Source organism: Cupriavidus sp. CP313 (assembly GCF_054072015.1).
The window spans coordinates 56,367-111,884 of the sequence record NZ_JBSVZB010000020.1 but is presented as its reverse complement, the minus strand read 5'-3'; the positions used below and the strand labels follow the sequence as shown (position 1 = coordinate 111,884).

The window sequence follows — 55,518 nt, the reverse complement described above, 5'->3', positions numbered from 1 at the left end:
TTGCCGTGGGGAGCGACCCACTTGCCGTTAATAAAGAGTTTGTCTCGTTGTTGCATGGCCACAGTTCTCGGTTTGGTGAATTGGCGATTGCAATTTTTTGTTACTTTTATGGTGCACGCACATTGTAGAGCGGATTCGGGACTATGTTTTTGCGCCGCGGAAAGCCGCGCATACCGCTCTGGACAAGAAGATGGCGATAATCGGCCCACCACCTGACGGGGACTCTCGCCAAAGGGGCGGCCGGACATAACAAGGGGTGAGACATGGTCGATCCGATCTACCGCAAGACGGATGCGGGACAGGACGAGATCCGGACGCGTGCACGCAAGCTTGACCACAAGCTGCGCGCGCTGCTGCTGATGGTCAACGGCGAGCGCAGCGGGCAGGAATTGCTGGCGCAGGTAGCCGGCATGGGGGTGGCCCCCGAGGCAATGGACGCACTGGTGGCACAAGGCCTGGTAGAAGCCGTCCCGGAGCCGGCACGGCCGCCCGCTGCCGTGGCGCAGGCACCGGCGCGTGTCACGCCTGCTGCCGACACCAATATGTTCTCCGTATATGCAATGCGGCACGCACCCGCCACCGAGGTGCCGGAGGCGCCGCAACCGGCCGATACCGCGGCACATTCGCCCGCGGACATCGCGGCCTTCGAGAGCCTGTATTACTTCTATACCGACGTGATCGGGCAGCATCTCGGCCTGCGCGGCTACATGCTGCAGGTGAAGGTCGAAAGGGCCACCGACCTGCCCGCGCTGCTGGCGCTGCGCGAGCTGCTGCATGCGGCGCTGCTCAAGGCCAAGGGCGATATCACCGCGCGTGCCATCACGAGCCAGCTCGACCAGATCGCCGATCGCATCGCCGCCGGCTGACATTCCGGCGCACCAATGTAAAAGGCCGCCCGGAGGCGGCCTTCTCTTGTCATCAACGTCCCGACGCTCAGCCGACGATACCCTGCGACTGCAGGTACTCGTCATACGTACCCAGGTAGTCCGTCAGCGTGCCGTCCGTGCGCACTTCAATCACGCGCGTCGCCAGCCCGCTGATCAGCTCGCGGTCGTGCGAAACGAAGACCAGCGTGCCCGGGAACTTGTCCAGCGCGATCTGCAGGGATTCGATCGACTCCATGTCCATGTGGTTGGTCGGCTCGTCCATGGCCAGCACGTTGTGGCGGCCCAGCATCAGCTTGCCCCAGATCATGCGGCCCTTCTCGCCGCCGGACAGCACCTTGACCGACTTCCTGATGTCGTCGGCCGAGAACAGCAGGCGGCCCAGCGTGCCGCGCAGCGAGGTCTCGTCGTCGCCGGCCTGCGTCCACTGGCTCATCCAGTCCATCACGTCGCGGTTGTCCGGAAATTCCTCGTAGGTATCCTGCGGCATGTAGCCTACGTTGGCGTTCTCGGCCCACCTGACCGTGCCGCGGTCGACTTCCACGCCGCGCTGCACGCCGGTCTGCACCGCGCCGTTGAGCAGGCTGCGCAGCAGCGTTGTCTTGCCGGCGCCGTTTTCGCCGATGATCGCCACGCGCTCGCCGGCCTGGATCGCCAGCGACAGGCTGTCGATGATCTTGCGGTCGTAGGTCTTGGTGATGTTCTCCACTTCCACGGCCAGGTTGTGCAGTTTCTTCTCGAACTCGAAGCGGACGAACGGGTTCTGGCGCGACGACGGCTTGATGTCGTCGACCTTGATCTTCTCGATCTGCTTGGCGCGCGAGGTGGCCTGGCGGGCCTTGGACTTGTTGGCCGAGAAGCGGCGCACGAAGTCCTGCAGCTCGCTGATGCGCTCCTTGGCGCGCGCGTTGGCGGCCACCTGGCGCTCGCGGGCCTGCATCGACGCTTCCATGTAGTCGTCGTAGTTGCCCGGGTAGACCTTGAGCGTGCCGTAGTCCATGTCGGCCATGTGGGTGCAGACCGAGTTCAGGAAGTGGCGATCGTGGGAGATGATGATCATGGTGGAGTTGCGCTCGTTGAGCACGGTCTCCAGCCAGCGGATCGTGTTGATGTCCAGGTTGTTGGTCGGTTCGTCCAGCAGCAGCACGTCCGGGTTCGAGAACAGTGCCTGTGCCAGCAGCACGCGCAGCTTCCAGCCCGGGGCCACGTCGCTCATGTTGCCCTGGTGCTGGGTGGTGGGGATGCCCACGCCCAGCAGCAGCTCGCCAGCGCGGGCCTCGGCGGTGTAGCCGTCGTATTCGGCGTACTTGGCCTCCAGCTCGGCGGCCTTCATGTAGTCTTCGTCGGTCGCTTCCGGGTTGGCGTAGATGGCGTCGCGCTCCTGCGCGGCGCCCCACATCTCGGTGTGGCCCATCATCACCACGTCCAGCACGCGCATGTCTTCATACGCAAACTGGTCCTGGCGCAGCTTGCCCAGGCGCACGCCCGGCTCCAGCATGACGTTGCCCGACGACGGCTCGAGGTCGCTGCCCAGGATCTTCATGAAGGTGGACTTGCCGCAACCGTTCGCGCCGATCAGGCCGTAGCGGTTGCCCTCGCCGAACTTGACCGAGATATTCTCGAACAACGGCTTGGGGCCGAACTGCATGGTGATGTTTGCGGTAGAAAGCACGTCTTGAACCTTGTCTGGAGATTGTGGCGCCGCGGCACTGGCCGCGGCTTGCCGGTTTTGCACACGAGGCGCACCCCATGCCGCTCAGGGACGGGCCTTGCCGGAGATGCATCGCGCTGGCCGGAAGTATTCAGACGGCCATGGGTTGCGATGCGGCACGGGCCGCGCCCGGTTCATGTGAGAACCCGGCAGGAAGTCAGGAAATAACCGTGCATTCTATCATCCAGGCGCATTCCTTGCGACCCGGATGCGCTGCATCGGACGATGCGACCGGTCAGGCCGGTGGCGGCAGCACCGGATAGCCAGAAAACGCCATGCTGAAGCCATCCGCACGTGCGGCCAGCCGCACCTGGGCACCGACCGGCAGCGTCAGCTTGCGCGCACAGTGGCCGAACGGCAGCCCGGTCAGCACCGGCACCGGCAGCTGGTCGCGCAGGTAGGCCACCACGGCGTCCATGTCGTAGCCGTTGTCATAGTCGGTGACGCGGTAGTTGGAGAAATCGCCCAGTACGATGGTGCGCTGCGCGCCCAGCACGCCGGCCTGCTGCAACTGGATCAGCATGCGCTCCACCCGGTACGGCGGCTCGTTGATGTCTTCCAGGAACAGCACCCCGCCCTCCACCTGCGGCATGAAAGGCGTGCCCAGCAGGCTGCACAGCATGGCCAGGTTGCCGCCCCAGAGCGTGCCTTCCACGCTGCCGGAAAACGGTTGGCCGCCCGACTGCGGCGCTGCCACGTCGACGCTGTACGCAGGGTTGCGAAGGATGCCTTCGAAATGCTCCCACATGAAGGGATCCACCACCTCGGCACCAAAATCCGCCAGCAGCATCGGCCCGGCAAAGGTAACGCCACCCGTCGCCGCCAGGTAGGCCAGCTGGAACGCGGTGAAGTCGCTGTGGCCAACGATGGGCGTGCCGCTGGCGCCGGCCTGCCCGGCGATGCGGGCAAAGTCGACTTGCGCCAGCAGCCGCGCGATGCCATAGCCGCCGCGCACCGCCAGCGTCAGCTCGTGCGGCGCGCCAGTGCCGATGGCGTGCAAGTCGGCCAGCCGCTCCGCATCCGTGCCGCCAAAGCGCAGGTAGCGCCGCGCCAGCACGTCGGGGTTGGTCATGTGGTAGCCATGATGCTTGAGCCAGGCACAGCCGCGCGCGGCGATGGCGACGTCGTGCGGATACCCGGACGAGGCGATCAGTCGGACTTCGGTATGCGGCGGCCTGCTGTTCGGCATGCTCATGCTTCGGTGTCGTTGTTCTTGTCGGGATCGGTGACGGGCGCGGCGGCGTCCTGCTGTGCCGCCTTCTGCGCGGCTTTCTGCGCCCGGCGGCGCGCGCCGAAGAAATCCTTCAGCATCTGGCCGCAGCTGTCGGCCAGCACGCCGCCGGCAATGGTGGTCTGGTGGTTGAGCTGCGCCTGCTCGAACAGGTTGAGCACGCTGCCGGCTGCGCCGGTCTTGGGGTCGGTTGCACCGAACACCACGTGGCGCAGCCGCGCGTGCAGGATCGCGCCGCTACACATGACGCACGGTTCCAGCGTCACGTACAGCTCGCACTCGGGCATGCGATAGTTGCCGATCACCTGGGCTGCAGCGCGCAGCGCCTGCATCTCGGCATGGGCGGACGGGTCCACCGAGCGGATCGGCAGGTTGTGGCCGCGCGCGATGATGGTGTCGTTCCAGACCACCACCGCGCCCACCGGCACCTCGCCGGCGGCTTCGGCCAGGCGGGCTTCTTCCAGCGCGGCGCGCATGTAGCGCGCGTCACGCTCGGCAGCCTCGGCCGGGTCTTCAGGCAGGGCGCGCAGCGCGCGCAACGGCAGCGGTGGCGTCTCTGTCATCGTCCCCGCTCAGTCCTGCGCCGGCAGCACGGCGGGCGCGCTCACTTCCGCCCAGCAGTTGGGCGTTTCGAACAGCACCAGCCTGGTCAGCTGCAGGTGGTGGCCGAAGCAGTCCTTGAACACCGGCGCCAGGATGTCGAACGCGACCTGGGCCAGGTTCTCGACCGTCGGGATCGCGTCCAGCACCACGGTCTTGTGCTCTTCCATCGATTGCAGGAAGTTCAGCAGCGCGGTGTCGCCACGGTAGATCAGGAAGGCATGGTCCCACTTGTTGACCAGGTGCTCGTTGGCCAGCGCCTTGATGTCGCCGAAGTCCAGGATCATGCCGTCATCCGACGCGCCCTCGCGGTGCAGGACCTCGCCCGACAGCGTCAGGTCCAGCCGGTAGCGGTGGCCGTGGATATTGCGGCACTGGCCGCAGTGGTTCGGGATGCGGTGGCCGGAGTCGAACTCCAGCCGGCGGGTAATGGAAACTTGTTTGCTCATGTGTACCGGCGCCGTGCTGGCCGCCTGCGTTGGAACGGACACTGCGCGCGCGTCCGAAGCCTGTATTGTGTACGTTTTGCCGCCCGTTGGGCGACCTGTCGTGGATGCCGCGCCGCTCAGCGGATGCCCAGCAGCTTGTGCGTCTGCAGCGACAGCCGCCAGCGCGGATGGCGCTGGCAGAACGCCACCGCAGCGGCGGTATTTTCCCTCGCCAGCGGGCCATCCATGGCCTGCACCAGGAAATGGCGGAAATCAAGCTGCTCGTATGCGGCAAAGTCCTGGCCCTCCTGCGGGATCACGACTTTGAGCTCGTCACCACGCGTGACCACCAGTTCCGAGCCCATCTTGGGGCTGACGCAGACCCAGTCGATCCCCGGCGGCACGGCAATGGTGCCGTTGGTCTCGATCGCGATCTCGAAGCCCTGCGCATGCAGCGCGTCGATCAGCGGCGCATCGAGCTGCAGCAGCGGCTCGCCCCCGGTGCAGACCACCAGCGGCTGGCCGCCGGCGCCCCGCGGCCATTCCGATGCGACCACCGCGGCCAGCTCTTCGGCCGTGCGGTACTTGCCGCCGCGGGTGCCATCGGTGCCGACGAAATCCGTATCGCAGAACTGGCACACCGCGCTGGCGCGGTCGTCTTCGCGGCCGCTCCACAGGTTGCAGCCGGCAAAGCGGCAGAACACCGCGGCGCGGCCGGCGTTGGCGCCTTCGCCCTGCAGCGTATAGAAGATTTCCTTGACGGCGTAAGTCATGCGTGGGGGTCTCTCTGGGACCGTTCTGGGACCGTTAACGGGCATTCGGCCGCCCTTGGGCTGGCCGGGGTTTCAATAGGTATTGGGCAAAGGCCGGATAACAAGTATCACGGATCTGGGCTCGGGCTCCCGGATCGGCGCCGCATGGCTGGCAGCGCGGGCGGTGTGCACCGGGTTTCCCGTGCAGGGCTCCGGGCACTGCCGGAGGAACCGCCTGTGGCCTGTCGCAGGCTGCGTCCGGCCGGTCCGGACGTATTGCAAGTATACCAGAGGGGTCAGGGTTTTCGCTTAGATGCTGGCGGGATGCGGTCCCCGCCGCCGGCCAGGTGTGCGGCCAGGAAATCGAGGAAACAGGCAATCCGCGCCGACAGCTGCGTATTCAGGTAGTACACCGCGTGGATCGATTGCCGCACCTCCACGGTCTGGTCCACCAGCACCTGCACCAGGTCGCCCGCGCGCCGGTCGGCCTCGGTCATGAAATCGGCCAGGCACACCAGCCCCTGGCCCGCCAGTGCCAGGTGGCGCAGGGTTTCGCCGCTGGAAGCCGCCAGATGTGGCCGGATCGGCAACTCCAGGCCGTCGTCGGTACGCAAGGGCCAGCGGTTGAGCCCCTCCGGCTGGGTAAAGCCCAGCAACGCATGCCCGGCCAGGTCGGCCACGCTGCGCGGCCGCCCGTGCGCCTTCAGGTAGGCGGGGCTCGCCAGCACGCGCAGCCGCGAGGTGCCCAGCGAGCGCGCGTGCAGCGTTGAATCGCGCAGCGTGCCGATGCGGATGGCGACATCGGTACGGTGCTCGATCAGGTCGATGATCTGGTCGTTGGTGTTCAGTTCCAGCTCGATGTCGGGATACAGGCGCCGGAATTCTCCGACCAGCGGCACCACCGCGTGCAGCATGAAGGGCGATGCCGCATTGACGCGCAGCTTGCCCGCAGGGCGCTGGCGCCGCAGCGCCATCTGCTCCTCGGCCAGGTCGGCCGCGGACAGGATGCCGCGCGCATGCGCCAGCATGGCGCCGCCCTCTTCCGTCAGCTCCAGCCGGCGCGTGGTCCGGCGCAGCAGCGTGGTTTCCAGCTTGTCTTCCAGGCGGCTCAGCGCGCGGCTGATGCCCGACACGGTCTGCCCGAGCTGCTCGGCAGCGGCCGTGATCGAGCCGGTGTCGACCACGGCGACAAAGGCGGCGAGTTCTTCCAGGGTCAGCTTCATTCTTGAATTTTAGTCAAATATCTTCTGCAGATCACCGGGTTTTTCTGCAAAAGCATCCCAGGCACACTCCGCCCTGTTCCTGGCTCCTTTTGCCCTTGTTGCCCTTACCGGAGGCTGCATCATGCCCATTGCCCTGTTCGCGCTGACCATCAGCGCCTTTGCCATCGGCACGACCGAGTTCGTGATCGTTGGCCTGATCCCTACCATTGCCGCCGACCTGCACGTTTCCCTGCCATCGGCCGGGCTGCTGGTCAGCCTGTATGCACTGGGCGTCGCCGTCGGCGCGCCCGTGCTGACTGCCCTGACCGGGCGCATTCCGCGCAAGCTGCTGCTGTTGTCGCTGATGGCACTGTTCACGCTCGGCAACCTGCTGGCGTGGAAGGCGCCCGGCTATGAATCGCTGGTGCTGGCGCGCGTGCTGACCGGCCTGGCGCACGGCGTGTTCTTCTCGATCGGCTCGACCATCGCCACCGGGCTGGTCCCGCGCGAGAAGGCCGCCAGCGCCATCGCCATCATGTTCACCGGCCTGACCGTGGCGCTGGTGACCGGCGTGCCGCTGGGCACCTTCATCGGCCAGCACTTCGGCTGGCGCGAGACCTTCCTGGCCGTCTCGGCGCTGGGCGCTGTGGCCTTTGTCGGCAGCCTGATGTTCGTGCCGCGCACCATCGCGCATACGCCGCCGGCGTCGCTGCTGCAGCAGGCCCGCGTGCTGGCCGAGCCGCGGCTGCTGCTGGTGTACGCCAAGACGGCGATCGGCTATGGCGGTTCGTTCATCCCTTTCACCTTCCTCGCCCCGATCCTGCAGGACGTGTCCGGCTTTGACGCCGGCGCGGTCGGCCTGGTGATGCTGGTGTATGGTGTCTCGGTTGCCGCAGGCAATATCTGGGGCGGCCGCCTGGCCGACCGCCACGGGCCGATCCCGGCGTTGAAGCTGGTGTTCCTGCTGCTGGCCCTGGTGCTGTTCGTGCTGACCTTCACCGCGCCGCATCGCTGGCTGGTGGTGGCGACCGTGCTGGCCTGGGGTGCCGTGGCCTTCGGCAACGTGCCCGGCCTGCAGGTCTACGTGGTCAAGCAGGCGGAGCGCTTCACGCCTGACGCCGTGGACGTGGCCTCGGGCCTGAATATCGCCGCCTTCAATCTCGGCATTGCCGGCGCGGCCTGGGCCGGCGGGCTGATCGTGACCCACCTGGGTCTGATGCAGACCCCGTGGATCGGCGCGCTGGTAGTGCTGGTGGCACTGGCCCTGACCGAGCTGAGCGGCCGCCTGGACCGCGCCGCGGGCTTCGATGCCCGCAGCGGCGGCGTGCCGGCCGGTGCCATGACGCACTGATCCGCACCCTGAACTGAATCTTCCCGAACACAACCCTGCAAGCTAAGGAGAACCCCCATGCAGATTCCCGCTATCGGCCTCGGCACTTTCCGGCTCAAGGGCCAGCAGGTCATCGACTCCGTGCGCACTGGCCTGGAACTGGGCTACCGCCATGTCGACACCGCCCAGATCTACGACAACGAGGCCGAAGTCGGTCAGGCCATCGCTGCCAGCGGCGTGCCGCGCCAGGACCTGTTTGTCACCACCAAGATCTGGACCGAAGCGCTGGGCCGCGACCGCCTGCGCGCCAGCCTGGAGCAGAGCCTGGAAAAGCTGCAACTGGACCAGGTCGACCTGACGCTGATCCACTGGCCCGCGCCCGGCGACGCGATCGCCGTGCAGGAATACATGGAAGCGCTGGCTGAAGCGCGCGCCGCGGGCCTCACCCGGGCGATCGGCGTATCGAACTTCACCATCGCCCATCTGCAGCAGGCCATCGACGCGGTCGGCGCCGACCAGATCGCCACGCAGCAGATTGAAATGCACCCGTTCCTGCAGAACCGCAAGCTGGCCGACTTCACCCGCGCGCAAGGCATCCACATCACCGCATACATGCCGCTGGCCTACGGCAAGGTGATGCAGGACCCGGTGCTGCAGCGGATTGCGCAGGCGCACGACGCATCTCCCGCGCAGGTCGCGCTGGCATGGCTGCTGCAGCAGGGCTATGCAGTGATCCCGTCGTCGACCAGGCGCGCCAACCTGGAGAGCAACCTGGCGGCAGCATCGCTGCGGTTGTCGGAGCAGGAGATGGCGGCCATCGCCGGGCTGGACCGCGGCGAGCGGCTGGCCAACCCGGACTTTGCGCCGAAGTGGGACTGAGCGCTGCCTCTGCTCCACGATGAAAAAGCCGGGCTTCGCGCCCGGCTTTTTCTTACTTCAGCCCCAGGTAGTCGCGCTTGCCGATCTGCACGCCCTTGTGGCGCAGAATGTCATAGGCGGTGGTCACGTGGAAATAGAAGTTGGGCAACGCAAAGCCCAGCAGGTAGGACTTGCCGTCGAACGTCATCGGCCCCTGGCGCATCTTCAGCTCGATCGCGCGCTGCTCGCTGCCTTCCAGCTGCTCAGGCGAGATCTGCTCCAGGAAGACGATGGTACGGGCGATGCGGTCCTGCAGTTCGGCAAAGGTGGTTTCCGTATCGGCGAACGACGGCACCTCGATGCCTGCCAGCCGCGCCGCGCAGCCCTTGGCGGCGTCGCTGGCGCGCTGCACCTGTGCCGGCAGCGCATCCATGTCGGCGATCAGCCGGGTCTGGATCAGGTCGGCCGGGTCCATGCCCTGCGCCTGGGCGTGGGCCGCGCCCTTGTCGAGGATCGCGGCCAGGTTGGCGAGTGCGCGGATGAACGGGGGAATCGAAACGTCGTACATTGAGAGTGCCATGAGGGTCTCCTGTGCAGGGCTGATTTGTCGTGGTGGCCGAAGGCGTGGGTCGTACCGCAGCGGCGAGCATAGACCGGATCGGCAATCGTTGCCGGACTATGCTGGCATACCCACGGCAGGCTGCGGGGTATCCCGCAGCACCTTGCCCACCGACGCCAGGAAGCGGCGTCCCGCCAGCGGCAGCGGTACCAGGCGTGAATGTGTTGCCCAGATCTCCAGCGTGACCGCAGGCGACACCGGCCGCACCGCCAGCGTGGCGCGCAGCGCGGGCGTCACGCTCCACGCATCGACCAGCGCCAGGCCCAGCCCCTGCTGCACAAAGGCGGACGCCGCGACTGGGGAATGCACCTCGATGGCGGGGGGCGCGGCGTGACTGACGCAGCCAGCGAAGAAGCCCGCCAGCGCGCGGCCCAGCGGCGTGTCTGGCGGATAGCCAACCCATGCCGCGCCGGCCACATCGTCCGGCGCCAGCACGGCGCGACCGGCCAGCGGATGGTCGCGGGGCAGGATGCACAGCAGCGGCTGGTGGCCCAGCAGCACCGAATCCAATGCAGGATGTTCCGCCGGCACCATCGACACGCCGACATCGGCCTGCCCGCCCAGGAATACTCCGACCAGTTCGGCGGCGGTCGCACTGCGGTAGTCGATCCGTGCCTGCACGCCACCCACACGCATCGCCGCCAGCACGCGCGGCACCAGTTGCTGCCCGAAAGCGGCGCTGGCGACCACGCGCAAGGCACCGGCACCCTCGCGAGCCAACGCGACGGCCAGATCATTGACGCGCGCCACGCCGCCATAGACCGCTTCCACCTCGGCATACAAGCGCCGCGCTTCCGCAGTCGGCAGCAATTTGCCGCGCGCACGCTCAAACAGCGCATAGCCAAGGCGGCGCTCAGTCAGCGCCAGCACCCGGCTCACCGCGGGCTGCGACACATGCAGCATGCGCCCGGCACCGCTGACCGACCCCGCCAGCATGATCGCGCGGAACACTTCGATCTGCCGCAGGTTGAGCGGCCGGTCATTGGCAGGCGCTTCGCCATTGCCGCCTTGCTGCACCTCCAGATCCGTTTCCAGAGCCTCCCACCAACCACTGCGCGTCATGTCGTGCCTCAGAAAAATCGCCATACCGATAACTTTCGCTGATGACGCATGCACATCTTTCGATGAGTGGTTTTTGCCGGGCCGCTGCTAGTCTGGCCCGCATGCCCACACTTGAGGAGTCAGCATGCTTCGCCGCCTTGCCATTGCGCTCAGCCTTCTTGCCGCCACGCATGTGTGTGCCGCGCAGCCGCAGTCATGGACCGACAAGCCGGTCACCTTCGTGGTGCCGTCAGCGGCCGGAGGTTCGCCTGACGTGCTGTCGCGGCTGGTGGTCAACCAGGCCTCGCATGAAAGCGGCGTGACCATGGTAATAGACAACCGGCCCGGCGCCGCCGGCAACCTCGGCATTGCCGCGATCCAGCGCGCTGCGCCGGACGGCACCGTCATCGGCTACGGCAATATCAACACGCTGGCGGTCAACCGCTCGCTGTTCCGCAAGCTGCCCTACGATGTGGATCGCGACCTGGTGCCGGTGATCCACCTGTTCAACCTGTACAACGTGCTGATCGTACCGGTGAATTCGCCGCTGCACAGTGTGAAGGATCTGATTGCGCGAGCGCATGCGCAGCCCGGGCGGATGTCGTATGGCGCGTCGGGCGTCGGCACCACCGGCCATATGGGCGGCGAGTTGTTCAAGTCGATGGCCCGGGCCGATATCGCTTTCATCCCGTACAACGGTGGCCCGGCCGCTTTGCAGGACCTGATGGGCGGCCGGCTCGACTTCATGTTCAGCAATACCTCGGAAGCGATGCCGCTGGTCCGTGGCGGCAAGGTGCGTGCGCTGGCGGTCAGCAGCCTGAAGCGGCTGGCGCTGCTGCCGGACGTGCCGACCCTCGACGAGAGCGGAGTCAAGGGCTATGAGACCGTGGCGTGGGGCGGCGTGGTCGCGCGGCGCGGCACGCCGGCGCCGGTGATCGACAAGATCAACGCCGCGCTGCAAGCTGCGCTGCAGGCGCCGGACGTGCGCAAGGGCCTGGCGGCGCTGGGCGCCGAGCCGGCCGGCGGCTCGCCCGCGCAGTTCCGGAAGCTGATCGATGCTGAGACCGCCAAATGGCGTGCCCTGATTAAGTCGGCCCATATCGAGCAGCTGGACTGAACCATGCCCGAGCAGCCAGGCATTGCCATGGGCCCGGTGCGGGCCAATGGCGAACAGGTGTGGGATGGCCGCGAAACCGGCAGGGCGCGGCCAGGCAAGGTGCTGCGGCCGCAGACCTGAGGGGCGGCGGGAAAGATGGCGCGCCCGCAGCGGGCAACCGGCAATCTGAATTAACATATCCGGTCATCGCCCCCGCCATCTTGCGGCCTTGTGGCCGCGCCCCACATGAACGCGCCGCTCTCTCTTCGCACGGAATGCCCGCCCGGCGCCTGCATCTGCGGGCGCGAAGCCTTGCTGAGTGACCCCAACGCTGACTTGCGCGTGCTGCGGCTTACCCGCGCCGAGGAAAAGCGGCTGGTCGAACGGCTTGAGAGCCTGACCAGCCTGGCTGAATTGCAGCGCATGGAAAGCCTGATGCAGACCCAGCTGGGCATCGTGCTGACCATCACCCCCAGCGCCCGCGGCGTGCGGACGGTGCGCGGCATCAGCATCCAGGTGCAGGAGCAGCCCGGCCTGTGCCGCAAGATCCGCCAGTCGATCCCCGCCGCCATCCGCCGCAGCATGGAAGTGCATCCCGAAATCGCCTATGCGATCGTGGATGCGCATGACCTGCTGGGCGGCATCTGAGCGTTCAGGCGTTGCTGTCCGCAAGGCGCATCGCGTGCTCGCGGATATCCACCGGCCATGCCTCGATCCGCTGCGCAAAGCCCGCCACATCGCCCGCGAACAAGGCCCGCGTGGCTTCCTCGAAGCCGGGCAAATCTCCCGCCATCGCCACCATGAAGTGGTAGGCCCGTTCGCTGGCGCGGCGGCTGCGGTCCTTGTCCGCGTTGTCCCGGCGCGCCTGCTCGACCAGCTTGCGCAGGGCCACGGATGCCCCGCCTGGCTGGGCGGCCAGCCATTCCCAATGGCGCGGCAGCAGCGTCACCTCGCGCGATACCACGCCAAGCTTCGGGCGCCCTCGGCCCCGGGGCGCGGCCACATCCGCTGCTTCGGCGTTCTCGCCGGCTGGCTGCCGCAGGGATTCGAGTTGCGCGGCGCGCTCGGCAGTCCGCTCAAGTACGGCGGCCTCCGTCCCGCTCGTATCCAGGTCGATCGAGCGCCCGGTGCTGTCGTCGAAAACCAGCACGGGTCCGCCCGCGCCAGCTTCCAGCGCGCGCTTGAGCGCCAGCGCATTGGCTTGCAGCGAGCCCGTGGCGATCCGCCGGTGGCCGTCGAAGGTGGTGTAGTTGTGAAGCGTTGCGTTGGTCATGGGGATGCCCCTGGGAGACGATCCCCGAATATTACCCGGATAAAATAAGATGTCAATATCATCCGGGTATAAATAAAACCATCTCGCTTTCGGGTCACCAGGGTTCCAGCTTCGACCAAAACTATAAGTTCACCGGATCAGTAGCCAGCAGGTGATTGGTGAACGCCGCCTTGGTCTCGCACCGCCACGTCGCCCACAGCTTGCAGCCGTTCGGGTTGTCCGTGCCCCGGTCCAGTTCGATGGCAAGCCAGTTCCTGGCCGGCATCACATACCGGTTGGATCCGGGAAAGAGCATCATTTCCGCAGACAGGTTGACATCAAGCGCCTGCTTCGACTGGGCGACGTTGTTCAGCACATGGAAGAACAGACGCTCCATGACCCCGACCAGCGAGGGATGCACCACGGCAGTACAGGTCAGCTGCTGTATCTGCGCCCAGTTGTCCTTCGGCCCCACGTCTTTCCTGTAGGCAACACCCCAGGCCGCGACATGGACATCACCAGAGATGATCGTCACCCGCAGCTGCTTCTGGCTGGCTGTCTTGAGCAAGGTCTCCACCATGCGCTTCCGCTCGCCCTCGTGATCGTCGTGGGTCCAGTGGTCCTTTAGGTCATCGGCACTGCTGTCGAGCACATGATCCTGGCCAAAGTTGTCCAGGAAAGCTTCAGCCAGCGACAGCTTGGGATGGACCACCGGCACGGAGGACATCAGCAGCAGATGCTGGCAGTTGGTGCCAGAGGGCGCAACGTGGCCCGCTCCAAGCCCCGCCAGCCACCCCTGCAGTGCACCCCAGGTGCCGGGTCCGAGAACTTGCTCCTGAGATCGTTCCGTTCTCAGGTCGGCAACGATCAGGGTGACCGGGCCAACGGAATGCGTGAAGGTGAATCCTGGCTGCTGATCCAATAGCGGAAGCGCAAGCTTGTCACCGGACAGCACCTGAGACCACTTGACCGGTTCGAACAATGGATCGTCAGACCGAACCCGGACGTCAGTGCGCGGCACCAGGTCGGGAAGCTGTTCGACAGCATGCTGCATCTGGAAGACCCAGAAGGCCCGGCGCGCATGGAAGAACAGCCGCTGGAACAACGGACTGCGCTGCATCTCAGGACTATAGGAACCCCAGCCGTCGAAGATGTCATGGTCATCCCACATCATCACCGTGGGGATGCGTGCCATGGCCTGGGCAGCGTCGAGCGGCTTGTCTGGACTACCCCACCCTGACCTTGCATGAGGCAGCCAGCGCTCGCTGTAGAGCTTGAAATAGTAGTCCTCGATTTCTTTCTCGAGGTCAGCGTCCACCGGGTACTGCAGCTGCTCCTCTCGCGTCAACCCGATCCAGCGCTTCAGCAACTTGATGTCTTCCCAGATCGAATCGAAGTAGATCTGGTCGCCGCCCATCAGCATCAGATGGAACCGCTGATTGCCCTGGTCATGGGTACGCGCCTCATGCCAGAGTTGCTCCTTGTCCAGCTCAAAGCCTGCCGGACGGACTTCCTTGTCGTGGTTGCACAGCAAGTCCGCCCATACCGCATTCTCAGCCTTGACCAGCTTGCGCATGCCGCTCGGGTCGGAGAATCCGTTGCACGAAACATAGGCCATGCGCGGCGCGTAGCCCTTGCCGGGCACGGTAAAGTGCCACGCCTCTCCGACACCTTCGATGCTGTACGGTACCCGCCGTTCGTTCTTGCGCAGCTTGCAGGACAAGTCGTAGCGCAGATAGGTGCGGCCCGCATGCTGCAGCAGGGTCACCGGCTTGCCGGCCTTGCGGCCTTCCACGGTGACCTGCGGAACCCTGGCTTGATCTTCTATGCCAACGAGCGCCGTAACCTTCCATGAGCCATCCGTTCCGAGGCCACGAAACGACAGCACGGGTCCGAGCAGTAGCTTGCTCATTGTGATGGTCTCCCTTTGGTCACCCTTTGTTGTTCGCTCGCGGGCTGCGCTGGCGCAATCGCCGCGCAAAGCCTGGCGCCGGCAATGGGACGCCTGGCCATCTATGCCGGGGACATAAGGTGAACGAAGAGAGAATGCGCGTCAAGCGCCACCTGCTGACTGCGCCAGGGGCCGGCGCTTCAGGCACCCCGCCCTGTGAGCCGCGCCAGCGTCTGTTCCAGCTCGCGACGATCCGCCTGCCGCTTGGCGGCCGAGCGCTGGGCCAGGTTATGCAACTTGCGCCGTACCCCCGGCAACTCACCTGCGTGAGGAAGCTCGATGAGCCCGAAATCCGGCTTCTCATCCTCCACGGACCAAAGAAACGCGCAGGATGGCTCATCCAGCCACCCCGCCACTCTCGCCAGCAGGCGCTCGCGACTTTCCAGCAGCGCTTGCGCACTGACCGGCTCGGCAGTCATCCCTTTGAAATGCGCGTCGAACGTTGCCGCGAAATCCGCCGGCACCCGAGGGGCCAGCATCTCCCAGGCAGGTTTGGGGCTGCAGGTCAGGTACACCAGGAAAGTCCGCCAGAGCCTCTCATCCGCACGTTCGTCCTCCAGCAGCAGACTGACATCAAACAGATCGCGCGGATGCTGCCTCGACAACGCTGCGGCCAGCTTGCCGGCATAAAGATCGGCGAAATCAAGCACCTGCACGGAGGCGAAGCCAAAAGCCTCCTCCACCTTCGGCCTGACCACCATGGTGCGCAACGGATGCACGGTGCCGCGCATGACCGGTGTGGTCTCGACCTGCACGCGCGCGCGGCCACGGCTGGCCACCAATCGCGTCACCGACCGCGTACCCTCGCCCGCCGACGACTGCACCTGCAGTTGCAGCGGGCGGGCGCGCAGTGCATCGGCCAGTTGCTCCAATGCCGCAGCAATCAAGGCCGCGTCCTCGGCGAAGTCATGCACGGGCAACCAGGCCAGGTCGATGTCCACCGACAACCGCGGAAGGTCATGCTCGAACAGGTTGATCGCCGTGCCCCCTTTAAGTGCGAAGCGCGGCTCTTTCGCCAGGGCCGGCAGGATCTCGACCAGCAATTGCACCCGGTCGGTATAGCGCTTATCCCAGATGCTCATCCAGGTCTCCAGGCAAAGTAATCTGGTAGGTCGGATGCAGGCGTCCACCGGGCACCAGCGCGCGCTTGCCCCGGCCCAGATCGACGCCATCGAGTGGCACATGCGCCAGCCATGCATGCCGGTGACGTTCGGCCAGGGCCAAAAACAGGCGCTTGGCCTTGATGCTGCGGCAATGGCGCAGCATCATGCCGACCCGCTGCGGCCGCAGCGTCGTCATCGCCTGCATCAGCGCATCGACCTCATAGACCAGGGCCGCATTTGCCACGCCATCGCACAGTTCCAGCATGGCCCGCTCCGGCGTGGAACAAGCCAGGGCATCGGTGCCTGGGCTGGCCTCATGCCATGTCAGTCCCTGATCGAGCAACGCCTTTTCCGGCAGTTCGGGCATGAAGCGCAACGCAGTCAGGTCGAAAGGCCCCTTGCCGTGAAACTCGAAGTGTTCGTTCAATGGCAGCTTGCCCACCCAGCCTGGCAGCCGTTGCGGCCCATAAAGCGTGATCGTGCCCGCTTCGCCCAGGCGCAGGTAGTGCTCATGCCCCTGCATGGCCAGCGCAAAGCGCCCACCGACGTGCACAGCCAATGCCTCGTTGGCCTGAAGGCTATGGACCACGCCTTGCCACTGCAGGCGCCCGCCCTGCCTCATGTAGACGCCACGCGCTGGCGAAACCAGCCAGCCGCTGGCCACATAGCGTGCGACAAGGCTGTTGGAATACCCATGCGCGCGCAGCCATCGGCTGGATACCAAGGTGGTATCACCAAGCCTTGCTAGAAGTTGGTTTAGCTTTCCGTGATTTTGATCACTCATGGTGTTCAAAATACACGCTTGACAAACCCTTGCCAACGGAAGGTTTAGTTCGATGCCGATTTGAGCACTATCAGTGTTCTTTTTGCAACAAAAATAAACCACCCACCGTGCGCCGCCCACAGCTCCCGCACCACATGCCCAACAGGCAGCGGCTCGACCGCGCCAAAGCCTGTCGTTGCCAGTGCCGCCGCAATTCCCGCCCACCGCGCCGCGCCAACCAGGTCGTCCTGCAGGTAGGTACGAGCCCCGTGTCCGCTTGTCTGGTTGAACTCAACCATGGCCTAGATATCGAAGCGCCGGGTACTTGCCACGTCAGCCACCATGGCCAAAGTCAAGCAGCACCTTGCAGCATTCGCCCGGATTGCCCTCGGCCAGTGCAAACGCGCCGGCAACATCGCGAAAATCGACGTGGTGCGTGACAATTTGCCCGGGATTGACCAGGCCTTTCGCGATCCAGTCAATCACCGTCGGGAACATCGCGCAGTTCAGCCGCGAGGCATACAACGTCAGCTCTTTCTTGGTGAGTTCCTGCTGCGGGATCGCCGATGGCGTTGGCGAAAAGCCCAATACACCGATACGCCCGGCCGGTGCCGCAATGCGCACGGCCTCCTCCAGGATGGCCGGATGGCATACGGCGTCGAAGATCAGTGTCGGACCGCCTTCCACGCCTCGCGCCGCCAGCGCCTGCTCGAGGGGCTCGCGCGCGGTGTTGATGACTTCGTCCTCACCGGCACCGCATTGCCGTGCGAGCGCCAACCGCTCGTCGAGGCGATCCGTGATGTAGGCGCGGATGCCATGGACGCGCTTGAGCACCTGCATCAGGTTGAGCCCGACCGGCCCCGCGCCATAGATCAATGCCACGTCCTGCGCAAGCACGCCGGTGCGGTGCGTGACATTGGCAGCCACGGCAAACGGCTCGATCACCGAAGCGCTGGCTTCGGGCATGCCGTCCGGAATCACATAGGCATTGCGGGCCGGCACGCAAGAGTACTCGCTGAAGCCACCGTCGCGGTGCACCCCGATCACCTGCAGCCGGCTGCACACGTTCTGGCGGCCGATCCGGCATGCGTGGCATTGTCCGCAGCTGATGACCGGATCCGCCACCACGCGCTGGCCGATGCGCGATGCATCCACCCCGGCACCCACGGCATCGATGGTGCCGACGAACTCGTGGCCGATGACGCGCGGATACGCCACGAACGGATTGTGACCGCGGAAGATATGCAGGTCGGAACCGCAGATGCCGGCATAGCGCACGCGTACGCGCACCTCGCCAGCAGCAGGCTCCGGCATTGGCCGCTCGCACACGGCCATGCTGTTGGGTTCTTCGACAACAATGCTAAGCATCGGAAACTCCGGCTACCAGTGCCACATCGAGCCATCCGCCAGCCGTGCGACCGGCAGATAGGCACGTTCGTACGGATACTTTGCGGCCAGCGCTTCGTCGATATCGACACCGAGACCCGGCACCTCATCCATGACCAGGTAGCCGTCTTCGAAGCGGTAGTTGTGCGGAAAGACCGCATCAGTCAGTTCGCTGTGCGGCATCAGCTCCTGGATGCCGAAGTTGGGCGCCCACAGCCCGAAGTTGACCGCGGCCGCCATGCACACCGGCGACAGGTCGGTCGCCCCATGGAACCCTGTCCGTACCTGGTACATGGCTGCGAAATCCGCGATGCGCCGCACATGGGTGATGCCGCCCGCGTGCACGATGGTGGCGCGGATGTAGTCGACCAGTTGCTCGCTGATCAGCGTCTTGCAGTCCCAGACCGAGTTGAAGACTTCCCCCACGGCCAGCGGCGTGGTGGTGTGCTGGCGGATCAGCCGGAACGCCTCCTGGTTCTCTGCCGGCGTGGCGTCTTCCAGCCAGAACAGGCTGAAGGGCTCAAGCTCCTTGCCGAGCCGCGCGGCCTCGATCGGCGTCAGGCGATGGTGGGCGTCGTGCAGCAGGTGGGGCCCGAAACCCACGGTGTCCCGCACCTTGCGGAACAGTTCAGGCGTATGGCGCAGGTAGAGCGAAGTATCCCAGGGCTCTTCCGGCGGCAGGCCTTTCTCGGCGGGCTCGTAATGCCCGCCACCCTTGCCCACGCCATACACCTTGCCCAGGCCGGGCACGCCGGACTGCACGCGGATGGCCTTGTAGCCCTGCTCCACATGACGCTGCACGGCCTCCACGGCCTCGGCGTGGTCGCGCCCGTTGGCATGGCCATACACCATCAGCCCCTGCCGGCTTCTGCCGCCCAGCAACTGGTACACCGGCATGCCGGCCAGCTTGCCCTTGATATCCCACAAGGCCATGTCGATGGCTGCGATGGCGGTCATCGTGACCGGGCCGGGGGGGGGGGGGGGGGGGGGGGGGGGGGGGGGGGGGGGGTGGGGGTGGGGGGGGGGGGGGNGGCGCCAGTAGGCGCCCCGATACAGGTATTGCCAGATGTCTTCGAGGTTGCGGGGATCGCGCCCGATCAGGCACGGAATCACGTGCTCGTCCAGATAGGCCTGGACCGCCAGTTCCCGCCCGTTGAGCGTGGCATCGCCCAGGCCATGGACGCCTTCATCCGTCATCACCTTGACCGTGACAAAGTTGCGCCCCGGACAGGTGACAATGGTCTGTACTGATTCGATCTTCAAGTCGCGTCCCCCGCGAGGTCAGTCAGTGAAATAGCTCTCCGGCGCCTGCTTGCGCAGCGCCTGGAGGTGCTCGGTGATGTGGTTGATATGCGAAGCGACGCTGGCACCGAGGCCCGCGACATCGCGCGCCGCCATCTGCGCCAGCATCTGCTCGTGCTCCTGCAGCGCGCGGCTGGCGTGGTCGGCCACCCGGCCCAGCAGCAGCCAGCGCACCCGGTCGAAATGCCGCTTGATGGGCTCGAGCATGGCCCACACGTTGTGCCGGCCCGCAAACTCGAACAGCCTGCGGTGCATCAGCTCATCCAGCTCCGAGAACAAGTCGGTCTGGTTGCTGGCGACAGCGTTGCGCTGGCGCTCGACGATGCTGCCGAACTCCGCCAGTTGCTCGCTCGTGATGGACAGCGCCAGTTGCACGTGATTGGCACATTCAAGCGTGCAGCGCACGAAACGCCCCTCTTCGATCAGCGAAGTGCGCACCGGCGCCACGATCGTGCCCACCTGCCGGTAGATCTGCACCAGCTGCTCGTCGGCCAGCATGGCCAGTGCTTCCCGCACCGGCGTGCGGCTGACCTCTATCGCCCGGGAGATCGCCGCCTCCGACAGCGCCATGCGCGGGGGCAGCGTGCCGCGCACGATGGCTCGCTGCAACATCGCATGGACCTGGGCGGTATAGGAGCGGTCCTTTTCCAGCTGGAATCCAGCCAGCGCACGGGTCAGGACCTCGTCGGCATTCAGGGCTTCCTGGGAATTTTCGCGGACAAGCGAGATACGGGAGGCGCGCATTTGGGGGTCGGTTATATGAGTGTTACTGCCATGGTAGCACGTCGATGTTTTCTCCATGATTCGGCGTAAACCCGCATGGATTCGTCAAATACCCACCGCTACAGTGCATATCACCGCCGCACTACCATGGCAGTTATCAAAGAAATGTGATTCTTTATAGATATGCAGCCCACCTCCGCCACGGCAGCACGCCATCAGCGCCTCTCACAAGAAGCCCTTCTCAAGGTGCGTGCCGGGGTTGAGCGTCCTCGCTACGATCGCACCGGCCTGGGCCGGGGCATCGTGCATCTGGGCCTGGGTGCATTCCACCGCGCCCACCAGGCGCTGTACACCGAAGCCGCCCTGGCGCAGGGCGATTCCCGGTGGGGAATCATCGGCGTCAGCTTGCGCAGCCCCGCCACGGGCAACACGCTGCAAGCCCAGGACCATCTCTATTCGGTCACCGAGCGTCATGGCGATGCCAGCCACACACGGATCGTCGGTGCCGTCGTTGCGTCGCTGTATGCGCCGCAGGCCCTGCAGCAGGTGATTGACGCCATCGCTGACCCGGCGGTCAGCGTCGTCACCAGCACCGTGACCGAGAAGGGCTACAGCCAGCACCCGTCCACGACCGGGCTCGACCTCGGCGATGAAGACATCCGCCACGACCTGGCTAACCCGGAGCGCCCCCGCAGCACCCTCGGCATCCTGGCGGCGGGCATACGCCGCCGGCCGCGCGGCGCCCCGCTCAGCGTGGTGTGCTGCGACAACATGGCAGGCAATGGCGACACCTTGCGTCGGCTGCTTGCGCAGTTCGCGGAGCTGTCCGATCCAAACCTGGCACGGCGCATCGATGACAACATCGCGCTACCCAACTCCATGGTCGACCGGATCGTGCCGGCCGCCAGCGCAGCATCCATCGACCTGGCCAGCCGGCATCTCGGCGTGCGCGACGAAGCGGCAATCGTCTGCGAGCCATTCACGCAATGGGTCATTGAAGACCGTTTCGCCGGGCCGCGGCCCGCATGGGAAGCCGGGGGCGCGCTGCTGACGACCGATGTCCGGCCTTACCAGGCGATGAAGCTGCGCCTGCTCAACGGCACCCATTCGGCAATGGCCTATGCCGGACAGCTTTGCGGACTCGCCAGCATCGCAGATGTCATGGCGAATCCCGCTGCCGCCGCATTTGCGCGGGGCGTGATGAAAGACTTGCGCGCCACCGTTGCGGCACCGCCAGGCTATGACGTCGACCGCTACTGCCGCGAACTGCTGCATCGCTTCGAGAATACCGCCCTCGCCCACCTGACCGCGCAGATCGCGACGGATGGCACGCAGAAGATCCCCGTGCGCTGGCTGCCCGCCTTGCGCGAAAGCTGCAGCGCAGGCATCGAACGGCCATTCCTTGAGCGTGCGCTGGCGATGTGGCTGCACTACCTGCGAACCGGCCACAGCGACCGCGGCGAGGTACTTACGATCAGCGACCCTGGCGCCGCTGCGTTGGCCGATCGCCTGCGCAGCGCAGGCTGCGACGCCGCTGCCGTCCACCAGGCGCTGGGCCATGCTGCCGTCTTTGGCACCACGCCGTGGCCTGCGCCCCTTGCCGCCCGCCTTGCCGCTTACCTGGCGGTACTGGCAAACCGGGGCGCGGCCGCATTGCTGCCGCTAAGCCAATAAGGCGCCAAACCTTCCGATACAGGAGCAAACATCACCATGACTTTCTCCCTGACACGCCGCCAGTTCGGCGCCCTGGCCGCCGGCAGTCTCGCGCTCGCATTGCCGGTGCGCCATGGCCTTGCCCAGGCGGCCAGCATCCGGCTCAAATATGGCACGGCATTTCCGGCGGACCACCCCGGCACGTTGCGCATCAAGGAAGCCGCGGAAGCCATTCGCAAAGACACCAGCGGCAAGGTGGACCTCCAGGTGTATCCCGCCAGCCAGTTGGGCAGCGAGCCCGACATGATCTCGCAGACCCGCGCCGGGGCCATGGATTTCATGTCCACCGCTGGCACCAACCTGCAGACGCTGGTGCCGACCGCCGGCATCAACGGGGTCGCCTTTGCCTTCAAGGACTACGCCACGGTCTGGGCGGCCATGGATGGCGACGTCGGCGCGCACGTGCGGGCAGCGCTGGGCAAGGTCAACCTGCACGTGTTCGACAAGTGCCTGGACAACGGCTACCGCAATATCACCTCGGCCAGCCGGCCGGTTCAGACACCTGCGGACCTGAAGGGCTTCAAGATCCGCGTGCCCGGCATCCCGCTCTGGATCTCGATGTTCAAGGCGCTTGGCGCCTCGCCGACCGCCATTCCGTTCGGCGAGCTCTACTCCGCGCTGCAGACGCGAGTGGTGGACGGCCAGGAAAACCCGCTCGCCCTGATCCGCAGCGCCAAGCTCTATGAAGTCCAGAAGTTCTGCTCGCTCACCGCGCATACCTGGGATGGCCACTTCATCTTCGGCAACGCCAGGAAATTCCAGGCGCTGCCCAAGGAAGTGCAGGCGTCCATCGCCACCCATTTCAACAGCGCGGCGCTGCGCCAGCGCGCAGACATCGCCAGGCTGAATGTCGATGCGCAGGCGGAACTGAGCAAGCTGGGCATCACGCTGAACCGGCCCGATCCCACGCCCTTCCGCCAGTTGCGGCAAAGCGCGGGCTTCTATACCGAGTGGAAGAAGAAGTACGGCGAGGAAGCCTGGGCCAAGCTCGAGAAATACGCGGGCCGCCTGGCCTGACGCCATACCACCAGACCGAACGAGAAGCCGCGCATCAGCGCGTACCGCATGGAGACACGACGATGGAGCACACTGCCGAAACCTTCGCTGCCGCACCGCGGGAACCAGGCGCCACCCTTGCTTTCTGGGGCCGCGCCGTGCGCTGGGTCGTGGAGATTCCGGCCGCGCTGATCGTGCTTGCGGAGATCGCCATCCTGGGCGGTGGTGCGTTCGCACGCTATGTCCTGCATGCGCCAATCCCGTGGACCGATGAACTGGCCAGCATCCTGTTCCTCTGGCTGGCGATGCTGGGCGCCATCATCGCGCTGCAGCGCAGCGCGCATATGCAGCTGACCACCTTCATCAAGGACCTGGCACCGGCCAGGCGCGCGTGGCTCGATGCCTTCGGCATGTGGCTGGTGGTGGCGTTCCTGCTGATGCTGGTCTGGCCGGCCTACGAGCACCTGATTGAACACATCGACGTCTCGTCGCCAACGCTGGAGATCAGTGAAGGCTATCGCTCCGCGGCGGTGCTCGCCGGCGCACTGCTGATGCTGGCGACGGCCGTCATCCGGCTGGTTGCGCAGGCCGACTGGAAGCTGGTTCTCGTCAGCGGCGTGGCGGTAGGCGTCACAGGGGCAATATTGTGGGCCTTGTCCCCGGTGCTGGCAGAACTCGGCAACATCAACCTGGTGATCTTCTTCCTGCTGATGCTGGTGGCATGCGTGGCCGTTGGCGTGCCGATCGCCTTTGCCTTCGGCCTGGCCACCATGTGCTACCTGGCCTTCACCACCACGACCCCGCTGTCGATCGTCCCGAACCGCATGCAGGAAGGCATGTCGCACCTGATCCTGCTCGCCGTGCCGCTCTTTGTTTTCCTGGGCGCGTTGATCGAGATGACCGGACTGGCGCGCGCCATGATCAGTTTCCTGGCCAACCTGATCGGGCATGTGCGCGGCGGCCTGCAGTACGTGCTGCTCGGCGCGATGTATATCGTGTCCGGCATCTCCGGCGCAAAGGCAGCCGACATGGCAGCGGTCGCGCCCGCGCTGTTCCCGGAAATGAAGCAGCGCGGCGCCAAGGACGGCGACCTGATCGGATTGTTGTCGGCGTCCGGCGCGATGTCCGAAACGATCCCGCCCAGCATCGTGCTGATCACGGTGGGATCGGTCACCGGTGTGTCGATCACCTCGCTCTTCATCGGCGGGCTGATGCCGGCGGCCGTGGGCCTGGTCATGATGGCCTGCGTGGTCTGGTTCCAGACGCGCAAGGAAGACATGAGCACGGTGGTACGCCCTACGCGCGCCGTGATCGTGAAATCGCTGCTGGTGGCCCTGCCGGCGCTGGCCTTGCCCGTGATCATCCGCACCGCCGTGGTCGAAGGCGTCGCGACCGCGACCGAGGTATCGACCATCGGCATCTTCTATGCCGTGCTCGCCGGCATCCTTGTCTACCGGCGCTTCCACTGGCGCAGCATCTACCCGATGCTGGTCGATACCGCTGCGCTGTCCGGCGCGATCCTGCTGATCGTCGGCTGCGCCACCACCATGGCGTGGGCGCTGACGCAATCCGGCTTTGCCGACGACCTGGTGAAGATCATGTCCGCCGTACCGGGCGGCAAGACCGGATTCCTGCTGGTGTCCGCGCTGGCATTCGTACTGCTCGGCAGCCTGCTTGAAGGCATCCCGGCCATCGTGCTGTTCGGCCCGCTGCTGTTCCCGATCGCAAAGATCGTCGGCGTGCATGAAGTCCACTACGCCATGGTAGTGATCTTCGCCATGGGCCTGGGCCTGTTTGCGCCACCGTTCGGCGTCGGCTTCTACGCGGCTTGCGCCATCGGGCGGGTTTCACCTGACGTGGCCATGCCGCGGGTCTGGCCGCACATGGCGGCGCTGCTGGTGGCCTTGCTGCTGCTGACGCTGGTGCCTTGGTTCTCGATCGGGTTTCTGTGAGCTACGGATGGCCGATAAATGCAAAACCCGCGCCAGGGCGCGGGTTTAGGTCAGACTTCCGATTGCCAGCAAACGCGATCGCTCAGCCTGGTTCAGCACGACCAAGGCTTGGTTGACCGCCACCGCCGCGCGTTGCTGGGCGCGCCCGATGCGAGATTTTAGCGAAGCGAGCCAATCGGCGTAGTCCAGACGCAGCGGTAAAGAAGCCACGGCAGGAGAGGCTGAGAAGACGCAATCGGGCAGTATAGAGCACCCGCTCAGGGCCGCTCCTAGAGCTTCACGCAAAATACGCCGCTTTCGCAACTTGCTATCAGATTGCTCTGGCAGGTGCGCAGGCGGCCGGTAGAACCGAATCCCGGTTATGCCATTTCCGCATAACCATGCACTGCGCTGCGACACCCATGAAATCTTGGCATCGAACGTGGTGCAGGTGCGGCCGATTCCCTAGACTCCGGCAGCAGTGCTAATACCAACTTACGCGAGGAGCGTAACCATGACTGCCGGACTCTTCAGAACCGAACATGACCTCCTGGGTGACCGTGAAGTCCCTGTCCAGGCCTACTACGGCGTGCATACGTTGCGCGCCGTCGAGAATTTCCCTATCACAGGCACCCCGATCTCCATCTACCCGGAGCTGATCAAGGCGCTGGCTGCGATCAAGCAGGCCGCGGCCCAGGCCAACCATGAGCTGGGCCTGCTCGACAAGGCGCGCTGCGACGCGATCGTCGGCGCCTGCCAGGAGTTGATTGCCGGGAAGCTGCACGACCAGTTTGTCGTCGATGTCATTCAGGGCGGCGCCGGCACCTCGACCAACATGAACGCCAATGAGGTGATCGCCAACCGCGCGCTCGAACTGCTCGGCCATCAGAAGGGCGAGTACCAGCACCTGCACCCGAACGAGCACGTCAACATCGGCCAGAGCACCAACGATGTCTACCCGAGCGCGCTGAAGGTCGCTACGTGGTTCGGTATCGCCGGTCTTGTGGACGCCATGGCGGTGCTGCGACGGGCCTTCGAGGCGAAGGCCGACGAGTTCGCTCACATCATCAAGATGGGCCGCACTCAGCTGCAGGACGCCGTGCCGATGACTCTCGGCCAGGAATTCAGCACCTACGCCGTGATGCTCGGAGAAGACGAGGCGCGCCTGCGCGAAGCCGCGATGCTGATCTGCGAGATCAACCTCGGTGCCACCGCGATCGGCACCGGCATCACCGCGCATCCGTCGTATGCGCCGGTGGTGCTGCGGCGCCTGCGCGAGATCACCGGCATCCCGCTGGAGACCGCACCCAATCTGATCGAGGCCACGCAGGACTGCGGCTCCTTCGTGCAGCTCTCCGGCGTGTTGAAGCGCGTTGCCGTGAAGCTGTCGAAGACCTGTAACGACCTGCGGCTGCTATCCAGCGGTCCACGCGCTGGCCTGGGCGAGATCAACCTGCCGCCGATGCAGGCCGGCTCGAGCATCATGCCCGGCAAGGTGAATCCGGTGATCCCCGAAGTCGTGAATCAGATCGCCTTCGAAGTCATCGGCAATGACGTCACTGTCAGCTTTGCGGCCGAGGCCGGCCAACTCCAGCTCAATGCGTTCGAGCCGATCATCGCGCACAGCCTGTTCAAGAGCGTCAGCCATCTGCGCAACGGCTGCCTGACGCTCGCCGAGCGCTGCGTCAAAGGCATCACCGCGAATGCCGACCGGCTGCGCGCCACGGTCGAGAACTCGATCGGCGTCGTGACGGCGCTCAATCCCTACATCGGCTATGCGAACGCGACCGCCGTTGCACAGGAAGCGCACGCCACGGGCGGCAGCGTCTATGAAATCGTCTTGCGCAAGGGCTTGCTGTCGAAAGAAGAACTCGACCGCATCCTGCGCCCCGAGACGCTGACCCAGCCGGTGCCGCTGGACTTGCACGGGAAGTCGCACTGAGCGGAGGACCTGCGCCACAGGTCAAGGCCGATCGCTTCGATCCAACGCCACCATCGCCTGGGCCGCCCTGTCGATATGGTCGGCAAGCCGGCTTGCGACTGGCTGCCGGCTGTGCCGCGCGCGCTCAACCAGCCCCACCTCGCGATAGAACGTGTCGTCGCCAAGCGGCAGCGCCGTCACGCCCGGCGGCCGCGCGCCACCTGCAAGCATGCGGGGCAGCAGGCCCACGCCAAGCCCGCGCGCCACCAGTTGCACGATGCCTTCGAGTTCGTCGAGCTCGATCGCTTCCTGCGGCACGATCCGTTGCTTGCGCAGGAACTGGTCGACCAGCCTGCCGCCGAATGAAGCCCGGTCATAGCGGATAAAGGGCGCCGTGGCGATTGCGTCTCTCCAGTCCATGCCGGCCTGCGCGGCGGGCGCCAGCAGCTCGAAAGGCTCCTCCAGCAGCGGGCGCCATTCCAGTTCGGCGGGCAACGCATAGGGCGGCCGGATCATGACGGCGATGTCGATCTCGCCGGCGTCGACCTGGCCGAGCAGGTTGAGCGAGACGCCGGGCACCATCCGCACACGGCAGCCGGGCAGTTCGGCCCGGAACGCGGCAATGGCATCGGCCAGGAAGGTGGCTTGCGCCGAGGCGATGGCACCGATGCGCACCATGCCCGAGCCCTGGATGTCGAGGCCCTGGTGGCCGATCCGCTCGTACAGCACCACCAGCTCCTCGGCCAGCGCCAGCGTTTCGCGCCCGGCGGTGTTCAGGCGCGCTGAACGGCCGGTGCGGTCGAACAGCGCGAAACCGAGCTCTGACTCCAGCCGCTGGATCTGCGCGCTGACGGCCGACTGCGTCAGGCCAATGTGTGCGCCGGCGTTGGCGAAGGTGCCGTGGCGGGCGACGGCAATAAAGGTGCGCAGTTCTCGCAACATGGCGATTCATCGATTTTCGTGGAGCTAAGCTCAAAAATATATCGCTTTTATTAATTTTTCGCCATGCATAGACTTTGGTTCCAGGGCGGTGCGTTGCCGCGTGCCGCACGACCCGACCACAAATCCATTGCCAAGAGTCTCCACACCATGAGCGAATCCACTGCAGTCCTGCCCCCGTTCCACCTGGCCTTCCCGGTCCACAGCATCGCCAGCGCGCGCGAATTCTACGGCGAGCTGCTGGGCTGCCCCGAAGGCCGAAGCTCGGAAGATTGGGTCGATTTCAACTTCTACGGCCACCAGATCGTGGCCCACCTGGCGCCGGAAGAATGCGGCCATCGCCATACCAGCGCCGTGGATGGCGATGCCGTGCCGGTGCGCCACTTCGGCGTGGTGCTGCCGATGAGCGACTGGCAGGCGGCTGCCGACAAGCTCAAGGCCGCAGGCTTGCAGTTCATCATCGAACCGCATATCCGCTTCAAGGGCGAGGTCGGCGAGCAGGCCACCATGTTCTTCCTTGACCCATCGGGCAATGCGCTGGAGCTGAAGGCGTTTGCCAATATCGCCTCGCTGTTCGCCAAGTAAGTCTGAAAACGCGCGGCCACACCGCGCCCCGACCGGCCCGCAGGCCGGCACTCCACGCGGCGCCGAAGCCAGCGCCGCGTGTCCGCCCCCAAAGCAGCAAGAGTCTGACATGCGAAGAATCCTGGTAGCCAATCGCGGCGAGATTGCCTGTCGCATCATCCGCGCCGCGCAGGCGCTTGGCATCGAGACCGTGGCCGTGTATTCCGAGGCCGACGCCGGTGCCCTGCATTGCCAGATGGCCGACGTGGCCGTGTCCATCGGCCCCGCCCCCGCGGCACAAAGCTATCTGAATACCGAAGCCGTCCTGGCAGCCGGGCTGGCGCATGGCGCCGACGGCGTGCATCCGGGCTACGGCTTCCTCTCCGAGAACACTGCCTTTGCCCAGGCCGCCGAGGCCGCCGGCATGCGCTGGATCGGGCCTTCGGTCGAATCGATCGAGAACATGGGCGACAAGAACCGCGCGCGCGAAATCGCGGCCGCCTGCGGGGTGCCGGTTCTGCCGGGCAGCATCCGCTTCCTGCCCGGTGAGCTGGCCGGGCTCGAAGACGCTGCCGCGCAAGTGGGCTATCCGCTGCTGGTCAAGGCCGCAGGCGGTGGCGGCGGCATCGGCATGAAATGCGTCGACGACCCCGGCACGCTGGCAGCCACCGTGGCCTCTACGCAGGCGCTCGCGCTCAAGGCCTTCGGCGACGGCAGCGTTTACCTGGAGCGCTACGTCGCGCGCGCACGCCATATCGAAGTCCAGGTATTTGGCTATGGCGACGGCACGGCCGTGCACCTGTTCGAGCGCGAATGCTCGGTGCAGCGCCGCTTCCAGAAGATCATCGAAGAAAGCCCGGCACCCGGCCTGCCGGCCGTGGTCCTGGCACGCATGACTGCCGCCGCCGTCGCGCTGGCGGAATCGCAACACTACCGCGGCGCCGGCACGGTCGAGTTCATCGTCGATGCCGACAGCGGCGAGTTCTTCTTCCTCGAGATGAATACCCGCATCCAGGTCGAGCACGGTGTCACCGAGATGGTCACCGGCTGGGACCTGGTGCAGGCGCAGATCCGGCTTGCAGCCGGCACCCTCGCGCGCGTGGCGCAAGCCGACATCCGCCATCAGGGCGCGGCGATCGAGTGCCGGCTCTATGCCGAAAACCCGGCCCGCCATTTCATGCCGTCGCCGGGCAAGCTGTCGGCCTTCGCGCTGCCAGTAATGCCGGCGTTGCGCGTCGACACCGGCGTGCGCGCGGGCGACACCATCACGCCCTACTACGACCCGATGATCGCCAAGCTGATCACGCATGGCGCCGGGCGCGAGTCTGCGCGCCAGGCGATGCTGGACGCGCTGGCGGAAACGCGCATTGAAGGGATTCGCCATAACGTCGAGTTCCTAGGCAACGTGCTGGCGCACCACGACTTCCGCGCGGGCCAGGTCGATACCGGCTTCGTCACGCGCGAGATCGCCCAGTTGATCGGCGCGAGCGCGGCGCCGCGCGCGGCTGCGCCTGCCGTCGCCAGCGAGGTACAACCCGAGGTGCAACCATGAACGCGCTGCCTCTCGACCTGGCACCCGCCGCAGCCATCCCGTGGCGCATCGAACCGTCGGGCGATCGCCTGCTCGTGGTTGCATTCGACGCCGGCCGTGATGCCACCGCATTGCGCGCTGCCAACCGACAAGCCTGCGCCGCGGCGGCGCGCATTGGTGCCGCCGCACTGCCGGGCGTGACCGATGTCGTGCCCGCGCTGGCGACCGTGGGCATCCACTACCGTCCGTCCGCCGTTGGCGCCGCGGCAGGCACGGCACCGTTCCAGGCGCTGAGCGCAGCGCTGTCCGTGCTGCTTGCCGAGCCACTCGGCGCCTTGACCGCCTCCGCTCGCGTGGTCGACATCCCGGTCTGCTATGGCGGCGACCACGGGCCTGATCTCGAGGAGGTGGCCGCAAGCTGCGGGCTCGCGCCCGATGCTGTGATCGCGCTGCATAGTGCGGCGCCGGTCGATGTGCTGATGCTGGGTTTCGCGCCCGGCCACCCGTACGTGGGCAAGTTCGACGCACGCCTGGCCCCGCCACGGCGCAGCACGCCGCGCACCGCCGTGCCCGCTGGCTCGATCGGTCTGGCCAACTGCCAGTCCGTGATCTATCCAATGGTGCTGCCCGGCGGCTGGAACCTAATCGGACGCACGCCGCTGGCCTTGTTCGATCCGCACCGCGATGCGCCCTGCCTGCTCAATGCAGGCGACCAGGTCCGCTTCGTGCCGGTCTCGGCCGCACAGTTCGACGAGATTGCCGCGTCGCAAGGCACCCCCTCACCGGCCCATGGAGTGAATCGATGACCACTACACCGGTACAACCCACCGGCGCCGCCATCGAGGTGATCAAACCCGGTGCGCTGAGCACGTTCCAGGACCTCGGCCGCGTCGGCTACCAGCAGCTCGGCGTGCCGGCCAACGGCGTGATGGACGAGCGTGCGCATCGGCTCGCCAATGCGCTGGTCGGCAATACGCAGGACACCGCCACCCTGGAGATCACACTGATGGGCCCCACGCTGCGCTTCGACGCGGCCACTGCCGTGGCGGTCTGCGGCGCCGATCTCGACGCCAGCATCGACGGCACGCCGCTGCCCACCGCGCAGGCATGCGTGGTGCCGGCTGGCGCGACGCTGAGCTTCGGCAAGCGCAAGAGCGGGCTGCGCGCCTACCTCGCGGTGGCAGGCGGCTTTGCGCTGGATCCGGTCATGAACAGCCACAGCACCTTCGTGCGTGGCGGATATGGCGGCATGGAGGGCAAGCCGCTGCGCAAGGCCGATGTGATCGGCTTGCGCGCCCCGCGCGCCGCGCTGCCCGAAGCTCTGCCACAGGCGCGCTTCGCCGCCGGCATCGTGGCAGCGCCCGAGGCCCCGCTGCGCGTGGTGCGCGGGCGCGAGTGGGATGCCTTCAGCGCCGCCGCGCAAGCGGCATTCACCAGCGCAGAGTTCCCGGGGTTCCGTATCGGCGCACAGTCCGACCGCATGGGCTACCGCCTCGAAGGGCCTGCGCTGGCCCTGTCCTCGCCGCTCGAGATGTGGTCCGAGGCGGTGGCATTCGGCACGATCCAGGTGCCGCCCGACGGCCAGCCAATCGTGCTGATGGCTGACCGCCAGACCACGGGCGGCTATCCCAAGATCGCCCACGTCTGCGCCGTGGACCTGCCGCGGCTGGCGCAGCGCATGCCCGGTGAGAGCGTGCGCTTCACCGTGGTCGAACTGGAAGAAGCGCAACGGCTCGCGCAGTTGCAGGATGCGGCCTTCGCGGCGCTGGAGCGCGGCCATGGCTGAGATCGATTTCAACAGCGACCTGGGCGAGAGCTTTGGCATCTACCGCCTTGGCGATGACGCGGCGGTGCTGCACCATATCAGCTCCGCCAACATCGCCTGCGGCCTGCATGCCGGCGATCCGCAGACCATCGCTGCGACGGTGCGGGCCGCGGTGGCCCGGGGCGTGGCGGTGGGCGCGCATCCCGGCTTTGCCGACCTGCAGGGCTTCGGCCGCCGCGCCGTGACGCTGTCGGCAGGCGAGATCTACAACCTGACCGTCTATCAGGTCGGCGCGGTGCAGGCGTTTGCCCGCGCCGCCGGCAGCCACCTGGCCCATGTCAAACCGCACGGCGCGCTGTACAACATGGCGGCGCGCGACGACGGCATGGCACGAGCCCTTGCTGAGGCCGTGCGCGACGTGGACCCTGCCCTGGTGTTCTTTGGCCTGGCCGGGTCCGCGCTGGTGCGCGCCGCGCGAGAGGCCGGCCTGGCGGTCGCCGAGGAAGTATTTGCCGACCGCAGCTACCAGGCTGACGGCTCGCTGACGCCGCGCGGACAGCCCGGCGCCATGATCACGGACGTCGGCACCGCGGTGGCGCAGGTGCTGCGCATGGTCCGCGACCGCGTGGTGCGCTCGCAGCAGGGCACCGACGTTCCGGTGCGCGCCGACACGCTGTGCATCCATGGCGACCAGCCCGGCGCCGCCGGCTTCGCCCGCGATATTCGCGCCGCGCTCGAGGCCGAAGGCATCACGGTCCGCGCCCCGCGTACCACGGCGGTTCGCTGACTGCCTCCGCCCCAATCCAGATCAACAAGACAAGAGCCCCCCATGCCAGACCAACCGAACGCCTTGCCCATCGTCGCGGAGACCACCGGTACGTTGTGGAAGATCGTGGCCGCGCCAAATGTTGCGCAAGCGCGCGATGCCACGCTGGTGATTATTGAATCGATGAAAATGGAAATTCCCGTGGAAGCGCCCGCCGACGGTTATGTGGCCGAATACCTGGTCAATGAAGGCGAGCCGGTCGAAGAAGGCCAGATACTGGGCGCTTTCATTCCGGCAGGCTGATTTCCAAGACAAGCCCTTGCCCGGCAATGGCTTGTGATTATTCCAAGGCACGATCATCGCCGGCGGCAAAGGCCGCGAAATACCTGGAAATTAATGAGCTGCCCGTGCTTTGGCGAGATGGACAGGCAGTAATACACGACAGTAGTGCATGGCGTGCCCCGCAAGGGAACACGGTATGCACCCAGTCAGTTCATTCTGGCGCAGCCGAATAAAAGGAGACAGAAAAATGCATGGTCATCACCGACCAGGACAAGTCGCGCTTATTCCCACGGATTTTCACAGTTGATTTTGACTGGCACGCTTGTTGCTGAATAAAAACCAGAGCTTGCAGGCGTGCATTAACGCTGTGAATGCAGCAAGGACTGACCTGACAAAGCAGGCAGTCCATTAACAACAACAGGTAGGCAGCCGCGATTACTGCGGCGCAGCGTACCGGTATTCATGCTCAGACCCCGGGACCCGCAGGCTGCCACCGGCAGCCGGCGCGGCTTCGTTCACCCTGCTTCTGGAAACGTGATCATGTCCAACGCCCCCACTTCCACGCTGCCGCTGGCGGATGCCTCTGCTTCGGCCCCCACCTCGGCCCCACAGACCGGCGATGTCGCCGTGGCCCGCAAGGCCGCGGTGGCCGCCGCCGCCGGCACAGCCATTGAGTACTACGAGTTCGGCATCTATGGCTACCTGGCCGCCACCATCGGGCCGCTGTTCTTTCCGGGCGACAACGCCACCGCGTCGCTGCTGGCGATCCTGGCGGTGTTCGGCAGCGCCTTCCTGATGCGCCCGATCGGCGGCATCGTGCTGGGCCGGCTCGGCGACCGCATCGGCCGCCGCGCCGTGCTGCTGGTCACCGTGATCGGCATGGGCGTTGCCACCGCCGCCATCGGCGTGCTGCCCGTTGCCGCGAGCGCGGGCCTTGCGGCCCCGCTGTTGCTGCTGCTGATCCGGCTGGTGCAAGGGTTCTTCGCCGGCGGCGAAGTCACGGGCGCGGCGGCGTACGTGGCCGAGTCGGCACCATCCGGCAGGCGCGGCTTCTTTGGTGCGTTCACACCAGTGGGCGTGGCCATCGGCGGCGCCCTGGCGGCAACCGTGTGCGGCCTGACCACCTCCATGCTGGGCAGCGAAGCCATGACGGCATGGGGCTGGCGCATCCCGTTCCTGAGCGCCATCCCGATGGTGATGATCTCGTTCCTGGTGCGCAAGCGCGTGGAAGAGTCGGTGGCGTTCCAGCATTTCCAGCAACACAATGAACCGCCCAAGGCACCGCTGAAGGAAGTGTTCAGCCAGCACACGCCCGCGGTGCTCAAGGTGCTGGTGCTGTCCTTCGGGCAGAACGTGGGCTACTGGGTGGGCCTGGTGTTCATGAACATCTACATGACCACCTACCTCAAGTATGACAAGGCCAGCGTCTACTGGATCATGGCCTTCGTCAGCCTCACCATGGCAGTGCTGATGCCGTTCTGGGGCGGCCTTTCCGACCGCCTGGGCCGGCGCAAGGTGCTCGCCATCGGCTTTGTCGGCTACATCGTGCTGGTGGTGCCGATGATGACGCTGATGGACCAGCAGAGTATCGGCCTGGCCTTCCTCGCCATGCTGGTCGTGGCGCTGCCGATGCCGATCGTGCAGTCCGTCGGCTATCCCACCTACGCCGAGCAGTTCCCGACCCGCGTGCGCTATTCCGGCATGGCCTTCAGCTTCAACCTTGGCGCCATCCTCGGCGGCGGCGTAACGCCATACGTGGCTACCGCGCTGATCGGCGCCACCGGCAACCTGCTCTCGCCCGCGTACCTGCTGATGGGCGGCTCGGCCATCGCATTGCTTGGGCTCCTGCGCATCAGGGAAACCGCGCGCGAGGCGCTGCGGTAATGCGACACCGGCCTGGAGCGACCCGACATGCATGACGCTACCGTTGCGCTGCCCGGCTGGGCAGCCAGCCCGGCCACCGCCCGTGCCGCGATCCGCAGCGGTGCCTGGCACGGGCACACTGCCGGCATGGCGCCCGGCCGCGTACAGGGCAACCTGATGATCCTGCCACGTCATTGGGCCGACGATTTCCTCGGCTACTGCCGTGCCAACCCCGTGCCCTGCCCGCTGATCGGCATGACCGAGCCAGGCTCGCCGCTGGTGCCGGCGCTGGGCGAGGATATCGACCTGCGCACAGACCTGCCGCGCTACCGGGTCTGGCGCGATGGCAAGCTCGCTGGAGAATGCGGCGACATTAGCGCGTTGTGGCGCGACGACTTTGTCGGCTTCGTACTGGGCTGCTCACTGTCCTTCGAAGATGCGCTCCAGCGCGCCGGCCTGGCCGTACGGCATGTCGATGAAGGCAAGGTGGTGCCGATGTACCGCACCAGCATCGAAACCACGCCGGCGGGGCCGTTCCGCGGGCCGATGGTGGTGTCGATGCGCCCCTATACGCCGGCACAGGCCGCGCACGCCAGCGAGATCTGCGCCGCGTTGCCGGCAGCGCATGGCAAACCGGTGCACGCCGGCGATCCGTCAGCGATCGGCATTGCCGACGTCAACCGTCCCGACGAAGGCGAGCCCACCGCCATCCTGCCAGGCGAGATCCCGGTATTCTGGGGCTGCGGCGTGACGCCTCAGGCCGCGACCGTGCAGGCGCGACTGCCGCTGTGTATCACGCATGCGCCCGGCTACATGCTGGTGGGCGACGTGGCGATCGAGGACGTCACGCTTATCTGAGGTCTCTGTTGGCGTTTCCCCGCTTGCCGCTCCCGGCGCCGATCCCAGCAAGGGCATCGGCGCCGTACGCAGATCATGCATCCCAATTGATCTACCGGCTCATTGCTCGCGGTCGAGATGGACGCATAACGGAGGCGCCATGCCCACCGAGCGCGTCGGCGTCAATGGAAAGGCGTGGACGCCGTAGGCATCCTCGACAACGTGAGCGCAGCCACGATGGTGCTCACGATGATCTCCATCGGCGTACCCGGTCCGAAAATCTCCTGCACGCCGCACTGGCACAGCAAGCGCCTGTGGTCTGCCGGAACAATGCCGCCGACGAAGACCGGCACTTCGAGCGCGCGCTGCCGCAAGGCGTGTAGCAGCGCCGGCAGCAGATCCAGATGCGCGCCGCCCAGCGTGGACATGCCGATGACATCGAAGTCGCCATCGCAGACGGCAGATGCAACCGCCTCGGCCGACTGGAACAGCGGTGTCAGTTCGACCACGAACCCGGCATCCGCAAGCCCGGCCGCCACCGCTTTCGCACCGCGGTCGTGGCCGTCCTGGCCCAACTTGGCCACGAGGATCCGGGGCGCCCGGCCGAGCCGCTCGCGCAGCGCACTGACGCGCTCGCAGGCGGCCTGCCATTCCGTGTTGCCGGCGCGGGCCGTGCCGTACAGCGCAGCGTCGTAGGACGCCCGGACCGTATGGCGCGGCCAGACCTGGAGCAGCGCCCGGGTACATTCCCCGACCGTGGCGCGGCAACGCATGGCGTCGATCGCACAGGCGAGCAGGTTGGCGCCGCCGTGCCTGGCGGCCTCGGTCAGCGCCACCAGCGCATGCCTGACCGCAGCGTCATCGCGGCGGCGGCGCAGCGCGTCCAGGCGGCGTGCCTGTTGCACGCGCACCTGGGTACCGTCGATCTCCAGGCATTCCTGGCCATTGTCGTCGGTCTCCTGGTAGCGGTTGACACCCACCACGACCTCTTCCTGCGCATCGAGCCGAGCCTGCGTCCGCAGCGCGGCCTGGTGGATGCGCCGCTGCACCCAGCCGGATTCGAGGGCTGCCAGGATGCCACCCTGGGCATCGATGTGCGCCAGCACCGCGCGAACCTCCGTCACCATGCGGCCGGTCAGCGACTCGATCAGGTAGGAGCCCGCCCAAGGGTCCGCCACCTCGCACAGGCCAAATTCATGCTGGAGGATCAGTTGCGTATCGCGGGCCAGCCGCGAGGCCTGCGCGCCCGGCAATGCCAATGCCTCGTCAAAGCCATTGGTATGCAGCGACTGCGTACCGCCAAAGATCGCAGCCATCGCCTCGACCGTGGTGCGCGCGACATTGTTGAGCGGCTGCTGTGCGGCGAGCGTCCAGCCCGAGGTCTGGCAATGCATGCGCATCGCCGTGGCGCGCGCGCTGGTGCCACCCAGTTCGCGCACGATGTCGTGCCACAGGAGCCGCGCGGCGCGCAGCTTGGCGATCTCGACGAAGAATGGCTTGCCGACGCCGAAGAAGAAGCTCAGTCCGCCGCAGAACGCGTCGACATCAAGGCCGCGCTCGCGCAGCAGGCCGACATAGGTCCTGGCATTGGCCAGTGTCAGCGCCAGTTCCAGCACCGGATCGGCGCCCGCTTCCTGGAAGTGATAGCCCGAGATCGACATGCCGTTGAACTTCGGCGCATGCGCCGCCAGCCATTCGACCACGTCGGTGGCGATGCGCAGCGACGGCTGCGGCGCGTGGATCCAGGTGTTCCGGACCATGAACTCCTTGAGGATGTCGTTCTGGATGGTGCCGCGCAGCTGTTCGAACGGGACGCCCGATTCCTCGGCCGCGACAAGGAACGCTGCCAGTACGGGGAGCACCGCACCACTCATGGTCATCGATACCGACACACGGTCCAGCGCAATGCCTTCGAACAGGCGCCGCATATCGTCGACCGAGTCGATGGCCACGCCGGCCATGCCGACATCGGCCTGCGCCAGTGGATCGTCGGAATCGTAGCCGCGATGGGTCGGCAGGTCGAAGGCCACCGACAAGCCCTGCGCGCCCTGCTTCAAGGCCTCGCGATAGGCGAGGTTCGACGTCGCGGCGTCGCCGTATCCCCCGTACTGGCGGATGGTCCATGGCCTGCCGCGGTACATGGAGGGATAGGGTCCACGAACGAACGGGGCCTCGCCGGGCATGCCGCCCAGGTGGCCAAGGCCAGTCAGATCGTCGGGCCCATAGACCGGCTTCAGCTCCAGGGCACCTGCCGGGTCGTCCCGCTTCGCGTTCATCGTTGCCTCCAACGTTTCTGCGTGACCACATCGGCAATCTTCTCGCCGTCGCGGCTGCGCCGGATCTCACACCAGTGCGTCAATCCCTCCTCGGCCTCGCGCAGCGCGGAAAAGGTCAGCTCCAGCGACTCACCGACATTGACGTTGCCATGGAAGAACAGGTCCCGCGCGAACACCGTGGGCGGATCCGCGTCGCGGCGCCATTGCCATTCCGCGCGATCGACCATGGCCTGGAAGCTGGCGAAGTACACCAGGTCGGCGCCATTGAAGTCGTTGCAGGGGCACGGCAGGTATTCGGCCGCGTGGCAGACGCGATGCCGGGCCTGATCGAGTCCGAGATGCGTGCCCCAATCCCCGCAGCGAAACCGCCGTGCCAGCAGCGACAGTTCCGCCGCCTGTGCCGACGGGCCGGCGCAGGCCCACTGCACGGCCACGGTCGGCATGGTGCGCACGACCGAGCGGTTGTCCCGCTCCCGCGTGCGTCGGATGAAGGTGGACAGCATCGTCACGCTGGCGCGGCGGTCCCCCTGCATGTCGACCGCATGTTCGCTGAGGTGCTTCACGCCACCCGCTGGCACGATGCGCGAGCCGATGCTGAACTCGGCGTGCTCGCCGATCGTTTGCGGCGCGGCGTCGCGCACGCGGATCGCGGTGAACGCCGCATACACCGGATGGCCCCCGGCATCCCTGAAGTCCGGCACCCCCAGGCCGGCGCCGGCGGCCAGCAGGCGCCAGTGCAGGTCGCCGCAGGTCTTCAGCAGCCAGTTCTCTGACAGGCCGGTATATGCCAACTGGGGCATGCCGGCCACATGGCGCGAGACGACGGCTTCCATGTCAGGCGGCCAGTGCGGTGTCGCCCCGGCCTGCGGCGATCAGGGCGGCCAGGTACTCGGCGTCGCGGGCGATGCCGGAGAATCGCCCCGATCCCCACGTGTGCAGCCAGGGCAGGCCAAGGAAGTACAGGCCGGCGTGTGCGGTCACACCGCGTTCGTGACCCGGATAGCCGCGGCCGTTGAACACCGGCACTTCGAGCCAGCTGAAGTCCGGTCGGAAGCCGATGCACCAGATGATCGAACCAATGCCGGCTGCCTGGGGATCAAGTTCGCTGCGCTCGGCCGGCGGCGTCCATACGGGCGCATAGACGCTCGGCGGCGGCGCCTCGATGCCTCGCTCCACGATGAACTTGTCGATGCTCGCGTTGATGCGGTTGTAAGTCGCATCGGCATCGTCCAGGTTGCGACGCAGGTCCGGTGCAAAACGCAGTTGGCCGTCGAGGTAGTCGTCGAGCACGCCGTAGAGCTCCATGCCCTCGGTGGCAAACCTGCGCAGGTCGATATCGCGCCCGCCGTCGCGGCCGGTGACATAGTGATTGGTGTTGTCGCGAACGCCCTCGCGCAGCGGATGCTCGGTGACCGGCAGGTCGTAGTACTTCATGTCCGCGAGCCAGTCCACGACGTCCCGCCCACGATAGAAGCGCGCGCAACGCGGCGCCTCGCCGACGGCCAGATACACCTTGCGCCCGGCCAGGTGCAGGTCTTCGGCAATCTGCGCGCCCGACTGGCCAGAGCCGACCACGAGCACCGCACCCTCGGGCAGCGACTCGGGATTCCTGTATTCGGACGATTGCAGCTGCCGGATCGACGCCGGCAGGCGCTCGGCCATGCGCGGCACGATCGGCGTGTGATAACCGCCCGAGGCCACCACCACCTGGTCCGCGGTGAATGCACCCTGGCTCGTCACCACGGAAAATCCCCCCTGCGCGCGCGCCCTCACTTGCCGCACCTCGGTATGTTCGAGCACGGGCGCGCCGACCGTCCGGATAAAGCCATCGAGATAGGCCGTGATCTCATCCTTCTTCATGAAGCCGTGCGGATCGTCACCCTGGTAGGGATAGCCCGGCAGCGCGCATTGCCAGTTCGGCGTCACCAGGCAGAACGCATCCCAGCGTTGCGTGCGCCAGGTGTGCGTGACGGCGTGCTTCTCGATGAGCAGATGATCGATGCCGGCCTGCTTCAGGAAGTAGCTCATCGATAGTCCGGCCTGGCCGCCGCCGACAATGATGACGCTGTAGTGCCTGGGCTCCGCGGCCTGGCCCGGATTGGTGTTGATGACGTGGGACATGTTGGATCCTTTGAGGCGAGGAATTTGGAAATCGGCTAGCTGCCAAAGCCGAGAAACCGGACGGTGGCGTCGTCCTGGCCCTGGAACCGCTGCGCGGCGATTTCCAGGATGCGGAGCTGGTCCATTGCGGAGGAGCAGGCGTAGCCATACCTGGCACGCACCCGCTCGGAAGCGGCGCCCAGCGCGGTACGCGCGCGCTCGACAAACTCGTCCAGCGGATACGCCGCCCCGGCGGCAAAGTGCTCCGTGACGATGGAGGATGGGGAATAGCAGGCCATCTCGGTCTGGTCAGGCCAGCGGATGCGGAAATGGGTAACCGGCATGGCAGGTCTCAGGTTGGGGAATCGATCGGCGTGGCCAGGCGCGTCGGCAGGATGAACCCCGCGTCGCGGAAGTCCCACAACGTGGCCCGTTCCCCGGCGTGCGTGAGCGTGGCGACACGGGAATCGTCGATGGCGCCGATCTGGACGCAGGCAATGCCGCGATCGAGGAAGCGGCGTTCGACCGCCTGCGCATCGTCATCATCGACGGCCAGCAGGAAGCCATAGCTGGGGAATGCCGTCAGCCACCGCTCCAGCGGCACGCCATCGGGCCGGGGAATGCGCTCCAGCGCGATGCTGGCGCCCACCCCGGAGCATTCGAGCAGCATCAGCGCGGTGCCAAGCGCACCCGCCATGCTGATATCCTTGGCCGCGGCGCAAAGGCCGTCTTCGGCCAGCACCGGCAAGAGTTCGAGATCCGCGCGCAGCCGTTCGCCCGGTGCGCCCGTCGAGGCGTTCCAGAACGGGTACGGCTCCGCGAACGCGCCGCGCAGGTCCACCGCCATCAACAGGCGCTGCCCGGGACGCGCGGCGAAACTCGACAGCAGCTTGCGCGCCCGGCCAACGATCGCCACGGCAAGCTGGCTTTGCTCGCTTCGCGCATTGCTGTGACCGCCGACGATCGGCACGCCATAGGCGGCAGACGCCGCGGCCATGCCCTTGAGCACTTCGGCGGCGTCGGCGGCGCCATGGCTCCATAGCGCATCGACCACGGCAGTCGGCCTGCCGCCCATCGCATAGATATCGCTGATGTTGACCATGACCGCGCTGTAGCCGGCGAACCACGGCATCGTGCGGATGAAATCGCTGACCAGTCCTTCGATGGCGAACAGCAGGTAGCCGTCGCCATCCCGCCATGCCGCGCAGTCGTCGCCGACATCGACAGCCATGGCCGCGTTACGTCCGGCGGCCGCGGCGCCAAGGGGCGACAACATGGCCGGGATATCGGTCTTATGCGCAAAGCCGCGGCTGCTGCGCAGCGTGTGTACGAGATCGTCGAGGTTCATCGCACGGCCCTGCCTTCGGTAATCAGGCCCGCGTGCGGGGTATGGCAAGGCGGGTAATGGTTCAGGTCTGCCTGCATCAGGTGGTGCGGCCGCCCGAGCAGCGTCTCCTCTGCCAGGACGTTCCAATGCAAGCGCCTGAACAAGGGCACATTCTGGCTCTGCACGTGCGCAAGGAAGCGCTGGCAGCCGATCGCGTGGGCGCTGCTCACTGCCAGGCGGATCAGCGTCGCACCGATCTTGCCCTGGCTGCGATAGGCCGCATCCACTGCCAGGCGCGAGCCGAACCACACGCCCGGCTCGCTTTCATGGATGCGCACGGTGCCGACCACGGTCCCGGGATGACCCGGCAACTCGGGCTCGGAGCGCACCGCCACCAGCAGTTGCGCCACATCGTCCACCGCGTCCCGGTCGTCGCCCGCGAAGATGCCCTGCTCCTCGCAGAACACGGCCTGGCGCAGGCGATAGGCCTGCTCCGCCTCCCACGCGTGCTCCGCCCAGCGGATGCGGAACATCGGGATGCCTGGCACCTCGACGCAGAGATCGCTTTTCATGATGTCGCTCCGAAGGTCGCCAGTGCCGCCTCGCGCTCGTAGGTAGCCAGTGATGAGCACGCGCCGCACTTGCCGCAACCCGCCTTGATATCGGACGAGCGCATGCCGGCGGCGCTCAACATGGCGCCGAGCGGCTGCAGGATCGACTGCATGAAGGCCGGCGAGGGAGCCGGGTGGTCCTCCAGCGGCGTGCCGGAGATCGGCACGAAAGGCACCACGAACGGATACACCCCGAGTTCGATCAGCTCGCGCGAGATCGACAGGATGGCCTCTGCGGTATCGCCAAGTCCCGCCAGGATGTACGTGCTGACCTGCCCCCTGCCGAACACGGCAACGGCGGCCTTGAAGGCTTCCATGTAGCGGCTCGGCGGCACCGCCGCCTTGCCCGGCATGATGCGCTCGCGCACCGCCGGCGTGACGACCTCGAGGTGCATGCCGAGCGTGTCGATGCCGGCGGCCTTCATGCGCTCAAACCAGCGGTCGTCGTCGGGCGGCTCGCACTGCGCCTGGATCGGCAGGTCGACCGCGGCCTTGATGGCGAAGGCGCTCTCGCAAAGAATGGCCGCGCCCCGGTCCGGCGTCGGCGGCGTGCCGGTGGTCAGCACCATATGCCTGACGCCGTCGAGCAGCACCGCGGCGCGCGCCACTTCGGCCAGTTGCTCCGGCGTCTTGCGCGCGATCGTGCGGCCCGCCGCCAGGGACTGGCCGATCGAGCAGAACTTGCAGGTCTTCTTGCGGCTCTCGTAGCGGATGCAAGTCTGCAGCACCGTGGTGGCCAGCACATCGGCGCCATGCAGCGTGGCGATATGCGAGTACGGGATGCCCTCCAGCGTCTGCAGCGCATGGAAACGCGGCGCCTTCGGAAAGCTGATGCTGGCAATCGGGATGGTGCCGCGCATGAGTGCGCTGCGCCCCGTTCCGTCGGGCGCCTGCGCCACGAACGGCGAGTGCCACGCGGTGCTGGTATGCACCGGCACCATGATGGTCACGCCGTCGATGGTGACCGCCTTGTGGTCGGACGGACCCGCCCCGCCGCGCCGGCTGGCCGCCCCGGCATTCGGGTCTTGCAGGCGCAGCCCGACGGACTGCAGCTCAGTCATCAATTGCCGGCTCGAAGCCGGCACGGTCGCGCTGGATGTCATCGCGGATGCTCCCATGGAAGTTGGAGAAGGCGCCTGCCATCGGCACTGCCGTCGCCGCCGGCCGCTCATTGATGGCCAGGCTTAGCAGTTCCGGGCGCGCGTAGTGGCCCACCGAATCCATCATTCGCTTGCGCTTGGTGATGAGCGACATGTCGAGGTCGGCGATGACCATGCCCTCGCCCTCGCGCAACGGCGGCGCCAGGTGCTGGCCCTCCGGCGAAATAATTGCGGTGTTGCAGCCGCCGCGCAGCGCCTTCTGCAGCGCGGGATCGGTGGTCACGGAGGCGATCTGCGCTTCGGTCAGCCAGCCGGTGGCGTTGACGACGAAGCAGCCGGATTCCAGCGCGTGATGCCGGATCGTGACTTCGATCTGCTCGGCAAAGATCGGCCCGACCAGCGAGCCTGGGAACTGGCTGCAGTGGATTTCCTCGTGCTGGGTCATCAGCGCATAGCGGGCCAGCGGGTTGTAGTGCTCCCAGCACGCCAGCGCGCCGACGCGGCCGATCGCGGTGTCCGCGACCTTCAGGCCCGCCGCATCGCCCTGCCCCCAGATCATCCGTTCGTGAAAGGTGGGCGTGATCTTGCGGCGCTTGACCGCGAGGTTGCCCTCGGTGTCGAAGATAAGCTGCGTGTTGTACAGGCTGCCGTGGTCGCGCTCGTTCACGCCGAGCACCACGACCATGCCGTGCCGGCGTGCGCGCCCGGCGACGGCATCGGTGACCGGGCCGGGCACCACCACGGCCTGCTCGTACAGCCGCATGTGGTCGCTGCCGGAGTGCACCGGCGGCCGTACGAAGGAGAAGTACGGGTAGTACGGCACGAAGGTCTCCGGGAAGACGATCAGCTGCACGCCCTTCCCGGCGGCCTCGTCGATCGCCTCGCAGACCTTGGCCAGCGTGCCTGCGCCGCTCTCGAGGTCGGGCGCGATCTGGACCGCGGCCGCGCGCACAATGCGTTTCTGTGACATGGTGGTACCTGCCCTTTTGCTCAGACCGTCCAGGTGTCGATGATCAGCGCGTTCTCCTTGCGGTGCAGCAGCTTGAGGTCGAGCACATCGAGCGGACTGATCGGGCGGATACCCTCGATCAGCGAGGCCTCGCCATGGCCGTACAGGGCCTGCAGGGCGAAGCGGCAGGCGTAGACCTTGCCGCCCTCTTCCATGAACTTGGTGAGCTGCTTGTTGAAGTTCATGTGGCCGGGGAACGCTTCGTCGCCAAGCGTCGGGAAGCCGCGCTGAACGCCAAGGTTGACGCCGGGGCCGTACAGCAGGATCGAAGTCTCGAAGCCCTTGCGCAGCAGGCGCGTGGCCTGCAGCATGTTGACGAAGCCGATCGAGCCTTCGAAGGCGACGGTGTGGAAGGTCACCAGCGCCTTCTCGCCGGCCTCGGCCTTTACGTCCTCGAATACCTTCTCTTCATAGTCGACCAGGAAATCGCCCTTCTTGTGGGCCGGTTTGCTGACAGCAGGCATGCTTCTCTCCGTTGCGTTGATGGGGCAGTGCGGTCGATCGATCCCATGCCGATCGACCGTCCGGCGCCAGGCCGAACACGCCAACATCCGCAACCGATGTGCCACGCAATGCCCGCAGTCATGCGATCAATCTCCAATCAAGCCGAAGCCGACCAAATGATCGGCCCAATGATCGCAACGGCTTTGGCCATGGATGCCACCAAAGGCGCACAGCGCACGCCATGACGGTTTCGCCACAATGCACGTTTTTGAACGGGAGCAAGCCGCCCGGGTGCGCACGCGTGGTGCATGAACGTTGATATCGCACCATCATTGAGAACTTCAGATGCGATCGCCTGCGCGGCTTGGTAAGCGATCATTCGGGTGCTACCCTCAGGGCACTGAATTCCATCGCATCGCGCAGCGGGAGACCACGGTGTCCAACCTGACCAGCCATTGGGTAAAACGTATCGCCGGCAGTGCCAAGCCTGCCTATCTGCTGATTCCGGACCTGATCGAGGAGGCACTGGCCGACGGCCAGCTGCGCGCGCGCGACCGGCTGCCGCCGCTGCGCGACCTCGCCGAAGCGCTGCAACTGAACTACACCACCGTGGCGCGCGGCTACAGTGAAGCGAGGAAGCGGGGATTAATCGACACCAAGACAGGAAGCGGCACTTACGTGCGCGGACGTGCGCCCGCGATGCCGCTGCGCGGCGGCACGGGTGCGGAGATGACCATGAACATGCCGCCGGAGCCGCCCGCGATGACAGCGCGGCTTCGTGCCGCCATGGCGCAACTGCTCGAGGCTGCCGATCCCTACACGCTGCTGCGCTACCAGGACTTCGGCGGAACCCCGGCCGATCGCTCGGTCGCCGCGAAATGGCTGCGCCGCTGGGTGCCGGCGTGCAGCGCGGACACCGTGCTGGTCACGCCCGGCATCCACAGCGCGCTGGTCGCTCTGCTGTCGCAGCTCGCGCGCCCGGCGCAGACCATCTGTGCCGACACGCTGGCCTACCCCGGCATCAAGGCCATCGCCGCGCAGCTCAATATCCAGCTACAGGCGCTGCCCGGCGACGAGGATGGCCCGTTCGCCCACGCCTTCGAAGCCATGTGCAAGGCGCAGAAGCCAGCGGCGCTCTATTGCAACCCGACCATCCAGAACCCGAGCACGCGCACCATGCCGCAGGCACGCCGCGAGCAGCTCGCCGAAGTCGCGCTGCGCTACAGCGTGCCGATCATCGAGGACGATGCCTACGGCATGCTGCCGCTGCGGGCACCACAGACGTTTGCCGCGCTCGCCCCGGAACTCACGTATTACGTCACCGGCTTGTCCAAATGCCTGGGCGCCGGGCTGCGCATAGCGTTCCTGCACGCCCCCACGGCCCGGCAGGCGCAGCGCCTGGCTGGCACCCTGCGGGCAACGACGGTGATGGCGAGCCCCATCAACACACTGCTCGCTACATCCTGGATCAAGGACGGAACGGTAGACGACATGCTCAAGGCCATCCGCGCTGAAAGCGCGGCGCGGCAGTTGATTGCGCGCCATGTGCTCGAGGGCCTGGCCTATGACGCGGACCCGGAAGGCTTTCACCTGTGGCTGCCGATCCCGGCGGCTTCAGCGTGGAGCCCGTCGGAACTGGCGCTGCACCTGCGCTCGCGCGGCATCGGCGCGGTGTCGGCCGCCGCCTTCTCGACCGACGGCAACCCGCCCGATGCGATCCGCGTCTGCCTGGGCGGCCCGGGCGAGCGTGATGAGATCGAGGAGTCGCTAAGGATCATCGCGGAAACGCTCGACAATCCGCATCATTTGCATTCCGCGATGTTGTAGCCGGGGGTCTCCCCTTGATTCCCGCGCAGTTTTCCGCTGTTCAGCGCACTGCGCAGCCTGGCCCGGCGGGCGCCGGCATTCAGGGCGCTATCCCCTGACCGGGTCGGTGGCGGCTTCGTCGATCAACGCCGCAACCTCGGCTGGCTTCGAAGCCAGCGAAGCATGGCTTGCCGCCAGAGTCATGACCTTCCGGGGATTGAGCCGGGCCGACATCTTCAGTTGGTTCTCGGGGGCGATCATTCTGTCTTCGCTGGAAATCTGGTACCAGGACGGCTTCTTTTTCCAGGCCGGCGTCGTGATGACGTCGCCGAAGGTGCTTGCAAGCGGCGCCTTCTGCGTTACCGCCATCACCAGAGCGTCGTCGGGCGAAAGATCCTGGCAGAAGCTCTCATGGAACTTATCGGACTTGAGCCACAAGTAGCCGTCGCTGTCGGGTTCGAGATTGGGAGCCGCAACCGGAAGATGCTGCTGCGTAATGCCACCGGGGCTCTCCCCCGCATCTGGCGCAAACGCCGCGATATACACAAGCCCCACCACATTGGGCTGGTCACCCGCCTGGGTAATCACCGCACCACCGTACGAATGCCCCACCAGGAGGACCGGCCCGTTCTGCTGGGTAATCATCTTGCGGGTACGCTCGACATCGTCAGCAAGCGATGTCAGCGGCATTTCAACGGCGCGGACGCTCGTATACCCCTTTCGCGCCAGTTCAACGATGACTTTTCCCCAATGCGCGGCACCTCCCCAGAAGCCATGCACCAGAATAATCGAGGGCTTGCTCATGATCTGACTCCTATCTGCGAATGTAAGCTGTAAGCCGAACAATGCAACACGCTGCAGTCCCTCGGCGGTTGGGCTGCGCTCCAATCGATGCCACCGTCAGCCCTGATCCCCGCCGCCAACTGGCAAGACCGTGCCGGTAATGTACGAAGCCTCGTCCGATGCGAGAAACAAGATGGCATGCACCTGCTCGTCGATCGTGCCATAGCGGTGCATCAGGCTCGAGGCCCTGGTCTGGTCGACGATAGCCTGGTACCAGATGGCTTCCTGCTCGCTCTGAGCTTCCATGTTGCGCGGAATCCTGCGCGGCGGTGCCTCGGTGCCGCCGGTGGCCACTGCGTTGACACGCACGCCTTCGTGCGCATGCTCGAAGGCGAGGCTGGCCGTCAGTGCGTTGACGCCGCCCTTGGCCGCCGCGTAGGGCACACGGTGGATGCTGCGCGTGGCAATCGACGACACGTTGACGATGACACCCTGCCGGCGCGCGACCATGCCGGGCAGCACCGCCCGGCAACACCACAGCGTGGGGAACAGCGAGCGCCGGATCTCGGCTTCGATCTGGTCCTCCTCATAGGCCTGGAAGGGCTTGGCCCAGATTGTGCCGCCCACGTTGTTGACGAGGATGTCGATGCGGCCGAAGGCTGCTTCGGCCGCCTGCGCCATTTGCGTGGCGCCGGCATAGCGCTCCAGGTCGGCGTGCACTGCGATGGCCTGCCCGCCTGCAGCAACGATCTGTGCCGCGACTTCATCGACCAGCGCCGAGCGGTCGACCAGCGCCACCGAGGCGCCCTCGGCGGCGGCGGCCAGTGCGACGCCGCGGCCGATGCCTTGCGCGGCCCCGGTCACGATCATGGCTTTGCCGGCAAAGCGTGTAGCAGTTCTCATGTTGTCGTGCTCCTCGCTCATGCCGCGTTGCTGGCCGAGAACTTCTCATAGTAGAAGCCGGCGGGCGTGATGCCGCTCTGCTGCAGCCAGCCGCGCACCGCCTCCACCATCGCCACGGGGCCACACAGGTAGATGTCGACATCGCCGCCGTTGAGCCATTCCGGCTCCACATGCGCTGTGACATAGCCCTTGCGGGCGTGGTTGCTGGCAGCGTCAGCCACGCAGGTACGGTATTCGAAGCCGGGCAAGGCACCCTGGGCCGCATTGATGCGCGACAGCGCCACCAGGTCGATGTCGTTGGTGACCCCGTAGACCATGCGCACCGGCTGCGCACAGCCGCTGGCGGCCAGCACATCGAGCATCGACAGGAAGGGGGCGATGCCGGTGCCGCCGGCCAGGAACAGCACCGGCCGCGCCACCTCGCGCAGGTAGAAGCTGCCGTAGGGGCCCGAAAACGCCACGCGCTCGCCGGCCTTCGCCTGGCTGGTCAGCCACGTACTCATCCGGCCTTCCGGCACGTTGCGCACCACGAAGCCGGTGCGCGCGCTGCCGGGCGCGGAGCTGAAGGAATAGGAGCGCGTCTGGCTGGTGCCCGGGATCTCGACATTGACATACTGGCCGGGCAGGAAGTCCAGGCCGGCGGCCTCGTCCAGGTCGATGGAAAAGCCGATGGTCGAATCGGAGAGCTGTTCCAGCTCGGCCAGCGTCCCCTGGTAGGTGGTGACGCCGGTCTTGCACGCGGCCGACGAGGCGGGCACGCGGATCACGCAGTCCGAACGCGGGCGGGTCTGGCAGGCCAGCACGTAGCCCTCGGCAGCTTCCTCCGCGGTCAGTGCATCCTCGATATAGCTCGACGCCGGCAGGTCATAGCTGCCCGACTCGCACAGCCCGCGGCAGGTGCCGCAGGCGCCGTCGCGGCAGTCCAGCGGGATATTGATCTGCTGCCGATAGGCGGCATCGGACAGGGTCTCGTTCTCGCCGCAGGCGATGAACCTGGTGACGCCGTCCTCGAATTGCAGGGCGATGGTGTGTTCCATGGCGCGTTCCTCCAGCCTGGATCAGATGTGATAGATGTCGATGACCTGGTTGATGTAGTCGTTCTTGAGCACGACGTACTTGTCCAGGATGCGCGGCTGCCCGCCGGAGAGGTCGAGCGTGTAGCGCGACATGCCGAAATAGCTGTAGGTGGTCTGGTAGCGATGGCTCAGCGTGTGCCAGTTGAAACGCACGGTGCAGGTGTCGCCCGCCACCCCGAGCACTTCGACATTGCTCAGGTTGTGGCTGGTGCGCGTGTCCGGAATGGTGGCGCTGGAGCGCTCGGTCTTGATGCGGAACACGCGATCCTCCAGGCCCTGCCGGGTCGGGTAATAGATCAGCGAGATCTCGCGCTGCGGGTCGGTAATCAGCTTGCCGTCGTCATCCCAGCAGGGCATCCAGAACTTAGCGTCGGGGTGGTAGCACGCAAGCCATGCGTCCCACTCTTCGTCATCCAGCAGCCGTGCCTCGCGGTACAGGAAGGACTGGATGGCCGCAAGGTCGACCGGTTTGTCGAGGGTGATGTCGGCGGTGCTCATGCTGCGCTCCCTGCGGCGTCGGTGGCGTCGGTGGCTTCATTCGCAGCTTCGGCGGATTGCTCTGCCACGGCCTTCTTCATCACGTCCAGCCAGTAGCGGTGCTGCACCGTGTAGAGGCCCTCGTCCTCGGTGCGCACGCCGCTCATCACGGGCTTGAGTCCGATGCGCTGCGCGGCCTCGTCGGCACCGTCGATCCAGTGCTTCGCGCCGCGGCACATGTCGTTCCAGGCCAGTGCCTGCCCGGCGTAGCCCTGCTGGCAAGCGCGGAACTCCTCGAGGTCGTCGGGGGTGGCCATGCCGCTGACGTTGAAGAAGTCCTCGTACTGGCGGATGCGGCGCGCGCGCGCCTCGTCGGATTCGCCCTTCGGCGCGATGCAGTAGATGGTGACCTCGGTCTTGTCGACGGCCAGCGGACGCAGCAGGCGGATCTGCGAGCCGAACTGGTCCATCAGGTAGACGTTGGGATAGAGGCACAGGTTGCGCGAGTTCTGGATCATCCAGTCCGCGGTCTCCGCGCCGCAGCGCTCGGCGAATTCCTCGCGGCGGCTGAAGTTGGGGCGGTCCTCCGGGTTGGCCCAGCGCGTCCACAGCAGCATGTGGCCATGCTCGAAGGCATAGAAGCCGCCGCCCTGCTGCCCCCACTTGCCGGCGTCCATGGCGCGGATCTTGTCTTCCTGCGCGTTCTTCTGCTTGCGCTGGCTGGTGGTCGCGGCGTAGTTCCAGTGCACCGCCGACACATGGTAGCCATCGGCGCCGTTCTCGGCCTGCAGCTTCCAGTTGCCTTCGAACGTGTAGGTGGACGAGCCGCGCAGCACCTCAAGCCCGTCGGCCGACTGGTCGACGATCATGTCGATGACGCGCGCCGCTTCGCCGAGGAAATCCTGCAGCGGCGGCACGTCCGCGTTCAGGCTGCCGAACAGGAAGCCGCGGTAGTTCTCGAAGCGCGCCACCTTCTTCAGGTCGTGCGAGCCTTCCTTGTTGAAGCAGTCGGGATAGCCGGCGTTCTCGGGGTCCTTCACCTTCAGCAGCTTGCCGCTGTTATTGAAGGTCCAGCCGTGGAACGGGCAGGTATAGGTGGCCTTGTTGCCGCGCTTGTGGCGGCACAGCATGGCGCCGCGGTGGCTGCAGGCATTGATGAAAGCGTTCAGTTCGCCCTGGCGATTGCGCGCGATCACCACCGGCTGGCGGCCAATATGGGTGGTGTAGTAATCGTTGTTGTTCGGGATCTGGCTTTCGTGCGCCAGGTAGATCCAGTTACCCTCGAAGATGTGCTTCATCTCGAGTTCAAACAGGTCTTCGTCGGTGAAGGCCTGGCGGTGCAGCCGGTAGTCGCCGCTTGCCTTGTCTTCCACCAGGAAGGCATCGAGGTCGAGGCGCCCGGCGCTGGGGCGAACGGGGGCCTTGCCCTCCGGATAGATGGGGATCATGGAGTTGTCTCCTGCCGATGTCTTGTCTGCTGGACGGCGCTGCGCATGGCGCTGCCGCCCGGACTGGATCTGCCGGCCCGCGCGGCGGGCGGCACTACTACTGAAAATCAGGCGGCGGCGCGCTGGCGCTCCACCTCGGCGGCGGGGGCGCCGTCCTGCTCCGGCAGCAGCCGGAAATCGAAGTCGATCGAGGCGAACGGCTTGTCCACGCCGTGTTTGTCGAGCGCTGCGGCTTCGGTGACGCGGGTCACCGCCGGCACCAGCCCCTCGCGGCTGGCGAAGGCGAAGTCGTCCCACAGGTATTCGTCGCCGTCGATGTTGATCTGCGTGGTCAGCTTGCGGTGGCCGTCCGCCGACACGAAGAAGTGGATGTGGGCCGGGCGCCGGCCGTGGCGCGCGAGCTGGTCCAGCAGGCGCTGGGTGGTGCCTTCCGGCGGGCAGCCGTAGCCGTTGGGCACGTTGCTGCGGAACTGGTAGCGGCCATTGGCGTCGGTGATGACGGTGCGGCGCAGGTTGAAGTGCGACTGGGTCTTGTCGAAGAACGAGTAGTTGCCCATCAGGTTGGCGTGCCACACCTCGACCCTGGCGCCGTGCAGCGGCTTGCCGTCGGCGCCGTACACCGTGCCTTGCATGAACAGGACCTCGCCCTTGCCGTCGCTACCGTCGTCGAGCCGGGCAAAGCCAGTGCTTTCCGGGGCGCCGGCCACGTAGAGCGGGCCTTCGATGGTGCGCGGGGTGCCGCCGGTCAGGCCGGCGCGGGCTTCGGCCTCGTCGGCGCGGACGTCGAGAAAGCGTTCCAGCCCCAGGCCGGCGGCGAGCAGGCCCAACTCCTGGGTGGCGCCCGCCTCGGCGAAGTACTCAATGCCCTTCCAGACTTCGCTGGCGCTCAGGTCGAGGTCCTCGATCGCCTTGAACAGGTCCGCGGTCAGGCGGACTACCACCTGCTGCACGCGCGGGTCGGGGGTGCCTTGCGTGCCGGTGGCGACGATAAAGCTGTGGACCAGGGCGTCGATTTCCGAGTGAGTCATGGGGGTCTCCATAGTTGTGGTTGGGTCCCGGACCATGCTTTGCAGGTATCGAGCTTGTCTTCCGGGCACGGATGGAGCATAGTCAACGCCAGTTTTGGCAGTCCAACACCGATTTAGTATCCGCTTGATACTCAGGAGGTATAGTCGTGGAATTGCGGCACCTGCGTTACTTCGTGGCCGTGGCAGAGGAACGCAACTTCACCCGGGCGGCCGAGCGGCTGCATATCGCACAGCCGCCGCTGTCGCGCCAGATCCAGCAACTGGAGGAAGACCTGGGTGTGCAACTCTTCGAGCGCCATTCGCGCCCGCTGAAGCTGACCGACACCGGGCGCTTCTTCTATACCCACGCGCTGCAACTGCTGGCCCAGACCGCAGAACTGCAGGCGATGACCAAGCGGGTCGGCAAGATCGAGCACAAGATGTCGGTCGGCTTTGTCGGCTCCACGCTGTATGGGATGCTGCCGCGGATCATCCGGCGCTTCCGGCAGATGCACGCGGATCTCGAACTGAGCCTGCACGAGATGTCGACCATGGATCAGATCAAGGCGCTCAAGGAGGGGCGCATCGACGTGGGCTTCGGGCGCATTCGCCACGAAGACCCGTCGGTGCGGCGCGTGGTGCTGCGCGAGGAGCGCATGATCGTGGCGCTGCCGGTCGGCCATCCGCTGGCTGACGCCAAGCCCGAGCTCGCGCTGCACGACCTGGTCGGCGAGCCGCTCATCATCTTCCCCAAGGCGCCGCGCCCGAGCTTTGCCGACCAGGTGCTGGCCGCCTTCCACGACCGCGCCCTGAAGCCGCGCCGCCTGCACGAGGTGCGCGAGCTGCAGATCGCGCTCGGGCTGGTGGCGATGGGCGAAGGCATCTCGGTGGTCCCGAGCAGCGTCTACGGGCTCAAGCGGGGCGACGTGACCTACAAGGAACTGGACGATCCCAAGCTGGTGTCGCCCATTATCATGAGCACGCGCATGCTGGACGAGTCGGCCGACCTGCGCTCGCTGCGGGACATGATCTACCAGCTCTACGAGGATGAGGGCATGGCCTACCTGCCGCCGCCGAAGGAATAAGGAGCAACGGGCGGTCCATACTCTGGAGGTATGGAATCAGACGCCAACGGTCTTGGACACCCAAAAAATCGCCCTCCATACTCCGGTGCAACGTTCAACTGCATCAGGAAGGTATGAAAGTGGCGACGCAGCAAAGCATCACGGCCATCGAGTCCATCGAGGCCATCCTGGTCGATCTACCGACCATCCGGCCGCACCAGCTCGCCATGGCGACCATGCAGCGGCAGACCCTCGTGATCGTCCGCCTGCGCTGCGCCGATGGCGTGGAGGGCATCGGCGAGGCCACCACCATCGGCGGACTGTCGTATGGCGACGAGAGCCCCGAGGGCATCAAGCTGACCATCGACGCTTACCTCGCCCCGGCGCTGCTCGGGCAGGACGCCACCAACGTGCACGCCGCCATGGCGCGGCTGAACAAGGTGGCGCGCGGCAACCGCTTCGCCAAGTCGGCGCTGGAAACCGCGCTGCTGGACGCGCAGGGCAAGCGTCTCGGCGTGCCGCTGGCGACACTGCTGGGCGGCGCCGTGCGCGACACCCTGCCGGTGCTGTGGACGCTGGCCAGCGGCGACACCGCGCGGGACATCGACGAGGCGGAGCGCCTGCTTGCCGAGCGCCGCCATGACACCTTCAAGCTCAAGATCGGCCGGCGCAGCGTGCGCGAGGACGTGGCACACGTTTCGGCGATCAAGCGCGCGCTGGGCGAGCGGGCGCGCGTCACGGTGGACGTCAACCAGGCCTGGAACGAAGCGGATGCCGCCACCGGCATTGCCATGCTGGAGGCCGCCGGCATCGACCTGATCGAGCAGCCCACGCCGCGCGAACAACGCGCCGCGCTGGCGCGTCTGGCGGCGCGCTTCGTGGTGCCCATCATGGCCGACGAAGCCGTGTGCGGGCCCGAGGACGCGATGGAACTGGCCCGCATCGGCGGCGCCGACGTGTTCGCCCTGAAGATCGCCAAGTCGGGCGGCATCTTCGGCATGCTGCGCACGGCCGCGGTGGGCGATGCGGCCGGCATCGCGCTGTATGGCGGCACCATGCTCGAAGGCAGCATCGGCACCATAGCCGCCGCCCACGGCTTTGCGACCCTGCCGCAACTGGCGTGGGGCACCGAACTGTTCGGCCCGCTGCTGCTGAAGGACGACATCGTGGCCGAGCGCCCCGTCTACCGCGACTTCGCGTTGCACCTGCCGCAGGGCCCCGGCCTCGGCATGGCACTGGACGAGGACAAGCTCGCCCACTACCGGCGCGACCGCGCCTGATTCCCTGCAATCAGACCCCATGAGAATCCAAGCGAGGAGATACCAATGCTGTATCTGGTAAGAATGGACGTGAGCCTGCCGCACGACATGCCCGCCGCGCAGGCGGAGGACATCAAGGCGCGCGAGAAAGCCTATGCGCAGGACCTGCAGCGCCAGGGCAAGTGGCAGCAGCTCTACCGCGTGGTCGGCGAGTATGCCAACTACAGCGTGTTCGATGTCGAGTCCAACGAGGCGCTGCACACGCTGCTGTCGGGGCTGCCGCTGTTCCCGTACATGAAGATCGCCGTCACCCCGCTGGCGCCGCATCCTTCATCGATCCGCTGAGGGAGACCGCGTCATGTGCATTGCCACCCGCGACGGGCTTCGCCTTCACTATGAACTTCACGGTCCGGCCGGCGCGCCGGTGCTGGTCCTGTCCAACTCGCTGGGCACCACCCTGTCGATGTGGGATCCGCAGATGCCGGCGCTGCTGGAGCGCTTCCGCGTGCTGCGCTACGACACGCGCGGCCATGGCGCCTCCGGCGCGCCAACAGCGCCGTTCGGCATGGCCGAGCTCGGTGCCGACGTGCTGGCGGTGATGGACCATGCCGGTGTCGATCACGCCCACTTCTGCGGCCTGTCGATGGGCGGCATGACCGGCATCTGGCTGGCACGCCATCAGCCCGCGCGCTTCGGCCGCTTCGTGCTGGCGAATACCGCGGCGCTGATCGGCCCGGCGTCCGGCTGGAACACGCGCATCGAGCGCGTCCGCAACGAGGGCATGGCGGAGATTGCCGAGGGCGTGCTGGCCCGCTGGTTCACGCCGGCCGCGCTGGCAGGCGATCCGGAGCACATGGCGCCCGTGCTCGCCATGCTCGCCTCCACGGATCCCGACGGCTATATCGCCAACTGCGCCGCTGTGCGCGATGCCGACCTGCGCGGCCTGCTGCCAGGCATCCGGTCGCGCGTGCTGGTGATCGCGGGCGTGCAGGATGCCGCCACCACGCCGGAACAGGGCCGCGAGCTGGCGCAAGGCATTGCCGACGCCGAATACCTCGCGCTCAACGCCGCGCATTTGTCCAACTGGGAATTGCCCGAGGCGTTTTCGCACGCGGTGATCCACTTCCTGTCACAGGCGTGATGCACTAACCCCTCCCGGAGCCTCGATATGACCCAGCCCTGCATTATCTCCGTCGCCATCACCGGCTCGCTGCCGCGCAAGCGTGACAACCCTGCCGTGCCGATCACTGTCAGCGAGCAGGTCGAGTCCACCCAGGCCGCATTCGAGGCGGGGGCCACGCTCGTCCACCTGCACGTGCGCAATGACGACGAGACGCCCTCCTCCGAGCCGGACCGCTTTGCCAGCGTGCTGGAGGGCATCCGCAAGCATGCGCCGGGCATCATCACGCAGGTCTCCACCGGCGGCCGCTCCGGCGCGGGAAAGGAGCGAGGCGGGATGCTGGCGTTGCGGCCGGACATGGCGTCGCT

The 55,518-nt window shown here is 66.3% G+C and carries 56 protein-coding genes (2 of these 56 running past the window's edge); 23 read left to right on the top strand and 33 right to left on the bottom strand.

Annotation, left to right across the window (positions count from 1 at the left end):
• Window positions 1-56, bottom strand: partial view of an aldehyde dehydrogenase family protein gene (locus ACW4E8_RS25205; protein WP_340527425.1) — the beginning only. Its footprint begins 1,378 nt before the window's first position; 56 of the gene's 1,434 nt are visible here — the first part of the coding sequence; its start codon is at window positions 54-56; the stop codon falls past the left edge of the window.
• Between the two features lie 207 nt (window positions 57-263).
• On the opposite strand from ACW4E8_RS25205, the gene ACW4E8_RS25200 reads away from it, so the two are divergent.
• Window positions 264-866 (top strand): hypothetical protein, encoded by a 603-nt coding sequence (locus tag ACW4E8_RS25200; protein WP_456807004.1) that lies wholly within the window; start codon window positions 264-266, stop codon window positions 864-866.
• 67 nt (window positions 867-933) lie between these two features.
• Here ACW4E8_RS25200 and ACW4E8_RS25195 read toward each other — a convergent pair whose 3' ends face one another.
• From ACW4E8_RS25195 to ACW4E8_RS25170, 6 genes are all read right to left on the bottom strand, one after another.
• Complete coding sequence (locus ACW4E8_RS25195) at window positions 934-2,556, bottom strand: ABC-F family ATPase (RefSeq protein WP_456807003.1); 1,623 nt, start codon at window positions 2,554-2,556, stop codon at window positions 934-936.
• Between the two features lie 274 nt (window positions 2,557-2,830).
• A complete protein-coding gene (gene ldcA / locus ACW4E8_RS25190; RefSeq protein ID WP_456807002.1) occupies window positions 2,831-3,790 on the bottom strand; it encodes a muramoyltetrapeptide carboxypeptidase in 960 nt (319 codons plus the stop codon).
• On the bottom strand, window positions 3,787-4,389 hold the full coding sequence (tadA, locus tag ACW4E8_RS25185) for a tRNA adenosine(34) deaminase TadA (protein WP_456807001.1): 603 nt from the start codon (window positions 4,387-4,389) through the stop codon (window positions 3,787-3,789). Before tadA ends, ldcA begins: the two co-directional genes overlap by 4 nt.
• Before the next feature lie 9 nt (window positions 4,390-4,398).
• Entirely contained in the window at window positions 4,399-4,875 is a 477-nt protein-coding gene (locus tag ACW4E8_RS25180; protein WP_456807000.1) for a 6-pyruvoyl trahydropterin synthase family protein, read from the bottom strand.
• 116 nt (window positions 4,876-4,991) lie between these two features.
• Entirely contained in the window at window positions 4,992-5,627 is a 636-nt protein-coding gene (gene queE / locus ACW4E8_RS25175) for a 7-carboxy-7-deazaguanine synthase (protein WP_456806999.1), read from the bottom strand.
• A 275-nt stretch (window positions 5,628-5,902) separates the two neighbouring features.
• Window positions 5,903-6,829: a LysR substrate-binding domain-containing protein gene (locus ACW4E8_RS25170; RefSeq protein ID WP_456806998.1), complete on the bottom strand. Its 927-nt coding sequence runs from the start codon at window positions 6,827-6,829 to the stop codon at window positions 5,903-5,905.
• Between the two features lie 121 nt (window positions 6,830-6,950).
• Between ACW4E8_RS25170 and ACW4E8_RS25165 the strand changes: the two genes are divergently transcribed.
• Window positions 6,951-8,159, top strand: a complete 1,209-nt coding sequence (locus tag ACW4E8_RS25165; RefSeq protein ID WP_456806997.1) for an MFS transporter — start codon at window positions 6,951-6,953, stop codon at window positions 8,157-8,159.
• A 57-nt stretch (window positions 8,160-8,216) separates the two neighbouring features.
• Window positions 8,217-9,017, top strand: coding sequence for a 2,5-didehydrogluconate reductase DkgB (gene dkgB, locus ACW4E8_RS25160; protein ID WP_456806996.1), 801 nt, complete (start codon window positions 8,217-8,219; stop codon window positions 9,015-9,017).
• A gap of 52 nt (window positions 9,018-9,069) precedes the next feature.
• Here dkgB and ACW4E8_RS25155 read toward each other — a convergent pair whose 3' ends face one another.
• The gene (locus ACW4E8_RS25155) at window positions 9,070-9,576 is read right to left on the bottom strand and encodes a DUF1993 domain-containing protein (protein WP_456806995.1); all 507 of its coding nucleotides are present in this window, start codon (window positions 9,574-9,576) and stop codon (window positions 9,070-9,072) included.
• 96 nt (window positions 9,577-9,672) lie between these two features.
• The gene (locus ACW4E8_RS25150; RefSeq protein WP_456806994.1) at window positions 9,673-10,677 is read right to left on the bottom strand and encodes a LysR substrate-binding domain-containing protein; all 1,005 of its coding nucleotides are present in this window, start codon (window positions 10,675-10,677) and stop codon (window positions 9,673-9,675) included.
• Window positions 10,678-10,801: 124 nt separating this feature from the next.
• Here ACW4E8_RS25150 and ACW4E8_RS25145 point away from each other — a divergent pair, with 124 nt between their 5' ends.
• Window positions 10,802-11,773 carry a Bug family tripartite tricarboxylate transporter substrate binding protein gene (locus ACW4E8_RS25145; RefSeq protein ID WP_456806993.1) on the top strand — a complete coding sequence of 324 codons (972 nt, stop codon included), beginning with the start codon at window positions 10,802-10,804 and terminating at the stop codon, window positions 11,771-11,773.
• 225 nt (window positions 11,774-11,998) lie between these two features.
• The gene (locus tag ACW4E8_RS25140; RefSeq protein WP_456806992.1) at window positions 11,999-12,400 is read left to right on the top strand and encodes a hypothetical protein; all 402 of its coding nucleotides are present in this window, start codon (window positions 11,999-12,001) and stop codon (window positions 12,398-12,400) included.
• A gap of 4 nt (window positions 12,401-12,404) precedes the next feature.
• Here the strand turns inward: ACW4E8_RS25140 and ACW4E8_RS25135 are convergent, their stop codons facing one another.
• The 8 genes from ACW4E8_RS25135 to ACW4E8_RS25100 all read right to left on the bottom strand — a co-directional run bounded on the left by ACW4E8_RS25135 (window position 12,405) and on the right by ACW4E8_RS25100 (window position 20,253).
• Entirely contained in the window at window positions 12,405-13,025 is a 621-nt protein-coding gene (locus ACW4E8_RS25135; protein ID WP_456806991.1) for a DUF2239 family protein, read from the bottom strand.
• Window positions 13,026-13,146: 121 nt separating this feature from the next.
• Window positions 13,147-14,916 (bottom strand): alkaline phosphatase family protein, encoded by a 1,770-nt coding sequence (locus ACW4E8_RS25130; RefSeq protein ID WP_456806990.1) that lies wholly within the window; start codon window positions 14,914-14,916, stop codon window positions 13,147-13,149.
• A gap of 179 nt (window positions 14,917-15,095) precedes the next feature.
• A complete protein-coding gene (locus ACW4E8_RS25125; protein ID WP_456806989.1) occupies window positions 15,096-16,037 on the bottom strand; it encodes a nucleotidyl transferase AbiEii/AbiGii toxin family protein in 942 nt (313 codons plus the stop codon).
• Entirely contained in the window at window positions 16,021-16,842 is an 822-nt protein-coding gene (locus ACW4E8_RS25120; RefSeq protein ID WP_456807057.1) for a type IV toxin-antitoxin system AbiEi family antitoxin domain-containing protein, read from the bottom strand. Before ACW4E8_RS25120 ends, ACW4E8_RS25125 begins: the two co-directional genes overlap by 17 nt.
• Before the next feature lie 44 nt (window positions 16,843-16,886).
• A complete protein-coding gene (locus ACW4E8_RS25115; RefSeq protein ID WP_456806988.1) occupies window positions 16,887-17,120 on the bottom strand; it encodes a hypothetical protein in 234 nt (77 codons plus the stop codon).
• A gap of 34 nt (window positions 17,121-17,154) precedes the next feature.
• On the bottom strand, window positions 17,155-18,189 hold the full coding sequence (locus tag ACW4E8_RS25110; RefSeq protein WP_456806987.1) for a Zn-dependent oxidoreductase: 1,035 nt from the start codon (window positions 18,187-18,189) through the stop codon (window positions 17,155-17,157).
• Between the two features lie 12 nt (window positions 18,190-18,201).
• Entirely contained in the window at window positions 18,202-19,470 is a 1,269-nt protein-coding gene (manD, locus tag ACW4E8_RS25105; RefSeq protein ID WP_456806986.1) for a D-mannonate dehydratase ManD, read from the bottom strand.
• 18 nt (window positions 19,471-19,488) lie between these two features.
• Window positions 19,489-20,253, bottom strand: coding sequence for a GntR family transcriptional regulator (locus ACW4E8_RS25100; RefSeq protein ID WP_456806985.1), 765 nt, complete (start codon window positions 20,251-20,253; stop codon window positions 19,489-19,491).
• A gap of 162 nt (window positions 20,254-20,415) precedes the next feature.
• Between ACW4E8_RS25100 and ACW4E8_RS25095 the strand changes: the two genes are divergently transcribed.
• From ACW4E8_RS25095 to aspA, 4 genes are all read left to right on the top strand, one after another.
• Window positions 20,416-21,906 carry a mannitol dehydrogenase family protein gene (locus ACW4E8_RS25095; protein ID WP_456806984.1) on the top strand — a complete coding sequence of 497 codons (1,491 nt, stop codon included), beginning with the start codon at window positions 20,416-20,418 and terminating at the stop codon, window positions 21,904-21,906.
• A gap of 36 nt (window positions 21,907-21,942) precedes the next feature.
• Complete coding sequence (locus tag ACW4E8_RS25090; RefSeq protein ID WP_456806983.1) at window positions 21,943-22,962, top strand: TRAP transporter substrate-binding protein; 1,020 nt, start codon at window positions 21,943-21,945, stop codon at window positions 22,960-22,962.
• 62 nt (window positions 22,963-23,024) lie between these two features.
• On the top strand, window positions 23,025-24,893 hold the full coding sequence (locus ACW4E8_RS25085) for a TRAP transporter large permease (protein WP_456806982.1): 1,869 nt from the start codon (window positions 23,025-23,027) through the stop codon (window positions 24,891-24,893).
• A gap of 493 nt (window positions 24,894-25,386) precedes the next feature.
• Window positions 25,387-26,814: an aspartate ammonia-lyase gene (gene aspA, locus ACW4E8_RS25080; RefSeq protein WP_456806981.1), complete on the top strand. Its 1,428-nt coding sequence runs from the start codon at window positions 25,387-25,389 to the stop codon at window positions 26,812-26,814.
• Between the two features lie 21 nt (window positions 26,815-26,835).
• Here the strand turns inward: aspA and ACW4E8_RS25075 are convergent, their stop codons facing one another.
• A complete protein-coding gene (locus ACW4E8_RS25075; protein WP_456806980.1) occupies window positions 26,836-27,735 on the bottom strand; it encodes a LysR family transcriptional regulator in 900 nt (299 codons plus the stop codon).
• A 147-nt stretch (window positions 27,736-27,882) separates the two neighbouring features.
• Between ACW4E8_RS25075 and ACW4E8_RS25070 the strand changes: the two genes are divergently transcribed.
• The 8 genes from ACW4E8_RS25070 to ACW4E8_RS25035 all read left to right on the top strand — a co-directional run bounded on the left by ACW4E8_RS25070 (window position 27,883) and on the right by ACW4E8_RS25035 (window position 35,361).
• Window positions 27,883-28,317 (top strand): VOC family protein, encoded by a 435-nt coding sequence (locus ACW4E8_RS25070; RefSeq protein ID WP_456806979.1) that lies wholly within the window; start codon window positions 27,883-27,885, stop codon window positions 28,315-28,317.
• Between the two features lie 109 nt (window positions 28,318-28,426).
• Window positions 28,427-29,848, top strand: coding sequence for an acetyl-CoA carboxylase biotin carboxylase subunit (locus tag ACW4E8_RS25065; RefSeq protein ID WP_456806978.1), 1,422 nt, complete (start codon window positions 28,427-28,429; stop codon window positions 29,846-29,848).
• Window positions 29,845-30,633 carry a 5-oxoprolinase subunit PxpB gene (gene pxpB, locus ACW4E8_RS25060; protein WP_456806977.1) on the top strand — a complete coding sequence of 263 codons (789 nt, stop codon included), beginning with the start codon at window positions 29,845-29,847 and terminating at the stop codon, window positions 30,631-30,633. Before ACW4E8_RS25065 ends, pxpB begins: the two co-directional genes overlap by 4 nt.
• A complete protein-coding gene (locus tag ACW4E8_RS25055) occupies window positions 30,630-31,613 on the top strand; it encodes a 5-oxoprolinase subunit C family protein (RefSeq protein WP_456806976.1) in 984 nt (327 codons plus the stop codon). The genes pxpB and ACW4E8_RS25055 overlap by 4 nt, the downstream gene beginning before the upstream one ends.
• A complete protein-coding gene (locus ACW4E8_RS25050) occupies window positions 31,606-32,379 on the top strand; it encodes a LamB/YcsF family protein (protein ID WP_456806975.1) in 774 nt (257 codons plus the stop codon). Before ACW4E8_RS25055 ends, ACW4E8_RS25050 begins: the two co-directional genes overlap by 8 nt.
• 42 nt (window positions 32,380-32,421) lie before the next feature.
• Complete coding sequence (locus tag ACW4E8_RS25045) at window positions 32,422-32,661, top strand: acetyl-CoA carboxylase biotin carboxyl carrier protein subunit (protein ID WP_456806974.1); 240 nt, start codon at window positions 32,422-32,424, stop codon at window positions 32,659-32,661.
• Window positions 32,662-33,180: 519 nt separating this feature from the next.
• A complete protein-coding gene (locus tag ACW4E8_RS25040) occupies window positions 33,181-34,524 on the top strand; it encodes an MFS transporter (protein ID WP_456806973.1) in 1,344 nt (447 codons plus the stop codon).
• Between the two features lie 27 nt (window positions 34,525-34,551).
• Complete coding sequence (locus ACW4E8_RS25035) at window positions 34,552-35,361, top strand: putative hydro-lyase (RefSeq protein WP_456806972.1); 810 nt, start codon at window positions 34,552-34,554, stop codon at window positions 35,359-35,361.
• Window positions 35,362-35,522: 161 nt separating this feature from the next.
• Here ACW4E8_RS25035 and scpA read toward each other — a convergent pair whose 3' ends face one another.
• From scpA to ACW4E8_RS24990, 9 genes are read right to left on the bottom strand one after another with little or no spacing between them, the layout of a single operon-like run.
• Window positions 35,523-37,616, bottom strand: a complete 2,094-nt coding sequence (gene scpA / locus ACW4E8_RS25030; protein ID WP_456806971.1) for a methylmalonyl-CoA mutase — start codon at window positions 37,614-37,616, stop codon at window positions 35,523-35,525.
• Window positions 37,613-38,449, bottom strand: coding sequence for a Pnap_2097 family protein (locus tag ACW4E8_RS25025; RefSeq protein ID WP_456806970.1), 837 nt, complete (start codon window positions 38,447-38,449; stop codon window positions 37,613-37,615). Before ACW4E8_RS25025 ends, scpA begins: the two co-directional genes overlap by 4 nt.
• 1 nt (window position 38,450) lies before the next feature.
• Entirely contained in the window at window positions 38,451-39,737 is a 1,287-nt protein-coding gene (locus ACW4E8_RS25020) for an MSMEG_0569 family flavin-dependent oxidoreductase (protein WP_456806969.1), read from the bottom strand.
• A 35-nt stretch (window positions 39,738-39,772) separates the two neighbouring features.
• On the bottom strand, window positions 39,773-40,060 hold the full coding sequence (locus ACW4E8_RS25015; protein WP_456806968.1) for an MSMEG_0570 family nitrogen starvation response protein: 288 nt from the start codon (window positions 40,058-40,060) through the stop codon (window positions 39,773-39,775).
• Between the two features lie 8 nt (window positions 40,061-40,068).
• Window positions 40,069-41,064: a sll0787 family AIR synthase-like protein gene (locus ACW4E8_RS25010; protein ID WP_456806967.1), complete on the bottom strand. Its 996-nt coding sequence runs from the start codon at window positions 41,062-41,064 to the stop codon at window positions 40,069-40,071.
• On the bottom strand, window positions 41,061-41,615 hold the full coding sequence (locus tag ACW4E8_RS25005) for an MSMEG_0567/Sll0786 family nitrogen starvation N-acetyltransferase (protein ID WP_456806966.1): 555 nt from the start codon (window positions 41,613-41,615) through the stop codon (window positions 41,061-41,063). The genes ACW4E8_RS25010 and ACW4E8_RS25005 overlap by 4 nt, the downstream gene beginning before the upstream one ends.
• Window positions 41,612-42,715, bottom strand: a complete 1,104-nt coding sequence (locus ACW4E8_RS25000; RefSeq protein ID WP_456807056.1) for an MSMEG_0568 family radical SAM protein — start codon at window positions 42,713-42,715, stop codon at window positions 41,612-41,614. Before ACW4E8_RS25000 ends, ACW4E8_RS25005 begins: the two co-directional genes overlap by 4 nt.
• Window positions 42,708-43,724, bottom strand: a complete 1,017-nt coding sequence (locus ACW4E8_RS24995) for a Nit6803 family nitrilase (protein ID WP_114132751.1) — start codon at window positions 43,722-43,724, stop codon at window positions 42,708-42,710. Before ACW4E8_RS24995 ends, ACW4E8_RS25000 begins: the two co-directional genes overlap by 8 nt.
• Before the next feature lie 20 nt (window positions 43,725-43,744).
• Window positions 43,745-44,227 carry an MSMEG_0572/Sll0783 family nitrogen starvation response protein gene (locus ACW4E8_RS24990; RefSeq protein WP_456806965.1) on the bottom strand — a complete coding sequence of 161 codons (483 nt, stop codon included), beginning with the start codon at window positions 44,225-44,227 and terminating at the stop codon, window positions 43,745-43,747.
• 415 nt (window positions 44,228-44,642) lie between these two features.
• Between ACW4E8_RS24990 and ACW4E8_RS24985 the strand changes: the two genes are divergently transcribed.
• Window positions 44,643-46,034, top strand: coding sequence for an aminotransferase-like domain-containing protein (locus ACW4E8_RS24985; protein ID WP_456806964.1), 1,392 nt, complete (start codon window positions 44,643-44,645; stop codon window positions 46,032-46,034).
• An 87-nt stretch (window positions 46,035-46,121) separates the two neighbouring features.
• Here the strand turns inward: ACW4E8_RS24985 and ACW4E8_RS24980 are convergent, their stop codons facing one another.
• From ACW4E8_RS24980 to catA, 6 genes are all read right to left on the bottom strand, one after another.
• Entirely contained in the window at window positions 46,122-46,817 is a 696-nt protein-coding gene (locus ACW4E8_RS24980) for an alpha/beta hydrolase (protein WP_456806963.1), read from the bottom strand.
• A gap of 96 nt (window positions 46,818-46,913) precedes the next feature.
• Window positions 46,914-47,699 carry a 1,6-dihydroxycyclohexa-2,4-diene-1-carboxylate dehydrogenase gene (locus tag ACW4E8_RS24975; RefSeq protein ID WP_456806962.1) on the bottom strand — a complete coding sequence of 262 codons (786 nt, stop codon included), beginning with the start codon at window positions 47,697-47,699 and terminating at the stop codon, window positions 46,914-46,916.
• A gap of 17 nt (window positions 47,700-47,716) precedes the next feature.
• Window positions 47,717-48,736 (bottom strand): benzoate 1,2-dioxygenase electron transfer component BenC, encoded by a 1,020-nt coding sequence (gene benC / locus ACW4E8_RS24970; RefSeq protein ID WP_456806961.1) that lies wholly within the window; start codon window positions 48,734-48,736, stop codon window positions 47,717-47,719.
• A 21-nt stretch (window positions 48,737-48,757) separates the two neighbouring features.
• On the bottom strand, window positions 48,758-49,273 hold the full coding sequence (benB, locus tag ACW4E8_RS24965) for a benzoate 1,2-dioxygenase small subunit (protein WP_456806960.1): 516 nt from the start codon (window positions 49,271-49,273) through the stop codon (window positions 48,758-48,760).
• Window positions 49,270-50,700, bottom strand: a complete 1,431-nt coding sequence (benA, locus tag ACW4E8_RS24960; protein ID WP_456806959.1) for a benzoate 1,2-dioxygenase large subunit — start codon at window positions 50,698-50,700, stop codon at window positions 49,270-49,272. The genes benB and benA overlap by 4 nt, the downstream gene beginning before the upstream one ends.
• Before the next feature lie 107 nt (window positions 50,701-50,807).
• Window positions 50,808-51,728 (bottom strand): catechol 1,2-dioxygenase, encoded by a 921-nt coding sequence (catA, locus tag ACW4E8_RS24955; protein ID WP_456806958.1) that lies wholly within the window; start codon window positions 51,726-51,728, stop codon window positions 50,808-50,810.
• Window positions 51,729-51,874: 146 nt separating this feature from the next.
• On the opposite strand from catA, the gene ACW4E8_RS24950 reads away from it, so the two are divergent.
• The 5 genes from ACW4E8_RS24950 to ACW4E8_RS24930 all read left to right on the top strand — a co-directional run.
• Complete coding sequence (locus tag ACW4E8_RS24950) at window positions 51,875-52,792, top strand: LysR family transcriptional regulator (protein ID WP_456806957.1); 918 nt, start codon at window positions 51,875-51,877, stop codon at window positions 52,790-52,792.
• 113 nt (window positions 52,793-52,905) lie between these two features.
• Entirely contained in the window at window positions 52,906-54,051 is a 1,146-nt protein-coding gene (locus ACW4E8_RS24945) for a muconate/chloromuconate family cycloisomerase (protein ID WP_456806956.1), read from the top strand.
• 45 nt (window positions 54,052-54,096) lie between these two features.
• On the top strand, window positions 54,097-54,375 hold the full coding sequence (gene catC / locus ACW4E8_RS24940) for a muconolactone Delta-isomerase (protein WP_010811732.1): 279 nt from the start codon (window positions 54,097-54,099) through the stop codon (window positions 54,373-54,375).
• Window positions 54,376-54,388: 13 nt separating this feature from the next.
• Window positions 54,389-55,171 carry a 3-oxoadipate enol-lactonase gene (gene pcaD / locus ACW4E8_RS24935; RefSeq protein ID WP_456806955.1) on the top strand — a complete coding sequence of 261 codons (783 nt, stop codon included), beginning with the start codon at window positions 54,389-54,391 and terminating at the stop codon, window positions 55,169-55,171.
• Between the two features lie 27 nt (window positions 55,172-55,198).
• A protein-coding gene (locus tag ACW4E8_RS24930) for a 3-keto-5-aminohexanoate cleavage protein (RefSeq protein ID WP_456806954.1) crosses the window boundary here: on the top strand, window positions 55,199-55,518 show its 5' portion. Its footprint extends 535 nt past the window's final position; 320 of the gene's 855 nt are visible here — the first part of the coding sequence; the start codon lies at window positions 55,199-55,201; its stop codon lies beyond the right edge, outside the window.

Bases quoted from the DNA above. Each gene is read 5' to 3' on its own strand.
- ACW4E8_RS25200 (WP_456807004.1), top strand. From the start codon at position 264: ATGGTCGATCCGATCTACCGCAAGACGGATGCGGGACAGGACGAGATC.
- ldcA (WP_456807002.1), bottom strand. From the start codon at position 3,790: ATGAGCATGCCGAACAGCAGGCCGCCGCATACCGAAGTCCGACTGATC.
- tadA (WP_456807001.1), bottom strand. From the start codon at position 4,389: ATGACAGAGACGCCACCGCTGCCGTTGCGCGCGCTGCGCGCCCTGCCT.
- ACW4E8_RS25180 (WP_456807000.1), bottom strand. From the start codon at position 4,875: ATGAGCAAACAAGTTTCCATTACCCGCCGGCTGGAGTTCGACTCCGGC.
- queE (WP_456806999.1), bottom strand. From the start codon at position 5,627: ATGACTTACGCCGTCAAGGAAATCTTCTATACGCTGCAGGGCGAAGGC.
- ACW4E8_RS25170 (WP_456806998.1), bottom strand. From the start codon at position 6,829: ATGAAGCTGACCCTGGAAGAACTCGCCGCCTTTGTCGCCGTGGTCGAC.
- ACW4E8_RS25165 (WP_456806997.1), top strand. From the start codon at position 6,951: ATGCCCATTGCCCTGTTCGCGCTGACCATCAGCGCCTTTGCCATCGGC.
- dkgB (WP_456806996.1), top strand. From the start codon at position 8,217: ATGCAGATTCCCGCTATCGGCCTCGGCACTTTCCGGCTCAAGGGCCAG.
- ACW4E8_RS25155 (WP_456806995.1), bottom strand. From the start codon at position 9,576: ATGGCACTCTCAATGTACGACGTTTCGATTCCCCCGTTCATCCGCGCA.
- ACW4E8_RS25150 (WP_456806994.1), bottom strand. From the start codon at position 10,677: ATGACGCGCAGTGGTTGGTGGGAGGCTCTGGAAACGGATCTGGAGGTG.
- ACW4E8_RS25145 (WP_456806993.1), top strand. From the start codon at position 10,802: ATGCTTCGCCGCCTTGCCATTGCGCTCAGCCTTCTTGCCGCCACGCAT.
- ACW4E8_RS25140 (WP_456806992.1), top strand. From the start codon at position 11,999: ATGAACGCGCCGCTCTCTCTTCGCACGGAATGCCCGCCCGGCGCCTGC.
- ACW4E8_RS25135 (WP_456806991.1), bottom strand. From the start codon at position 13,025: ATGACCAACGCAACGCTTCACAACTACACCACCTTCGACGGCCACCGG.
- ACW4E8_RS25130 (WP_456806990.1), bottom strand. From the start codon at position 14,916: ATGAGCAAGCTACTGCTCGGACCCGTGCTGTCGTTTCGTGGCCTCGGA.
- ACW4E8_RS25125 (WP_456806989.1), bottom strand. From the start codon at position 16,037: ATGAGCATCTGGGATAAGCGCTATACCGACCGGGTGCAATTGCTGGTC.
- ACW4E8_RS25120 (WP_456807057.1), bottom strand. From the start codon at position 16,842: ATGAGTGATCAAAATCACGGAAAGCTAAACCAACTTCTAGCAAGGCTT.
- ACW4E8_RS25115 (WP_456806988.1), bottom strand. From the start codon at position 17,120: ATGGTTGAGTTCAACCAGACAAGCGGACACGGGGCTCGTACCTACCTG.
- ACW4E8_RS25110 (WP_456806987.1), bottom strand. From the start codon at position 18,189: ATGCTTAGCATTGTTGTCGAAGAACCCAACAGCATGGCCGTGTGCGAG.
- ACW4E8_RS25100 (WP_456806985.1), bottom strand. From the start codon at position 20,253: ATGCGCGCCTCCCGTATCTCGCTTGTCCGCGAAAATTCCCAGGAAGCC.
- ACW4E8_RS25095 (WP_456806984.1), top strand. From the start codon at position 20,416: ATGCAGCCCACCTCCGCCACGGCAGCACGCCATCAGCGCCTCTCACAA.
- ACW4E8_RS25090 (WP_456806983.1), top strand. From the start codon at position 21,943: ATGACTTTCTCCCTGACACGCCGCCAGTTCGGCGCCCTGGCCGCCGGC.
- ACW4E8_RS25085 (WP_456806982.1), top strand. From the start codon at position 23,025: ATGGAGCACACTGCCGAAACCTTCGCTGCCGCACCGCGGGAACCAGGC.
- aspA (WP_456806981.1), top strand. From the start codon at position 25,387: ATGACTGCCGGACTCTTCAGAACCGAACATGACCTCCTGGGTGACCGT.
- ACW4E8_RS25075 (WP_456806980.1), bottom strand. From the start codon at position 27,735: ATGTTGCGAGAACTGCGCACCTTTATTGCCGTCGCCCGCCACGGCACC.
- ACW4E8_RS25070 (WP_456806979.1), top strand. From the start codon at position 27,883: ATGAGCGAATCCACTGCAGTCCTGCCCCCGTTCCACCTGGCCTTCCCG.
- ACW4E8_RS25065 (WP_456806978.1), top strand. From the start codon at position 28,427: ATGCGAAGAATCCTGGTAGCCAATCGCGGCGAGATTGCCTGTCGCATC.
- pxpB (WP_456806977.1), top strand. From the start codon at position 29,845: ATGAACGCGCTGCCTCTCGACCTGGCACCCGCCGCAGCCATCCCGTGG.
- ACW4E8_RS25055 (WP_456806976.1), top strand. From the start codon at position 30,630: ATGACCACTACACCGGTACAACCCACCGGCGCCGCCATCGAGGTGATC.
- ACW4E8_RS25050 (WP_456806975.1), top strand. From the start codon at position 31,606: ATGGCTGAGATCGATTTCAACAGCGACCTGGGCGAGAGCTTTGGCATC.
- ACW4E8_RS25045 (WP_456806974.1), top strand. From the start codon at position 32,422: ATGCCAGACCAACCGAACGCCTTGCCCATCGTCGCGGAGACCACCGGT.
- ACW4E8_RS25040 (WP_456806973.1), top strand. From the start codon at position 33,181: ATGTCCAACGCCCCCACTTCCACGCTGCCGCTGGCGGATGCCTCTGCT.
- ACW4E8_RS25035 (WP_456806972.1), top strand. From the start codon at position 34,552: ATGCATGACGCTACCGTTGCGCTGCCCGGCTGGGCAGCCAGCCCGGCC.
- scpA (WP_456806971.1), bottom strand. From the start codon at position 37,616: ATGAACGCGAAGCGGGACGACCCGGCAGGTGCCCTGGAGCTGAAGCCG.
- ACW4E8_RS25025 (WP_456806970.1), bottom strand. From the start codon at position 38,449: ATGGAAGCCGTCGTCTCGCGCCATGTGGCCGGCATGCCCCAGTTGGCA.
- ACW4E8_RS25020 (WP_456806969.1), bottom strand. From the start codon at position 39,737: ATGTCCCACGTCATCAACACCAATCCGGGCCAGGCCGCGGAGCCCAGG.
- ACW4E8_RS25015 (WP_456806968.1), bottom strand. From the start codon at position 40,060: ATGCCGGTTACCCATTTCCGCATCCGCTGGCCTGACCAGACCGAGATG.
- ACW4E8_RS25010 (WP_456806967.1), bottom strand. From the start codon at position 41,064: ATGAACCTCGACGATCTCGTACACACGCTGCGCAGCAGCCGCGGCTTT.
- ACW4E8_RS25005 (WP_456806966.1), bottom strand. From the start codon at position 41,615: ATGAAAAGCGATCTCTGCGTCGAGGTGCCAGGCATCCCGATGTTCCGC.
- ACW4E8_RS25000 (WP_456807056.1), bottom strand. From the start codon at position 42,715: ATGACTGAGCTGCAGTCCGTCGGGCTGCGCCTGCAAGACCCGAATGCC.
- ACW4E8_RS24995 (WP_114132751.1), bottom strand. From the start codon at position 43,724: ATGTCACAGAAACGCATTGTGCGCGCGGCCGCGGTCCAGATCGCGCCC.
- ACW4E8_RS24990 (WP_456806965.1), bottom strand. From the start codon at position 44,227: ATGCCTGCTGTCAGCAAACCGGCCCACAAGAAGGGCGATTTCCTGGTC.
- ACW4E8_RS24980 (WP_456806963.1), bottom strand. From the start codon at position 46,817: ATGAGCAAGCCCTCGATTATTCTGGTGCATGGCTTCTGGGGAGGTGCC.
- ACW4E8_RS24975 (WP_456806962.1), bottom strand. From the start codon at position 47,699: ATGAGAACTGCTACACGCTTTGCCGGCAAAGCCATGATCGTGACCGGG.
- benC (WP_456806961.1), bottom strand. From the start codon at position 48,736: ATGGAACACACCATCGCCCTGCAATTCGAGGACGGCGTCACCAGGTTC.
- benB (WP_456806960.1), bottom strand. From the start codon at position 49,273: ATGAGCACCGCCGACATCACCCTCGACAAACCGGTCGACCTTGCGGCC.
- benA (WP_456806959.1), bottom strand. From the start codon at position 50,700: ATGATCCCCATCTATCCGGAGGGCAAGGCCCCCGTTCGCCCCAGCGCC.
- catA (WP_456806958.1), bottom strand. From the start codon at position 51,728: ATGACTCACTCGGAAATCGACGCCCTGGTCCACAGCTTTATCGTCGCC.
- ACW4E8_RS24945 (WP_456806956.1), top strand. From the start codon at position 52,906: ATGAAAGTGGCGACGCAGCAAAGCATCACGGCCATCGAGTCCATCGAG.
- catC (WP_010811732.1), top strand. From the start codon at position 54,097: ATGCTGTATCTGGTAAGAATGGACGTGAGCCTGCCGCACGACATGCCC.
- pcaD (WP_456806955.1), top strand. From the start codon at position 54,389: ATGTGCATTGCCACCCGCGACGGGCTTCGCCTTCACTATGAACTTCAC.